This is a genomic window from Bacillus sp. MUM 116 (assembly GCF_001866655.1).
In the GTDB taxonomy this organism is placed as follows: domain Bacteria; phylum Bacillota; class Bacilli; order Bacillales; family Cytobacillaceae; genus Neobacillus.
The window spans coordinates 57,672-103,321 of sequence record NZ_MLYR01000019.1 but is presented as its reverse complement, the minus strand read 5'-3'; the positions used below and the strand labels follow the sequence as shown (position 1 = coordinate 103,321).

Genomic DNA, 45,650 nt, shown 5'->3' with positions numbered 1-45,650 from the left:
TAAGAACATTTGCGAAAATTGCCTAGAAACTTAAGTGTTTGACCCTTATTAAGGTCCAAAAGCAACAAAGTTTACGAAAAGAGCCTTACCAAAAGGCTACCTTAGCTATAAAATAATACAAAAGTAGAAAAATTTAAGGAGTGGGAATTTGGATTTAATCACGTCTAAATTAGTTGTTGTCTCTCTTTTCCTTGTCATCGTTACGATGATCGAAACATTAGCATATTCAACAAGAATCTCTGGAGCAAGGGTAAGCCTAATTGCCACTGCACTTTCCCTATTTAGCACCATGGTAATCATCTCTAGATTTTCAACGATGTTTCAACAGCCGTTAACAGCAAAGCTAATTGCCGAGGCACCAGACTTGAATAAATTAGCTTTTATTCAAGAGCAGTATCGAATCCTAATTGGCATCACTTCGGTAGGTGTTTGTCTCGGAATTTTTCTTTTTCCCACATTTATTAATGTCTTTTCAAGAGCGATTATTCAATTATCAAAGGAGAACGGCTCAATCCTAGCATTATTTTTAAAATGGTTTAATAGTAAGGGATTAAGAAAAATGGTCACTTGTTTTCGGCTTCCTCGTTTCTCTTATTTAAGAGGAATCACATTAAAAACCATTCCGAAGCGACTGTTTGTTATTAATGTAGTGATTACCGGCGTATACACAGTAGGGGTTCTTTCTGCATTGTACGCTTCAATGTTAGTTCCTAAAGGCTATTCACAGGCGGCCGTAATGTCGTCAGGAATCATTAACGGAGTAGCAACGATTTTATTAACCTTATTTATCGACCCTAAAGTATCTGTATTAGCGGACCGGGTAGTCAAAAAACAAAGTAACTATATCTATTTAAAAAGTTATTCTCTAACCATGATAGGTTCAAAATTTGTAGGTACTGTTTTGGCCCAATTGTTATTTGTTCCAGCGGCGTACTATGTTGCATGGTTTTCGAAATTTATTTAGTTGCCGAAAGAAAGAGTATTGCTACAATGTCAGTTCTAGTGAAAGTTAAAGACATTGTCAAGGCAATTGATTTCCAAATGAAAGAGTATGGTACATATTTGAAGAGCAACAGGAGAAATTATCATGGTTTAGATGAGGATCCGAAATTGGGTAGAAGAACAAGCTAAAGCAACCTCTTATTGGTTGCTTTTAGTTTGTTCTTCTTGTTTCTCCGCAATGGTTGAATCAAGGGTTGCGCTTTGAATGGATTCTGTGATTCTTTGCTTAGCTTCCATTTGATCATGATCAGTCCGTGTTTCCCAAATACTATATTTTACGGTATTTGAAGCATCTTCATTTTCCCTTGGCATGGATTTCACCTCCACTAATAGGTTTTCTTGATAAAGTAGAACTATACACTTAAATAACATAATGAATGGACTGCCCAATTAAGTCCTGGTTCTCCTTTTTTGTGTTCGAAAAAATTAAAAGCAATGCAAGTTCATTTGCATTGCTTTTTAGAAATATCCTTTTCACCGCAGAGACTTTATTAATTAATAGAAGCAAGCTGCTCCAACGATGATTAACAGAATGAATAATACTACGATTAAGGCGAACCAGCCAGCACCGCCGAAACCGCCATAACCAAATCCACCATAGCCAAACATAAAAATCCCCCTTTCAAGCATATATAAATTTACTTCTTAATAGAAACAGCCGCCGATAAAAGCAGCCCCTACAATAATAAGGAGGATAAACAATACTACAATTAATGCAAAACCTCCAGCGTATCCATCAGTCATCCTATTACACCTCCTGTTTTAGGTACTAACAAAATATGTAATAGGTCGAAATAATGGAAGTGCATATACCTATATCAAAAAGATGAGATGAAATCTAGTGGGAAAACAGGGCCTGACAATGGTGGTCCTTCCAGTTGGAATTATTGCCCGCAGGATCCAAAACTCTTTCTCCTTTATAAAGTACTTTTGAATAAGTCTATTTTCTAATAAAAATAAGGAAAATGGTTCAAAATAGAGAATAGGGATTATTCTGAAGTATATTAAATGGATTTAAAAAGTTTATGGTAAAGTTGGGAAGTTAATGGAAAAATGCGACCGCAAAGTGGAGATGCTTTTTTGGAGTATTGCCCTCCCTGGATTTGGGCAGCTCCTTAATGGCAAATATCTTAAGGGACTATTATTCGTTTTATTAGAATTTCTTATAAATGTACAGGCAAATTTTAATAAAATTATTATGCTTAGTTTTCATGGGCAAATTGCCGAAGCAATCAATGAAGCCAATTATCAGTGGCTTATGTTTTATCCATGTTTATATTTTTTTGCGATGTGGGATGCATGGAAGGATGCCGGGGGCGGGAAGGATCGCTTTTCTTTCATGCCATTTGTGTTTTCAGCTTACTTTGTTACCGTTGGTTGTATGTATTCTTCCACATTTAAACTGTTTGGAGTTTTATGGGGCCCTGTTTGGCTTCCAATTCTTTGTGTCATTCCCGGTGTGTTCATTGGTATCATTCTTAGAAAAATTATCCTACATTTTTCATAGGATAATTTTTATGTTTATATTGAAAAAAGAAGCTCAATCGTTGAGCTTCTTTCTTTCATAAATTTTGGCGTTCGAACTTCAAGGATATTATTTGAAATATGGAAAACAATATTTACAAATCAGAAGTTTATTTAAAAAAAGGTGAACTAGAATTCAGCTTTCGGTGTCTTTTGATTGATATTTAACACTTTTTCAACTATGCTTATAAATGAAAGCGTTATTCTAAAATAATATTTTTTATCCAGATTTTTATTGTCCTCGAGTTGTATTTCAAAAAGACAGCTTGATTTATTTTCACAGAAAAGGGGAGATACAGATGAGGAAAATTAGCCTAGCATGGCAGATTTTCATTGGGTTAGCATTAGGGATCATTGTCGGTGCCATTTTTTATGGAAACCCTAATGTTGAAACGTATTTGCAGCCAATTGGGAATATATTTATCCGTTTAATTAAAATGATTGTTATTCCAATTGTTGTCTCAAGCTTAATTGTCGGCGTTGCTGGTACAGGTGATATGAAATCCTTAGGGAAGCTAGGGGGGAAAACACTCCTTTATTTTGAACTCGTTACGACCATCGCGATTGTGGTCGGTCTTTTTGCAGCAAATATCTTCCATCCAGGGACTGGTGTGGATATGTCCCGCTTAACGAAAACGGATATTAATACGTATGTCGAAACAGCGAAAACAACCGAAACTCATTCTATGGTCGACACATTTGTCAATATTGTACCGACCAATATCATGCAGTCCCTTGCGAATGGTGATATGCTCGCAATCATTTTCTTCTCTGTTATGTTTGGACTTGGAGTTGCGGCAATTGGAGAAAAAGGTATCCCGATTGTGAATTTCTTTAAAGGAACAGCGGAAGCCATGTTTTACGTAACCAATCAAGTGATGAAGGTTGCACCATTTGGTGTTTTTGCATTAATTGGAGTAACCGTGTCTAAATTTGGTTTAAGTTCTTTAATTCCACTTGGAAAACTTGTTATTGTGGTTTACGGTGCGATGATTTTCTTTATTCTTGTCGTGTTGGGACTTGTGGCAAAGCTTGTTGGAATTAATATCTTTAAATTCTTAAAGTATTTGAAAGATGAATTGCTATTGGGCTATTCAACAGCAAGCTCGGAAACGGTTTTACCAAAAATCATGGAAAAAATGGAGAAGTTGGGTTGTCCAAAAGCGATTACTTCCTTTGTTATTCCAACCGGCTATTCATTTAATCTTGATGGCTCGACGCTTTATCAAGCCATTGCCGCATTGTTCCTTGCACAAATGTATGGAATTCATATGAGTATTGGCCATCAAATTACCTTAGTATTGGTATTAATGATCACATCAAAAGGTATTGCCGGGGTTCCGGGGGTTTCCTTTGTTGTTTTACTCGCAACATTAGGAACAGTCGGCATCCCAGTTGAAGGTCTTGCCTTTATTGCTGGAATCGACCGGATTCTAGATATGGCCCGTACATGTGTTAACGTGGTCGGAAACTCCTTGGCTGCTATTGTGATTACAAAATGGGAAGGCCACAAGCTGGATGATTCTGGTGAAGAGCAAGTTGCTTAACTTACAAAGAAGGTGCCTACTGGCACCTTCTTTGTCGTTTTATGCAATTTTGATTGCCTTCCCAAAAGGAACTTTTGGTAAAAATTCATCTGGTACAAGCCAGTAAAGCTCGAAATCTACATTTGTGATTTCTTCATAGATATAACCAGTGACGTCGGTTATGTAGAATAGGGTGTCAATCTCTTCCTTTTGAGCCCATTCTAATACGTCTGTGTAAGAGGCTTTTCCGTGTGTATGATATTTGATGGTGTCGGATTTAACCGAGGTAATGCTGCGTATTTTGAAATCGGCTTGAACGAGAAGGGTATCTGGTTTTACGGTCTCAAATAATTTAACAATATTGTTTATTAGGATCGTTCGCACTTCAATTGAGGATGTATCAATCGCAAGGGCGATTTTTTTATCTTCTCTTTTTTGAATCATCGATAAAAGTCTCATATGCCATTTCAACTAAACCAACTCCCTTTTATAATGAGCAGCAGTTTTTAGTTTGCTAATACTCGTGAAAAATATGATGGTTAATCCTGCTATTTCAATTCATTTTATTTGTACAAAATGGGGGATTTGCCATTTCAATTTTAAGAATTTCTTCATAGTATGTAAATAATTTTATTTTTGGGGGTGATGGTGGTGCAAGGAGGAAGGAAGCGAAAAAGTCTTTTCCCAATCTGTATTTTCCCTGAATACAGATGGTGTGGTCCAGGCTGCAGCGGTCCTGGTGCACCGATTAATGATGTTGATTCCTGCTGCTATAGACATGACAAATGCCTCGAATATGGAATATCCCCCTGCCAATGTGATTATGAATTCATGGAATGCCTACGCTATAAAAGAAATCCGAATACACAAAAAGGAAGAAACGCAAACCTCATGTATGAATTTATGAAAATGAAAACATCGCTCACCTGCGGTGGGTACAGAAGATATAGATAGAATAAATACCATTTTGTTAAGAAACATATTCTTACCATTTACTTACAATTTTTTCTTGATTATTCGCTTAAATTTTAGTAGTATTAACTTACTATTTATGAAAAGGGTGACCATTAAGCCGATGATTTACTAATCCTATTGCAAGAAGAAAAATTCGTAAATAACGAAAATATTTCTGGATAGGGTTAGTGCGGACTTTTTTACATAAGTGATGGGGAGTACAAATAAGTTAGTGTACTGTGCCCATTTGTGTATAATTTTCCTCCTGTCCAGATTTGGAATATGGAGGTATTTTTATGGAAAAAACAAAATCAGACATTACCATCGCTGCTTTGTTCCGCAACCGGGTTGTTCGTACCATCCTATTATCAGTATTTTTCCTGCAAATTGGAATCTGGGTACGTAACTATTCAATCCTGCTCTATGTAATCGAGCGAACGAACGAGAATCCGGTAGCCGTTTCACTCATCTCTGTCGCCGAATTTGCTCCTATCTTTCTTTTTTCTTTTATTGGCGGAACCTTTGCTGACCGCTGGAGGCCGAAGCGAACGATGATTTGGTGTGATTTTCTCAGCGCATTATCGATTTTTGGAGTCTTATTAACCCTTCTTTTTGGAAGCTGGAAGGTCATCTTCTTTGCGACCCTTGTTTCATCGATTCTGTCACAATTTTCACAGCCATCTGGAATGAAGTTATTCAAAATTCATGTCAAAGAAGAACTGATCCAAATGGGAATGTCAATGTATCAAACCGTTTTCGCCTTGTTTATGATTCTTGGACCTATAATTGGAACCTTTGTCTATCAGCATTATGGTATCGATATGGCGATCGCCATCATGGGAATTGCATTCCTGCTTTCTGCCGCGATTCTTTTCATGCTTCCTCCTGATAAAGATAACGAGGGACATCAAGAAAAGACAACACTTTTGAATGAAATGAAAGCCGGATTTCGATATGTTTGGAACAGCCGGGCACTGACATTGCTTGGCGGCTGTTTTGCTGCCGCAGGATTAGGATTGGGGCTTACACAGCCGCTTGCAGTTTTCTTAATTACAGAACGACTTGGTTTACCAAAAGAAATGCTGCAATGGCTGATGGCTGCTTTTGGCATTGGAATGATTTTAGGAGGAGGCCTGACGATTGGTCTTGCGAAAAAAACACCGCCGCAGATCCTTCTGGCACTTGGTATGTCTATAAGTGCAATTGGATTCTTCGTCATGGGGTTATCGGATCAATTGTGGCTGACTCTGACGGCTCAATTTATTAGCGGACTATTCATGCCTTGCATTCACATCGGGATCAATACGATGATTCTGCAAAACACGGAGGCTGCCTTTATCGGCCGGGTCAATGGAATCTTAAACCCGATGTTTATGGGAACAATGGTGATTTCCATGAGCGCGAGCGGGTGGTTGAAAAAAACATTTTCACTTCTCACCATGTATGAAGCCTCAGCCCTTTTATTTATCGTTGGAGTACTGGCCTTAGTTCCTTTATTTAAGCGTTCTTCTTCCATATTAAAAGGAACCGAAGAAATGTAATAGGATGAAACTTAAAAGAGCTTGGAAGCCCAAGCTCTTTTTCATTTATTTTTTCTCTAAAGCATTCCTTTCCAAATGTCGAACCCACTTATAATAGCCAAGTAGAATAAGCAGTAAAATCGGATCCAGAATAGCCGCATGCCAGAGTTTCCACCAGCCATAGTGGAAATATCCCCATGGTTCAGGCAGAAGGGTTACCAGTTCATATAATAAAATCGTGATGACAAAAAAGAAAATATAAACTGCTTTTTTAAAGATATTTGCCGTATAAGGAAACCAATTAAGAAAAATCATATTAACCGGCGGGACTAAAAAGATATGGGGAAGCAGTCCTAACCAATCCGCTCCTTTGTCAAAATACCAATAAGCATAGAATTTGAATTCAATGATGGTATCGAAGAGGGTTTGTAAAGCCACAGTAAACATCCATATATGAGCAATTAAATTGCCGGTAAGAATTTTATTTGTTTTAAAGGCAATAAGGTTAAATAGAAGAATGGCAATAATGAGTCCGACCATAAAGTTTTCCCTTTTTTACATTAATTTGCCCATAATGTTCGTTATCTTATACACTTGTCCAAACGCAAAATAAGCCAGGCAAACCGCCTGACTCTTTGCGTAGATAAGAAAGAAAATTTCGTATTTGAGAATTGTCCAGCGAAAGCGTCCTGCCCCTCGAGGGGAAAAATGAACTGCTTTTTTCCTAGGTTGCTTCGGTCCTGTCGATGAAGTCAAAGAACGACTTCACCGCAAGGACCTCCAGCACTATGCCTGAGGCTGAACAAGGTGCTTGCGCTTTTCTAATAAACAACTTCAAATAATACCGCAACTCCGACACCGCCGCCGCTGCCTATGGCAGTTATAACGAATCGGACATCCTTCCGGCGCTGTACCTCATAGAACAACCTGGTGACCAAAATGGCACCTGATGCTCCGTACGGATGACCGATGGTTAGGGCACCGCCGGAAACATTAAGTTTTTCGTAAGGAATGGAAAGTTCCTTTGCACAAGCAACTATTTTTGAAGCAAAGGCCTCATTGATTTCAAAAAGGTCAATTTCTTCAATTGTCAGCCCGTTTCTTTTTAGTAAGGTTTGGATGGCGGGAATGGGTGCTGCTCCGGGATAGTGAGGATGAATCCCTGACACATGGCTGTCTACGAAACGGAGAACGGGCTTGTAACCTAGTTGGCGTGCAGTCTCTTCCTCCATTACGACTACCGCTGCTGCACCGTCATGAATCCCGCAGCTGTTTGCAGCGGTCACAGTTCCGTTTTTTGCAAAAATTGGTTTTGTTCGTTTGAGCAACATATTCATGTTTCGTTCCTTGCTGAATTCTTCGTCCTCGTCATGCAGCTCAATTTCGATCATTTCTTTCGTAAAAAGCCCGTTTTTAAATGCATTCCAGCTTCGATGATAGCTTAATAATGCGTATTCATCCTGTGATTCTCTGGTAATTGCAAATTTTTGTGCCACATTTTCAGCTGCAACTCCCATATCCGGGTCTCCGATATGCTCGGGAGAGAAGCGGGCTCTTTTAGGAAAAGGCGAGGTGCTCGGACTTTCGACACCGCCGGCAATATAACAGTGACCTGCACCGCCCTGGACAAAATAGCAGGCCATGCGAATCGCGTCTAAACCGGCACTGCATTGACGGTCAATAGTTACCCCCGGGATCTGCAATGGAAGTCCAGCTGTTAAGACCGAGAGCCGGGCCACATTTCCACCGGGACCTGTCACATTTCCTAAAAGACAATCGTCTATTTGTTTCTCGATTCCGCTTGTCAGGTGTTGAAGTAAGGGAGCAGCCAATTCATGGGGCTGTAGGGATTGAAATATTCCCTTTTGTTTTCCGATTGGGGTCCGTTTTGCTTTTACAATGACTGCTTTTTTAATGGCTGTTCACCTTGCTTTCGATTAAATCTATTACCTGTTTGCGGGCAATTTTCCCACCGCTTGTATAGGGCATTTCGTCGATAAAAACCCATTTACGCGGGATTTTAAAAGAAGCCAGCTTTTCCTTGCACAATCTTTGCAGCTCCAATTTTGTGGCGGAACCTTTCACTGCTGCCGTTACAATTTGCCCCCAGTACGGGTCATTTACTCCAACCACCACAACTTCCTCTACTTCATGATGCAAGGATAACACTTTTTCAATCTCTTCCGGAAAAATATTGATGCCTCCGTAGAGAATCATGTTTTTCTCCCGGCCGGCAATATACAAGTAGCCTTCCTCGTCCAAATAGCCCATGTCATGAACGGTCATCCACTCTTTTTCTGTTTGAACAGTGTTTTGGTCAGGTTCGAGGTAACCGCTGAAAATCATTTTACTTTTTACATAAATCTTTCCTGTTTCTTTCGGCTTTGCAAGCTTAGAATCCTGCAGGCGAATTTCAACTTTTACATTATGGCATGGTCTGCCGACAGAACCTGGTTTTCGCTCCATTTCTTGATCGGTTAATACCGTTACAAAGCTAAGCTCACTTGCCCCGTAAAACTCATACAAAGTGAGGTTCGGCAACAGGCTGCGTACCTGCTGCTTGGAATGCTCTTCCCATTTTGCTCCGGAGGAAAGAATTTTTATCGGTCTTTCGATTGATTGCCCTGTTTTAAATAAGGAAGAAATCATCGTCGGTACCAGATAAATGACGGTAATCGGCTTTACGTCAATCCAGGCTAATGCCTGCGAAGGAATGTATTTTTCAAGTAAATATACCGTTCCTCCCAGATATAACGTACTGATTGCTCCGTAAAGGAAGTGGGAATGAATTAGAGCCCCGGGTATCAATACGTGGTCCTTTTCATCCATCTGGAAATCAATATGATTGCAGGCAAAGCTTTCCACCCACGAGTTATGAGAGCGAATAAATGCTTTCGGATTGCCTGTTGTACCGGAAGTAAATCCCATATAAAAGGGGAGTTCTCCGTCAGGTTCAATGGTTTTCTTGGTGGGTTGCTGCTGAATTTCCTCTAGACATTCTTCCCAAATCAAAACCTTAGTGGAGACAGGGGTATTCCTTATAGATTCGCTCCTGTTTTTAGTGGATATTACAATTGAAGCCTTGGAAAGTTCGAGCCGTTTTTCCATCTCCGATTCGGTCCACTTAACATCAAACGGAACCGCCGTCCACCCGGCAGCCGCGGCCCCTGTAAAAAGCTGCAGAAAAGGAACCCCATTCGGCAGCAAAATCGCAACTGTTTTATTGGCAGAGTGGAAAGACCCAAACCAATTCGCCGTCTGACTTACCCGTTCATACCACTCCTGATAATCAATCCTCTCATCTACTGTTTGAATCGCAGACTTCATTGGAAACTTCATTGCATGAATAGCATACTGGTCGGTTATTAATCCCATCTTGATTCTCCTTTCTGGATGGATTCGACAAATTTCATGTGGTGACAGGCGTTGCTCGAAATTTGTCGAATGATAGAAAAAAGAGACACCGTTATAGTGTCTCCGCGTTTTTTGCTAATCGGAAAGTATAAACTTTCAAAAAGTTTATACTTTCCGATTACGCATAAGTGCAACTACGCCTCTGTCTTCGCCTCTAGGGGCTCGTCTATCGGCGAGTTTTCTTTATGCAGGTTTCGTTTTATGGCAGGTGATTTAGCCAGTCTGTATACCAGATAGGAGGCCAAGGTTGCTTTTAATACGTCTCCAGGGATATAGACAAGGCTTGTGATGATGGCATTTGTGAGTTTGATGTGCAGGATGAAGGCTTGAACCGGAATACCGATTATGTACATCATGAATATTCCGACGGTAAGGTTGATGAAAAGAATTCTTCCAAATCGCAGTTTACTGAATCGAGAGATAAGGTAGCCAAGACAAAGTGCTGTAATCGGCCATGAAATTAAATATCCTGCGCTTGGTCCTAAAAATACCGCAAATCCGCCGCGGCCACCGGATATTAACGGTGCGCCCGCCGCAACAAGTAAAAGGAAAATCATCATACTCAAAAAACCACGTTTTGCACCTAATATACCGCCGGCAAGCAGGACACCTAAGGTTTGAAGCGTAATTGGAACCGGCGTAAACGAAAGCATAATTGGCGGGACAAAGCCTAAAGCCCCCATAAAGGCTGCTAATAAAGCAACATATGTAATGTCTAAAAGTTTCATAATCCATCTCCTCACATTTAACTATAGATTCATATTTATTTCAATTTTTATTGTAAAAGCGGCAGAGATTTATGTCAACTTAAAATTATAATTAGTTAACATATTGAGGGTATCCTCAAGCCATGATATCCTGCCAAAAGTGATAAACTCAAAAGGGGATGAATCGTGGTAATTTGAATGAATAAAAACCTTGCCAGCATGGGCAAGGTTTTTTTATGCATTAGCGGAATACGCCAATCAAAATTATGGGAAGTGAATGAACCAATTAAACTGCATCAACTTGGGTCTTAATGGATTCTACATTGGAATCAATGTCATCCATATACGCATTTTTAGCAGGTACAATCGCCAGGGCAATGGCTGCTATTAAACCTGGAATAGCAAATGCGATGAAGTTTAAGTGAATCGGTAAAGAAACCGATAAAAGGAATCCGCCTAAAAGTGGCCCGGCCATGCCGCCAATCCTGCCGATACCAGATGCCATCCCTAACGCCGTGGACCTGACATATGGAGGATAGTATTGAGAAACATAGGCTTGGACAATATTTTGAGAGCCAATGGTCGCAGCTCCTGCTATAGCTACTAGAAGGTAGATAAAAAATGAACTTCCGCCAAAACCTAGTAATGTCAAAGCGATTGCTCCAGAGGCATACATTGGAACAAGCATCTTTTTCGAACCGAATTGATCACATAGCCGGCCAATAATAAGCGTCCCAATAATAGCACCACCTTGAAGAGCAATCAGGAAGCCCAGACTCGAATTTAGTCCATAGCCTGCTTCGATCATTAATTTAGGAAGCCAAGTATTTAATCCGTAAACCATTAATAAACAGCTGAAAAAAGCAACCCAAAACATTACGGTACTTAATGTCCGGTTTTCTTTAAATAATCCAATGATAGGAACTTTTATTTCTTGTGTCTTTACTTCAATGATTTCATCATCTAGATTAAACGTGGACTCAGGACTTACTTTTGAAAGAGTAGCAATTAATTTTTCTTTTCTGCCAGTTCGAATAAGGTAACTGGCTGTTTCAGGTACTTGTTTCTGTATAAAGGGTAAAAGTAATAGAGGCAGACCCGCAAACCAAAAAACGGCCTCCCAGCCAAACTTAGGCATTACAAAGATTCCTAATAGAGGCGCAAGAATCCCCCCTACTGAATAACCGCATAATACGATGGAAACGATCATACTTCTCATTTTTTTAGGTGCATAATCAGTTAATAATGCAATGACGTTCGGCATAATCCCACCCAGCCCTAGTCCCGCTAAAAAGCGAAAGGTGGAGAAGACTGTTGGTGTTTGGGCAAATCCGCAAAGAAAGGTAAATAAGCTAAATAAAAGAAGAGTGATTGTGATTACATTTTTCCTGCCAATGCGATCGGCAAGTGTTCCGAACAGAATAGCACCGAACATCATCCCGAATAATCCATAGGTTCCAATTGCCCCTGCTTCAACCGGAGAAAGGTTCCATTTCTCTATTAGGGTTGGTACGACGGTTCCGTATACAACTAGATCATATCCGTCAAAGGAAATAATGAAGAAGCTCCATAATAGCAGGATTAAATGAAAACGATTAAACTTACTGCCAGCAATAACTTCTGTAGAATTGATTTTTTCCAAAACTTTTCCCCCTATCTTCAAAATAATATAATGACAACGCTTACTAAATGCGTTTATAAAATCATAAGGTAACAATTTAACACAACAACCACTACACCTATAGTGAAAAATGTTCCCTATTGATGGATTATAAACAACAATTGGAATAATGACAATATTTAAATTAAAAATTGATTATTTTCTGTTAATTGGAAAGGGGAGAAATAGGGGTAATAACGCAAAAAAGCGGGAAAATTCCCGCTTTTTTTCAAATTTAATTTAATTGTGATTGATATCCGAAACATCCGGATATTTCTTTGCTGATTTGGATTAAATAATCGCTTAGGTCATGTTTCTCATCGTGAGGAATTATCTCAGAAAAGCCAACAATCGTTATGGCTCCCAGTAGTATTTTTTTATAGTTAAATACAGGAAGACTAACGGAGGAAACAGATGAAACCAATGGTTCCCTTGCAAAGGAAATTTCTTTTTCCTGAATAATATAGCGTTCTTCTTCAAGTTGACTAACTTTTTCCGGAGGAATCTGCATGAATTCCTTTGCTTTCCAATCACGGATCATTTGCTCATCCATAAAGGCCATAAATATTTTCCCACACGAGGAATGAATGGGGAGAAAGGTTCCGATCTGAGCTCCAATATTATAACCTCGATTTATATTAATATCTTTTACAACCATCGGTCCATTGTGGGTCCAGCTGGAATATAGAACCGTACTCGCACTTTTCTCATTAATTTCTTTTAAAAATGGGGTTATTCGTTCGACCACATTCTCGTGGTCGGCGGCTGCCATTCCGTATTCGATTAGCTTGCTTCCCAACACATATTCTCCGGTATCCTTGCTTCGATAAAGGATACCTAATTGTGTGAATGTATTTAAGTATTTATAAAGATTACTTTTTGTAATTTGTGTTAAATCCTGGATATCAGTAAATTTTAACGGCTTTCCTTGTTTCGCAATTAAATCCACAATACCCATGCCAATTTGTAGTGATTGAATTGTTGTTCCTTTTTTCGTGACTTCCATTATGATCCTCCTACAGAACACTCTCTTATTCACTATATATTAGCATAGCGGTACTCTATATCCTATAGAGGAACGGTAGAGAAGGGTTGTATGAAAGTATAGTTTATTAGTAATATTGACAAAATGATAACAAAGTTTATGGGGATGACTTTGAGCAGGTATTTACAGCTTACCAAGAAGAACGAATTCCGGTTTCTTTTGTACTTCCTTCCAATCTTAGTTTCTTTTTCGTTCGAATTCTTGTTTTTCAACATTCTGCTTAATATATAATATTCATAGAATATAAAACATTTTGAATGGATAAGGATGTAGCATATGGAACTGAAACAAATTCAGTATTTTACTGAGGTCGTGAAACATGGAAGTTTTTCTAAAGCGGCAGAACATCTCCATTTATCACAGCCTATGCATTAGGCGATGAATTTCTTTTTTGTCTTTGCCATCCTGACACAGATGATAAATTGGTATCAAAATAGAAACGCTGTTGGAGAAAGTAATGAAGATAATAGTTTTTAACTTTTAGTGCCTCACTTTGGAAGTGCTTCGAACTTCAAAAGTGAGGCTTATATAGTTTAAGAGAAGGGGGTACCATCTGATTAAGGTGGTGCCCCTTTTCTGACCAGTAATGTCCACAACACACGGACAAAATTGGCAATTTGTACACGAGCGGTGACAGGCACCATAATTTTTAAAATTTCTAAAACCTTTTCCTTACTTGATAGTCTAATATGTAGTACAACAGGGTGTTAGGGGGCGGTGTCTTGAATAACCATGACCTGTTGGTTCAAAAAGCAGTTCAGGGGAATGATCAAGCTTTTTTGGAACTTATACATTTATTTAAAATTGATCTTTATAAAACGGCTCTTTCGTTTTTACGGAATGAGGAAGAGGCGTTAGAAGCCATTCAAGAGGTTACTTATCGGGCATATAAAAATATCCAATCCGTCCGAGAAGCGTCTTATTTTAAAACATGGCTGATTCGCATCATGATCAATTACTGTAATGACCAGTTGAAAAAGAAAAAACGAGTCATACTGGGGGATGAAATCTTAACTATCCAAGGAATATCAGAGAATCATGAGGTAATGGAGTTAAAAGATGCGATGCTGGGGCTCGATGACCGTTCCCGGGAGATTTTAACATTAAAATACTTTAATGATATGAAAATCAAAGACATCGCTACAACGATGAAGTGCCCGGAAGGTACGGTCAAGACATGGATGAACAAAGCGCTTAAGGCGCTTCGGGATAAGCTTGATGAGAAGGGCGGGAATCTCCATGTTTGAAAAAGAAGAAGAAAAGCTGGTTGACTATAAAAATATGTATGATCAGGTAGACATTCCGTTAACGTCATTGGATGATGCGATTTTATCAGGGTTTCAAAAAGCGAAATTAGAAGAAGGGAAGAAAGCACGACGGCGTGGGAAAAAAATATTGCTCAGTGTTTTAACTGCAGCCATCCTTCTTCTAGGATTTTTCACATCCATTCGTCTTTCACCTGCCTTTGCCGAATATATTACATCCATTCCAGGAATGGAAAAATTTGTTGACCTGATTCGCAACGATAAAGGCAAGATGCTTGCCGTAGAAAATGATTACTATCAAAAAATCGACGTTTCACAGGAGAAAAATGGTTTGAAGTTTACAATTGATGGAATGATTGCCGATGAAAATGGGATGTTCCTGTTTTACACAACAAAATCCCGTCAAAGCAAGAAAGAGCTAATAATCGATAAAGTTGAACTTAAAGGTACGGATGGAAAGAAATTAGATATTGGAAGCATTGCCTATGGTAATCCAAATTATTCTGAAAAGGGGCAGAACTCCTCTAATGGAAAACTTGAGTTTACTTTTCAGTCACCTTTAAAAGAAAAAAGGTTTGAACTTATTCTAAATGTGAAGGGGAGCCATCTGAAAGAATCCTTTGACCTTAAGTTCCAGCTTAATAAGGAAATTCAAGCAAAGAAAATCTACAAATTGAACAAGACCATTACCATTGAGGGGCAAAAAGTAACTTTCCTCGATGCAACTGTTTATCCCTTAAGAGTTACGGTCCATGTAAAAATGGATCCAAACAACAAGAAAAAGTTGCTGGATTTTAAGGATTTGCGTCTTGTTGATGAAAATGGAGATACCTTTAATAAAATTGTCGACGGCCAAACTGGAAGCAATATTTCAGCTAATGAAAGAATTATCTATTTGCAAAGTAATTATTTCCGGGAACCCAAGCATTTATATCTAGTTCTCAATAAAGTGCAAGCGGTTGATAAAGAGGATGCTTATCTGGTGGTTGAAACAAAAAAACAGCAGATTTTAAAACAGCCAAAAGGGGATTATTTGCAAGATTTTAAGATCGAAGGAGATGATCTTATTTTTCGGATGCAAACAAAAGAGGGTTTTCCCTATTCCTTTGTTGGAGAGTTAACAGATTCAGATGGTAAAAAAGTAGACTCGAGTACGCAATATTCACATGGTGATGGTCAAAACAAGGTTAACGTATACGGAGTAACCATCCCCAACTTAAACAAACAAAAAAGCCCGCTATTCTTGGAAATCACCTTTTACCCAAGTGAAATTAGAGGTGATGTGAAGGTGAAAATTAAATAAAATATTGGTTACTGCGATAGTAATTTTTAAATATCAGCAACTCACTTTCAAACGAATTCTGAAAGTGAGTTTTTTTATAAAATTTTCCAAAACACTCTTGATATAACTAATGTTATTAGTTAAAATAAAACTAATAACATTAGTTAAGGAGGAATGATCAAAATGCGAATGATCAAAAACGGGTTTTTGTATCAAGTAACGTTCATGGCAAAAGTTTTTCCGGTGAATTGTTATTTGGTAGAGGAGGAAGAGGGCTTAACCCTTGTCGATGCAGCACTTGCTTTTAGTGCAAAGGGGATTCTTCAGGCAGCGAATCGAATCGGCAAGCCGATTACGAAAATTGTTCTAACCCATGCCCATGAGGATCACGTTGGAGCACTTGATTTAATCAAAGCGGAGGTATCTGAAGTACCGGTTTATATCTCAGTGCGGGATCACAGATTAATGAATGGTGACCGTTCCCTTGATCAACATGAAAATCAAACACCGATTAAAGGTGGCGTTCCGAAAAATTTACAAACGAGAGCAAATGTATTATTAGCGGATGGCGACCAGGTTGGCTCATTGTCGGCAATAGCGACGCCGGGGCACACTCCGGGATCGATGTCCTTCCTTGATAACCGGACCAATGCGCTAATTGCCGGCGATGCCTTTCAGACAAGAGGGGGTATCGCGGTCGCGGGTGATATGAAACCATGGTTTCCCTTCCCTGCCTTGGGTACGTGGAGCAAAACAACAGCTTTGGCAAGTGCGAAGAAATTAACGGAGATTCAACCTGCCCTCCTTGCGGTCGGCCATGGAGAAATGATTGTAAATCCTGTAGAATCAATGAAACAGGCAATTGGAAATTTCGAGAGAAAAGTAAGAAAAGGAGCATAAAGTAATGTCACCAAGACCGAAAGTAGCACTTGATTTAACAACTATCTTAGAAGCGGCAGGGGAAATCGCTGATCAACATGGATCAGTTGAAGTCACATTGGCTATTCTGGCAAAAAAATTAAACATCCGGCCGCCATCACTCTATAACCATTTTGATGGTTTGTCAGGGCTAAGGAAGGAACTGGCCATTTATGGACTTGGACAGCTTTATTTAGTATTGGCGCAAGCGGCCATTGGTGTTTCAGGTGATAAAGCAGTCATAGCATTAAGTAAGGCGTATGTTCAGTTTGCCAGGATACATCCTGGGCTATATGAAGCAACATTGCTTGCACCGGACCCGGAAGACGAGGAAGTCCAAAAGAAGGGAGCAAAAATCGTCGAGCTTACTCTTCGCGTCCTACAGGCTTACGAATTGGAAGGGGACCGCGCCATTCATGCAGTAAGAGGCTTGCGCAGCATCCTCCACGGCTTTTCTTCATTAGAACAAAGAGGCGGTTTTAAAATGGCACTGGATGCGGATGAAAGTCTAATCATCATCATTCGAGCCTTTTTGGCAGGAATGGGGGATTAAAGCTTAAGTGAAAATGTCCTTTCCACAAAAACAAATCGGACGAAATGTCCACGAATGGTGACAGGCACCATGTGAATTACTTCACACGGTGCCTGTCATTTTTTATTAGTCAAACGTTTATAGAGTCTTGCGGATTTGTCGAAAAAACGGGTAAAAACCCAACCTTGTCTTTTCCATGATACATATAAATAAAGTACATCTTGACAATAGGGATAGATGGAAGAGTGGGACAATAGCGGAGTTTAAAATTGAGGAGGGAGGTCATCTCATGAAGCATTATGAAATACTATCGAGATTGAAAGGGGAAAGGCATGTTTCTTCAACCCATGGTTTGGATGACTATACTCACTTTTGTAGTGGAGATGGATGTATTTAAAAGTTTCTCCATCGATATGCTGAAAAAACACCGTGGTATATCCTCGTTTTCGCGTTTAGTATGTATGTATTATTTACGGATTTCACAATATCGGATTAACCGATTGGCTTATTGGATTCATGCAGCCGATTGTCTCCGGCAGCCTTCTCCATGCAAGTATCATGATGGGCGTGCTTTTATCGGTCCTCTCCAATATCTTCAATAACCACCCTGCGTTAATGGTAGGAACCTTAACTTTAACCCATATGGGTCTGGACACGCTCACATTGAAAGTTTCCTATCTTGCGAATGTCATTGGCAGTGATGTAGGATCATTACTTCTTCCAATGGGGACCTTGGCTACGCTGATGTGGATGCATATCGTTAGAAAAGGAAAAGTAAAAATTACTTGGTGGGAGTATGTAAAAATCACGGGCGTTGTCATTCCTCCTGCTGTAATATTCACATTAGTTATTCTTTATTATTGGGTTTCTTGGATTTTCGGAGGAGTACTTCAATCATAATCGTGTGTAGAGAAAAGGAGAATCAAAATGAATGATTTTAATGAATTATTAGGAAAAACTATTGAGATTGAAATTTCTGGAGGCTGTTTTCATATCGGGGTTCTCGTCGATTCGGGGTTGGACATCCTTGTTATTTATAATGGTATAGCCCATTCCTTCCTCTACATTCCAGTAGTTCATATTCAGAGATTAAAAGAAGTGACGATTGAAGAGGATTATTATCAAAGTCCACCTACAGAAAAACCAATTGAAATCGATGCACAATCCATCTCCTATCGAAAAATATTAAACAATGCAAAAGGAAGATTTGTTCAGGTTTATGTGACAGGCAACAAATCCATTCATGGCTATTTAACTAGCATTATGAATGACTATTTTGTTTTTCATTCTCCCGCCTATAAAACAATGTTTATTTCGATGCAGCATGTAAAATGGCTAATCCCATATCCGGAAAATGCAACCCCTTATAATTTAAGTAAAGAAAATATTCCGCTGGTGCCAGCGAGCGCTCCATTGGCGAGGACCTTTGAAGAACAGTTGAAAAAATTAGAAAACCAAATGGTGATTTTAGATGGTGGCGACCATCCCGAAAAAATCGGCTTGCTTCAAAAGGTTCGAAATAACAAATTGACGATTGTTACAGCGGAAAGGGAGACGGTATATCGCAATTTAGAGCATACTAAAACGATTCAGCTGCCATAAAGGGGAGTGCCATACTTGGAACATTTTTGAAGTGAAGGAGATTCAGATTACTTGTTCATTCAGATGAAAAAAGAAAAAATAATCCATCTTCTGTTTGACAGAAAAGATGGATAAAATTAGACTTTTCGCATTTGAAATTTGTCCGTGGCATATGGGGGCCACGGACTTTCACCTTGTATTTACTATTAAGGTATGTTTTTGGTAATCACATTGTTCAAAGATTGGGTTAAATGCCCTCATTTATCTTTATCGGATTGTGTTTTTTTACAATGATGGAGGTTTTCATTTTAACCGAAGGCACACAGCTCTATCTTGCTGATTTTGGAAATAGGAAGCTGAGTTAAGCTTTGTTATAATAGGGGTAACATTAATATTAAAAGGTGATCAGTTTGCGGAATATTGAAAAATTAGGATTGTTAGTCGATGTAGAAACAACTGGATTAGGACCTGCGACCGATGAAGTGATTGAACTTGCCTTAAAATTATTTTCTTATCGGGATGATACCGGAGAGATTTTAAATGTCCTTGAGGAAGACTCTTTTCTGAGGGAGCCATTATCCAGTACTGCCCGGAATAACTATGAAAGAGCTTTTAGGGTGCATGGCATTCCCTATGAATCCGTTCAAGGGAAAAGTTTTTATGACGTAAAAATTAAAACCTATTTTCAACGTGCGGATTCTATCCTTGCCCATAATGCCTCATTTGACCGCAGCTTTTTGGTTCGCATGTATCCAGAGGTTAACGACTTGAAATGGTATTGCACGATGCGTAATGTTCCATGGAAAAACTATGGTTTCCCTAATGGAAAGCTGCTTACACTATTACAATCGCACGATATCACCAATCATCAAACACATAGGGCGATGGACGACATTACATACTTAATGGAATTGCTCAAAAAAACAAGCCCAAATGGAAACCTTTATTTACAGGAGGTCCTTGAATATGGACCGATGAGGAAATACCAGCCGGCAGCATCAAAGAGGAAAATGGGTTAATGGCATTTAGGTCATAAAGGGAAGTCTTTGGTTGAGGAAGGCTTAGGAATAGGAAAACGGCTCTTGCATGATAGCGAAGGGCCGTTTTCTTTTTTATTATGTAAAACACAAGGTGAAAGATTTATTAATGTTGTTTGCCTTCCGTGAAGATTTGGAAGTGTACACCGTACTTGTCGATTACGTTGCCATATGCAGGGCTAAAAAAAGTTTCTTGCAGCGGCATGGTCACCTGACCGTTGTCCGATAAAGCATCAAAGAATTTTTTTGCTTTTTCCGCATCATCAGTTGTTATACAAATAGTAACTTGTGATCCACTTTGATGCGGCTGACCAGGAAACGTATCAGAGAACATTAGATCCGAATCACCAATTTTTATTGTTGCGTGTGAGATACGATCCTTTGCATCCGCAGGAATAGGGAACTCCGGATTTTCCGGCATTTCACCGAAAGATTGAGAAAACAGAACTTGGGCATCCAATGCCTTTTGGTAGAATTGAATTGCTTCTTTTGCATTCCCATCCATCACTAAATAAGGAATTAAACGTACTGACATAATAAATCATCTCCCGGTTCATTTATATTTTTTTATTTGCTTAGGGCAAAGATGAACAACTAGTTCATTGATTCTCACAAAATCAATGAAGAAACACAAATCCTATTATTGCCCATAAATAAATTATATAATCAAGAACAAATGTTCGCAACATAAATTTTGATAAAAAATTAAATTAGTGCAAAATAGACGTCCACACCACGTGGACAAATTTGGTCATTTGTCCACGAACGGTGTCAGGCACCGATTTAAAGGTATCTTTCTGTTATGAGTTTTTTGTGGTGGATGGCGTGGCCGGCGATGATGTAGGCGATGGCACGGGTGGTAATGGGCGTGTCGTTGGCAAACCCTTTATTTTCCCACGCAGTTTCCGGCATGTTTTGAATCAGGCTAATGGTGGCATTTCTTGTTGCTAAAAAATCCTCGAGGATATTTTTCAATGGCAGCCGTTCAATTTGAGAACCATTCACATAATCGTTCTCATTAAAGCCGGCAAGAGGTGTCTCATCCCCGCGTCCAACACGCAGCAGACGGTAGCTCATGATTCTCTCCGTATCTGCCATATGGCAAAGCACTTCTTTGATACTCCATTTTTTCTCGTCATACCGGAAATAACTGTCTTCCTCGGAAATCCCTTCGAAAAGTGTAATCGTTTTTTGGAGCTCATCTTTTAGAACCTGCAGGAGATTACCCTCAGGAACTAATTGAATATAAGGTTGATAATAAGCAGGATATTCACTTTCATTAGGTCGCTGCAACAATTTCAAACTCTCCCTTCCAATTCGAATAAAAATCAATTCCTAAATCTATATTACCACATTTTTCATATTGACTATATTTCAAACCAATCCCTCCCCATATTAAATTGGAATTCATTAATCATTTAAAAAATCAACCTATAAATGTTACAATTAGTTGAATTTATTATTTTTCTAAGGTGATAATAGTGTTATATTTTTCTATTTTTATCCTTCTCTGCGCAGGCCTTATTGCGTTTTTTCTTATAAAAAAAATATATGTCCCGACATCAACAATGGCTGCTGTTATGTCATTGGGGATTATCACCCAGGGGGTACTTTCCAATTTTTTCGGAATTCATTTACTTGAAAAGATTCTCAGTGTCATCAATTTCGCTTTATGGTGCTCTTTTTCTTTTTCAATCCTCATGGCGTTTTTTAGCAAAAAGTTTAGGGAAATCCATTATTCCAATCCCATCAATCGATTTGGAATCGGAACCTGGGTCGCGGGGACCTCAATCTGTACAATTTTAATTGCAAAGATGTTTTCCGAATGGGCGATCATTGCAAAAATTATTTCCTATTTTAATTTTGGCTTGTGGTTCGTTTATGTCCTTATTTGTATTCAGGCATTTTTCGAATTAAACTCGAAACGGCTCAACAAAAATGTTCACGGTATCCTGCTCTTGACGACAGTCAGTACACAATCCTTGGTGCTTGTCATGAGTGCAGTTTACAAAAAGGTGCCTATCGCTGTTGATCATCTCTTTCTTACACTCGGGGTATGCTTTTATTTGCTCAGTGCCTTTATCATTGTAAAGAGATACTTCATGAAACCGTCATCGTGGTCGATTGAAAAGGACTGGAATAACACCAACTGCATCCTCCATGGCGCTTTGTCCATTACAGGTCTAGCCAGCATAAAATCGCACGCTGTTAGTGAGCAGGGAATCATGGTTATTTGGCTATGTGCTGCGATTATATTTGCTGTGGTTGAAGTGATTGAGGTATATCGTCTGATAAAACGAATAAAGTGTTACGGTATGAAGAAGGCAATCTTGATTTATGATTTAAGTCAATGGAGCAGGGTTTTTACGTTTGGTATGTTTTTTACTTTTACATACCTGACAGTTCCGGGATTTTCCGTTTTATCTGTGATTCAAAAACAAATTATTACAATTGGAATATGGGCTGTTCCCAGCCTGCTTGTCCTTGAGGTATGCCTATATGCCAGCCATTTCATCCAAGCCTACCGAAATGATTTAAAACAATATGAAGAAAAAAAGCAGTTGAATGTTCCACTATAGGCAGAATTGAAAAAGGATTGGGATCCATTACCCAATCCTTTTTTGATAGATTTTTTTATTAGGGCTCATTTCGTAAACTTTGTTGCTTTTGGACCCTAATAATGGTCAAATACTTAAGTTTCTAGGCAATTTTCGCAAATGTTCCTACGAAAAGATGCCACGAAGCATTTAGTTATATAGGTTGATGATCTTATACGAAAAACAACAATCTATGCGAAATTAGCCTTTATTAAACAATTTCATCAAAATGCACGTGCTTATTAATAAAATACATAATAGGTGCACCAACTGCCATTACGACAAATTCTCCAACAGCCGTTGTAAGCCAAGTTAATAAGAACGGTAAATGAAGAGCAAGATGAAGTTCGATGGCAATAAAAAACATTGTTACGGTAAAAACAAGCGTATTAACCACCATTCGAAGGTAGATTTTTCTAATATACTTGGAGGTTAAAATGGTGATTAGTGAGGCAACCAAAGATTGGCCGACACCAAAAATAATGTCATAAGCGGCTATTGGTGAAAAAAACAGGTTTGTAAGAAATACACCTAAAATAATGCCAAAAAGATACTTTTTATTAAAAACAATTAGATGATTAAATATTTCCGAAACACGGAATTGGATATTCGTGAAGCCAAACGGCTGTATAACTGCTGAAACGGCAATGTAAAGAGCTGCTAGAATTCCGTTTCCGACAATCGTTTTTACTTTCATTCGTAACTCTCTCCTTAGTTTTTTTTCGTGGGAGGTTTTCGAACCACGTTTAAAAATGCTCAAATTAATATATTATTATAAAGATAGGGATGAGTCAATGGTCCGGGATTTCGGTATTGGTAGATTTTGCATTAGATATAACCAATAGAGGAATAGAATTTTATCATATTCAGGGGTTAATGAGATAAGAAGTTCAATTCAAAAACATTCCTATACAGATATTAAGGGCACTTAAGTGTGTACAAAGGAGAAACTCCCAAATTGAAACAGTAGGTTTCGATTTGGGAGTTATATGTCTTTTTTAATCTTCAATTGGAAACCATCCAGGTGTGTTGACAATCTTTTGCCAAAGAGGATCTGGCACAACAAGACGAGACCCGGCGTCTTTCTTTAGTTTTGTTTCAATTTCAGACTCTTTTCCTTGTCTAACCTTTTCAACCCAATCAGGGTCAATAATAAGCTCTCGTCCGATTGCAATCATTGAAACACCAGTTTGAATCGCTTTTAAAGCATCGTCTGCTGTGTGAATTGAGCCTACACCAATCACAGGAACACTTTCCCCAACTTTCTCCTGAATAATTTCAAGGCGAGATCTGGAATCTTCAACACCACGCCTTGGAGTTGACCAGAACTCCATTAAGGAAACATGCAGGTAATCAAGCTCTTTACTTGCCAAAACATCTATTAAGGCAAGAGTATCTGCCATTGTAATTCCGGGTGTTTCAGGTTCCTCTGGTGAGAATCTATATCCAACGAGGAATGGTTGTTTCTTATTTTCAGCTACTACCTTTTTCACTTCATCTACAACTGCAATTGGAAATGATAATCTTTTTTCCAAACTGCCGCCGTACTGATCTTCACGTCGGTTGGAATGTGGTGAAAAGAACTGCTGAATTAAATACCCATTAGCTCCATGTATTTCAACCCCGTCAAATCCAGCTTCGATTGCTCTCCGGGTAGACTCGCCAAAATCACGAATAATGGATTGAATTTCTGTCTCATTCAAAGCGCGAGGAACTTGATTGGATCCTGCACTTTGTTCTGCCGGAACAGCACTAGCACTAACAATTTCTCCATTTGGAACTAACTCTGGCGGACACATCCTGCCGCCATGGAAAATTTGCAGGACTGCTTTTGCTCCTTGTTCTTTAATCGCAGAAGCTAGTCGGCGTAAACTTGGAATCAAGTCATCACGATCGCTTCCAAATTCACCATGAAATCCTTTTCCGTTAGCGGAGACATTGGCGCACGCTGTAACGACCATACTGACACCTTTTGCCCTACGTGCATAGTAGTTTATTTCATCATCAGAAACCGTTCCGTCCGGATTTGAGGACCAGTTGGTCATGGGTGCCATGACCACACGATTATCTAATTGAATTCCGCTGCGCATGATAATTGGCTTGAATAGTGGTGTATATTTGGGATTCATAATTTTCACCTCCACATTTATTGAACCCTTTTATCATACTTTTACGTTATAAAAAAATCATTAAAAATGCTTGATAATGGTAAAGTATCCATATAATTTTTCCAGTTATTGAGCTAACTATTCTTCAACAATATTTTTTGTATATCCATTGGGGAGAGGAGGAGTGGAGTTTGACAAGCAACCGTAGAGTTGCTTATACTCGATATATGAATTGGGACAAAGACGTTATATTCAAAGCACTTGGCGATTCTACTCGGCGGCTTATATTAGACGAATTATCCGAACGCAACGAGCTGACGTTGTATGAGCTTACGGTACGTCTCATTATGAAGCACGACCTTTCCATTTCGCGACAGGCCATAGCTAAACATCTTTCTGCATTGGAAGATGCAGGGCTCGTAAAATCAAAACGAAAGGGAAAATATCGAGTACTGATATTCAACAAGGAACCACTTAAAAATTTACTAAAAGAATGGATAGAGTAATTTTATTAAAAAAACTTCTGACGAATGTATTGGTTTTTCTGCTTTGAGCCAGATTGTTAGCGGAGTACCATACGTCGCAAATATCAAAGGAGGCAAAAACATTATGAAAATCATTGTTACCAGTATCTTCGTTCAAGATCAAGACAAGGCATTGGAGTTTTATACAGAAACGCTAGGCTTTGTAAAAAAGCATGACGTTCCCGTCGGAGAATATAGGTGGATAGCCCTTGTTTCTCCCGATAATCAAGACGGTACTGAGCTTTTGCTCGAACCGAATAACCATCCGGCCGCTAAAGAGTATCAAAAGAAGATATTTGCCGAAGGCATCCCAGCAACAATGTTTGGCGTTGCTGATGTTCGCGAAGAATACAAGCGATTAATAAAACACGGAGTGAAGTTTACTATGGAGCCGACAGTAATGGGCGAAATCACATTGGCTGTCCTCGATGATACATGCGGCAACCTTATTCAGATTGTGCAGAAGTAACTTTATGATGAAATAACCTAGTGTCTAAACGACTTTATTGTAAGTTTTAAGTTCGGAGAAGTGTTTTTTATCAAGGCTATTTTCGCATAGATTGTTGTTTTTCGTATAAGTTCATCAACCCGTATAACTAGAGGTTTCGTGGCATCTTTTCGTAAGGACATTTGCGAAAATTGCCTAGAAACTTAGTAATTGACCCTTATAAAGGTCCAAAAGCAACAAAGTTTACGAAAAGAGCCTTTATCAATAATTAAACAACTTTATGTTAACCCTTTCCTATTTTTAGGATGGGGTTATACATTTTTAAGGTTTAAAAATAAATGAGATTGTATTCATTCTACAAGAAATGCGACATTGTGAATAAGTTCGCTTAAACAAACAGGTGCGATAGTGAAATATATATTATTTGAAAATCGAAAAAATTTGAAAACAAGAAGGCAATAAAAAGCCCTGATTTCTCTACTTAACGTAGAAAAATCAGGGCTTTTATTTTCAAAAATGTCTTAGCGTATAATATCCGTATTGTCGGCAGTACCCCTTATAACAAAAATAAAACTTCTTTTCAATTTTAGGAAGGGGGTTTTATTAGTTTTTGTTGAAGATTTACCAACCTCCAAAACAGCTAAACAACTAAATAAAGCCGCCAAGCATCATGCCGCCACACATCATTCCGCCGCACATCATGCCGCCGCACATCATGCCGCCGCCCATCATGCCGCCGCACATCATGCCGCCGCAACGCATACCGCCGCACATCATGCCGCCGCAACGCATACCGCCGCCCATCATGCCGCCGCAACGCATACCGCCGCACATCATGCCACCGCAACGCATAGCGCCAAATATTCTCGGATCCTGACTCTGAGTACCCATTGGAATTAACTGACCAACTTGGAAATGATCCATTCCCAAAGTTTGAAGTTCATTTTGAAAATTGAACATTTTTACCTCCCCTTTTTATTTAAAAATTAGGTTAAACTGACATTTAACAAGAGATTTGAACGAAGAAATTGTGTCAGTTATGTGTAGTTAAGAGATACTAAGTGTCCTCTCTTCAACAAAATATGCTTACTTTTAGGTGGCTGTTACTGGTTTAAAAGCCTATTTCTTGTTAAAAGTATCATAAAATGTTATGTCTAGAAGTAATATTTGAATCAAATGTATGGTTATTCGGAGTGATTTTATTTATGAAAATAATTTGCCAAAAATGTAATGTGGAAATTTCTAAACGAGTAACTGAATTGGACGATTTATTATTACTTAATTAAAAAGATGGTGAAGCCCAAATCCCTGAAGGCTTTTTTAGCTAATCTCGAATAAGATTTAGGCAGTGCCCTTGTAACAATCTGGAGCAAGAAATGAACAAATGGACTGTTTCAGAAGTTCATTTTTCTTTGTCTTTAATCAGTTTATGGAAGGTTAATATAATATGGAAGCACTTGAAAATGGGAAGGTAATAGGGGGAAAAGGGAATGATTATAAGAGAAATGATTGCAGAAGACCTATCTCAACTTGATCAATTATATAGACAGTTTTGGGGCGAAGAATCTTGTATTGAAACCATGAATAAGCAGTTTAATAAACTTCACAAAAACAATTCCCACATATTTATCAGTGCCATTGAAAATAACAAATTAATCGGTTCTATTATGGGAGTAATATGTGAGGAACTATATGGGGATTGCAAGCCTTTTTTAGTCCTTGAAAACATGATAGTTGATAAAAATTATAGGAACAAAGGGGTAGGAAAAGCATTAATTTCCGAGCTTGAGAAAATTGCCACCAAAAGGGGTTGCTCCCAAGTGATATTTGTAACAGAAAGGAATAGGGTTGACGCTGTAAAGTTCTATGAGTCAGCAGGATATAGTTCTCAAACTCATATAGGGTTTAAAAAGAAGCTCAATTAAAACATTCACGCTTTCCCTTCAATTGATATCCTGCTTCAAATGCAATTTGTCGGAAGCTTGACTTTCAATTTGTCTCTGAATGTGAGTTCGAATACCCTCCTGGTAGCTTTATGCGATGTAATAATTTGTGTTTAAACTTATTTACAAGTAAATAGTTTACTTCAAATTCATTGGTTGCCAGAGTTGAAGAAGGGGTTGCCGCAACTCTTTTTAATTCCGAAAGCTGTGTTATATATATCTGTTGATAATTTTAAAATTTAAACGAGCAATGGAAATGTTCTAAAAAATGCCTCGATGATAAACTGGGGTAAAGATAAAGAGGGATACGAGGAAGAAATCATTGAAGTCAGTACGGATTATTATTTTTATTTTGATTGCATTTTTACTATTTTGGTTCATTTATTTTTTAAAAACTGGGGATTTGTTTTTTAAAGATAGCTATTTTACAAAAGAGAGAGCCTATCAGGCATGGGTGAATGATAACAGGCAAACGGGTCTGACAAAAGAATTTTTAGAGAATGCTAAGAAAATTGAACCAACCGATAAACAATTACTTATTTTAGCAGGTAAAAACAAAATCTATCAGCTTCGTTTTCCGAAAGAATTTTTTCTTTGGAGGTATCCATCCGTTTATCGAATTGATAATGAAAGCCTAAAAATTATGAAGGAAAATGATATCGAATATGATTTAAGCTTCAATTGTGTTGCAACAGCGATTACGAAAAATCCAAATATTATCAAAGTTAAAATTGGCGAGAAGGAAGCACATTTACTGTCTCTGGCTCCTTATTTTAACGAGGCTAAAAACTTGAAAATGTGGTTTCTAAATATACAACCCGATGCTTGGGATTGCCAGGGACCTTCCGGGAAAACGTACACTTTTTATAATAATAGTGGCAAGGTCATCAAGAAGATAGAAGATAATTAAGCTGGGGAAATTCCTAAAAGATTTTAAAAAGGAGTGCGGGATGAAAACAAATACTTTCATTAGCTTACTTGAGAACCAAAATTATCAGGAGACGATTAAAAAGGTTTTACGAAACTAAGTTTTCATATAGGTATTGCCATAAATCTCTACGAAACGTCAATGAAACTTGACCCTGATAATAGGTTGGCGGCTGTCTGTTGTTCTGACTTTTACCAGAAACTGTCCAATTTAGATGATGCTATTTAGGTGTTGGAACAAGCACGCAAAAGCAGAAGGACCAAAAAGACGGATGAGACCTTCTTCATATTTTTCCCCCGAGTGTATATTTATAATCTATTATAAAAGTGTAATACATTTGTAATATAACTATATAAATTTATTAAAGTGGTAACAATGTTAGTTTTCTACCTCGAATGGGAATTTTAGTAAAGTGGGGGGGGTTTTGAGTGGTGTTAAGCCGAGAAATGTTATGAATAAATTATGGTGGAAAGAAGCGGTTGTCTATCAGGTCTATCCCCGTAGTTTTATGGACTCAAACGGGGATGGGATTGGAGATATCCAGGGGATTGTTGAAAAACTGGACTATTTAAGAGAGTTGGGGATTGATGTCATTTGGATTTGTCCAATGTTCAAATCCCCTAACGATGACAACGGCTATGACATTAGCGATTATCAAGAAATCATGGATGAATTCGGGACGTTGGCTGATTTTGATCAACTTTTACAAGAAGTTCACTGCCGTGGCATGAAATTAATTCTCGATTTAGTCATCAATCATACAAGTGATGAGCATCCGTGGTTCATTGAATCCCGTTCTTCTATGGATAATCCAAAGCGGGATTGGTATATTTGGCGTGATGGCAAGAGTGGGGAGGAACCAAATAACTGGGAGAGCATTTTTGGCGGCTCTGCTTGGGAGTATGATAAGAAAAACAATCAGTATTTCTTACATATTTTCTCACGGAAACAGCCGGATCTAAATTGGGAAAATCCAGAAGTAAGGAAATCTCTCTATGAGATGATTAAGTGGTGGCTTAATAAAGGAATTGACGGTTTCCGTGTGGATGCCATCAGCCATATTAAAAAGGAACCGGGCCTAGAGGATATACCCAATCCGGAGGGCGTTAAATATGTATCCTCCTTTGATAAACATATGAATGTAAAAGGGATTCATACTTTTCTGAAAGAATTAAAAGATAAGACCTTTGCAAAATATGACATTATGACGGTTGGCGAAGCAAATGGTGTGTCCGTTGACGATATTGAGCTTTGGGTTGGGGAGAAGCAAGGAAAATTCAATATGGTCTTTCAATTTGAACATCTTAACCTTTGGGATGCAGAATTGAAAAAAGAGCTGGATATTATTGAACTAAAAAATGTCCTATCCCGGTGGCAAAAAGGGCTTGAGGGCAAGGGGTGGAATGCCTTATTCATCGAAAATCATGACAAGGCCCGGGTGGTTTCAACGTGGGGGAATGATCGCAAATATTGGAAGGAAAGTGCAAAGGCTTTTGCGGCGATGTACTTTTTGATGCAGGGCACTCCGTTTATTTATCAAGGTCAGGAAATTGGAATGACCAATGTAAAATTTAATTCCATCGATGATTACGACGATGTTGCCACAAAAAATCTTTATCACTTGAAAACCGCAGCCGGGGTACCACATGAAGAAATCATGCGAATTATTTGGGCATCAAGCCGTGATAATTCACGAACACCCTTGCAATGGTCTGCAGATTACCATGCCGGTTTTACGAAAGGAACACCGTGGATGAAGGTCAATCCAAATTATTCTGATATAAATGTTGCAGCCCAAGAAAAGGATCCGGATTCGGTCTTGAATTTTTATAAAAAAATGATTCGATTAAAAAAGACAAATAAAGTGTTTACTTATGGGACATATGAGTTGGTATTGGCGGATGACCCGCAGATTTATGCTTATACAAGAACCTTGGTCCAAGATCGGGTGATGGTAATGGCGAATCTTTCTGCCGAGCCGGCGGGCATCCCGGATGCACTTGGCATAGTATTTGAATATGAAAACCTACTATTATATAACGAAAAGATTAAGAAGCACGGGCCACTAAAACGCTTTATGTTAAAGCCATATGAAACAAGAGTATATCGATTATAGAAAAAAGCGGAGGGTCTTTTAAGCCTCCGCTTTTAAAATTTTCGCTGATTTAGATGGAAAATAGTAGATTGAGATAATTTTAATCTTTTGTAATTTGATGAGGAAGGATTACATATTTAATATGCTAGGTTGCCCATTTCATGTAGAAGATTAAGGTGCAGCAGCCCATCGGTGTTTGTGCTGTAGCTGGGTTAGACAGTTCAAAGATTACCCATGAAGGAGTAAATTTTGTAAAAACAGGTACTTTTAAGCCAATAGATTTAATTATTTGATCGACCTCGGCTTTTTTTCCTTGTTGGGCAGCTGTCATCAATCTATGTGCGAAGCTTGCATTCCCTAGTCGGTTCAATAAAATATTTCCTTGCTCCATTAAGTGGCGAAACGAATTCACTGAATGTGAAAATATTTTTATATCAACTGCTGGATATGTTCTTGGTGCGGTTTCGTTCGTAAAATAATCAGGATAGGCAGGTACGGGAGGGGAAATTGGGTATTGAAAAGGGTTGTAGTACATCGTAACTCTCCTTCCATAGTAGAAAAAACAGGGCATTATACGGTATGTGAGATGGGGTATTTTGGTTACCTTGTGATTTTGGTCGAAGAATCTTGTAAAACGGTGTCGGAAGGTTTATTTAAGAATTGCTTGAAATAGTGATTCATATCACCGAATTGGTTGTCAGCCTTTGGTAAATTGTTCCTATATTCAAATAATCAAATATAGGGGGATGAAGGTGAACAAACGATTTTTGGCATTGATAACGATTTTGCTTACCTATTTTTTAATTGTGTTCGGAGGGGATGTGGCTTCCTCGAATTCCGGTATGGGGTGTGGACCGGAATGGCCGATGTGTAATGGTGAAGTGGTTCCGTCCCTAAGAGGGGCTACGTTGATTGAATACTTGCATCGGGTAATCGGAGCATTGCTGGGCTTCCTTTCTTTACTGCTATTTATTAAAATTCTTCGCTCAAAGCTTGGGTTAATCACTCGTTTAGTGTCTTTTACGATGATTGGACTGCTCACGGTTCAGGTTCTTCTCGGTGCAGTGGTTGTGATTCGTGACCTTCCTTCCATTATCATTATGATCCATTTATTAATTGCCATGCTTTTTATGGGCTGTTTAATTTGGATATGGCGGTACCCTTATTTAGATGGCAAAGAGCAGTTCTATCAGGTACATCACGATCAAAAAATAATTATCTTTCATCTAAATATCCTTGCTTGTCTGATTCTGTTCACATTGGGATTTGGAGCCTATATTAAGCATGAAACCTACGGTCTGGCATGTGGTTGGCTGGGCTGCAGGCAATCCTTCTTCCCAGGAACAACTCCTGAGGCATTACAATCGATTCACAAAGGTTTAGCTGTTGTGACAGCACTTTATATCCTCGTGGTGACTTTTTTTGCTTTTTCAAAAAGATGGGGCTCAGCCATAAAAAGACGCATGCTGCTGTGTTCCTTTACGGTGCTCTTTCAGCTTTTGGTTGGCGTCATGGTCATTATCACTAAGCTTGAACTTCCGTGGGCTGTTTTCCACTTGGCCATCGCTACCGCCTTGTTTGCATTTGTTGCTGAGGCAAGAGTGTATGCGGGGAATATTCCGGTTAAAACAGGACCTGCCTATTTACCAAAGGCGAGGGATCATGGACGGCGCAGTTTTTGAAAAGCATTCGTTACTCAATGATGGCTGCTCACACAGATTCGCTGATATACGGTCTTGTTTCGCTGATAAATTGCTCCAATTCGCCGATAAATGTTAAAAATTCGCTAATAAACTAAAAAGCGCTTGGATTTAATAAAATCTAAACGCTTTTTTCTTAAGGCTATTTTCGCATAGATTGTTGTTTTCGTATAAGTTCATCAACCCGTATAACTAAATGCTTCGTGGCATCTTTTCGTAAGAACATTTGCGAAAATTGCCTAGAAACTTAAGTAAATGACCCTTATTAAGGTCCAATAGCAACAAAGTTTACGAAAAGAGCCTTTCTTAATGAATATCTATGTTCCCGCTGGAAACAGATAAATTGATTTTATGTTCTCCGGTACCATGTGTGCCTTTTATGCTTTTACGATTCAAGTCCCTGGATTTCAAAGGGAAATCACACGAAATATTTCCGCTGCTTACTTCCCCGTCTAAATCAAAGTCTGCGTCATTTGGCAGATCAAGATTAACAATACCGGAACTTAAATCAAGATCAATCGAATCTGTTAATTTGTCTACCTGGACTTTTGCTCTTCCAGATGAAACATCAGCGTTTATTTTCCCCGTATAGTGTTGAATATCAAGATTTCCTGAACTGAGATCAAAAGAACCGGTTTTAGTGGATAATGTATCGATTTGAACATTTCCGGATGCACCATCATGAATAAAATGATTCACAGTAAGATGGTCAAGATTCATATTTCCTGACCCAATTTCGACTGATAATTCATCTAATTTCATGGATTTTCCCGAAAAATCAAGATTACCGGAACCTAAATCGATTTCCATCTTTTGCTGATAACTTTCGGGGATAAAAATTTTTAAAGTTTTTTTTGTAAATGGAGCTCCATCGAACCAGTCAAACCATTTCTTTTTTACGGTGATGACAACTTTATCCCCGTCTTCCTTTACTGTAAGATTCCCATTTCCATCGAGAACGGCTTTTAAGTCCATGCGGTCCTCTGGAATAATATCAGCATTTACTGCTGAAACATCGACTTTGATGACATGAATATCATTCGAAATCGCAGCTTTACCTTCCCGATTTCCAGCCGAAAACCAATCGAACCGGAATGATTGTTGAAAAATAATATATAAACCGGTAATGATTAATAATAGAATCACAATTCTTTTCATATTTTTCCCCTTCCATATTTCCAATTTTTATCTCTAATTACATCATATAGGGGGGAGGTGGTTCTCACAATGCCCCGGAGATTTAATTATTTTTAAGACTTGAGACGTAGGGCAAAGACGGACCTATAAATAATTGGATATATTTTGGTAACCGAAATACTTCAATTTAATAGAATTTGTGATATCCTTTGTATTGGAGGTGTATATATTGACAACGAATAAAATTACGCCAAAAGAATTGAATGAGCGATTAAAAAGAAATGAAAAAGTATTGCTTCTAGATGTCCGTGCTGAAGGAAAATATCAGGCTGAGCACATAACAGCCCCGCAAATTGAAAACTTCAATATTCCCAAAACAAATATTTTTGAAATGGAAGAAACAAAAGAGGAAAGGAAATTACCTTTTCAAAAGAAACAGGAAATAATCGTGACCTGTACAACTGGTAATTCAGCGGCGAAGTGCGCCAGAATCCTCAGCAGCTTAGATTATAAAGTCAAGGTTTTAGAGGGTGGTCTTACGGCATGGAAGGAATATCAAAAATCGCGTGAAGAATAGATAGGAGAGCCCTTTCATGCTTCAAAGAATGAATAAACAACTAGAAAAAATCATGCCATTAATTACACCTGTAAGCGTCATCCTAGGTGTTTTGTTCAGTGTTTTACTAAAGGATTTTTCCTATTTAGTCCCTTGGATCTTTGCCTTTATGACCTTTGCAGGAAGCCTGAGTTCAAACTTTAAATCGTTAACAGAGGTTATCGCGCGTCCATTCCCTGTATTTTTGGCCATGTGTATTTTACATGTATTAATGCCGATTTGGGCTTGGGGAGTAGGGCATGTATCTTTTAATGGGGATAATTTTACAATTACCGGGTTAATCCTTGCGATGGTGATTCCAACAGGTGTTACAAGTTTTATTTGGGTTTCAATTTATAAAGGAAATATTCCGATGACCTTATCCATCATTTTAGTTGATACACTGCTTTCTCCAATCATTGTTCCTTATTCCATTTCTCTTTTTATGGGGCAAAAAATCGACATGGATTTCATGAGTATCATGAAGGGTTTATTTGGAATGGTGGTTATCCCTTCGTTAGTTGGTATGTTCCTAAACCAGCTAACAAAGGGAAGAATCAAAGATCAACTAGGTTCAAAGCTTGCTCCCTTTTCAAAAATCTGTATGGGGATCGTCGTGATGTTGAACGGTTCTGTCGTAGCTCCCTATTTACGACACGTTAATCTTAAATTGGTTCATATTACGTTGGTGGTCTTTTTTATTGCACTTACTGGGTACCTATTTTCCTTTTTATTAGGACGTTTAATTAAAAGTGAACGCAATACCGTGGTGACCTTAACCTTTACAGGTGGAATGCGGAATATTAGTGCAGGAGCCGTCATAGCCGTCTCTTATTTTCCAGCGGCAGTTGCCGTTCCAGTCGTGGTCGGTATGCTCTTCCAACAAATTTTAGCTTCGTTAAATGGACATTTTTTAAGTAAATATTATGAAAGAAAGATAGAACATCAAGAATCTAAATCTGTTACGGTATAGTTGATTTAAGGGAGTAAAAATGAATGAGTGAATTAAAAAAGGCCAGCGGATTTTTGACAGGAATTCAAAGCATTCAATGGGCGGTCTTAATGCTTACGAATATAATTGCTATCCCGGTAATCGTAGGGGCAGTCTTTCATATGTCTCCTGCTGAAATCTCAACCTTTATGCAGCGTATGTTGTTTGTATCCGGAGCAGCTACTTTAGTCCAGCTGTTTATTGGACATCGGCTGCAGGTTGCTGAAGGGCCTGCTGGTTTGTGGTGGGCGTTGTTCATTGTTCTAGGTGCCATGAGTGCTCCGTCGGAAAAAGGACATTTGTTGCAGCAATTAGAAATGGGGCTGATGATTGCCGGGATTGTTTTAGCCATTTTAGGATTTTTACCCTTCTTCGGGAAAGTTAAAAATCTGTTTACTCCGATTGTTACAGGTGTCTATCTCATTTTGCTTGCCAGCCAAATGAGCGGCCCGTTTATCAAAAGCATGCTCGGAATCAGCGAAACTGGTCATTTAAATGGGGAAATTGCGGCAGTCTGTATCATCGAAGTCCTGGCTATTTTACTTATCTCTTTAAAGGCGAAGGGGATTTGGAGAAGCTTGGGCCCTTTGCTTGGGATTGTTATAGGCTGGGTATTATTTCACCTTTTAGGATTAACCCATCCTAATAAAATGTATGAAACGTCGAGTTGGTTTACCTTCCCCAATCTATTCAGCTGGGGAGCTCCACAATTTGATTTTGGGATTGTCCTAACGTCGATTATTACGGCTATTATTTTAATTTCTAACGTAATCGCGAGTATCTTGGTGGTTGGAATTGCAACGGAGAGGGAAATTCAGCCGCAAGAGTATTCAAAAGGAATTTTCGGCAATGGAGTCAATTTATTTCTTTCAGGAATCTTCTCTGTTGTAGGGGTTGTACCATTATCCATTTCTGCAGGCTTTATCAGCACTACGGGAATTAAAGCGAGAATGCCCATAGTGGGTGGGGCTATTTTAATTATGGTTTCTAGCTTTTTTCCATATATAAGTGAGTTTTTTTCAACGCTGCCAATTGAGGTAGCCTATACATCCTTATTTATTCTTTTTTCACAAATAATGGGCTTTGGAATCCGCGACCTAATGGAACAAGTTCCATCATCAAGAAATTTGTTAGTGATTGGACTTTCGTTAATGGTCGGCATCGGCATGATGTTTGTGCCGACTAATAGCTTTGAAACCGTTATGCCCTGGCTCCGCAACATCATGGCCAATGGATTACTCGATGGTTTAATTTTATGTCTTATTTTAGAACATGTCGTTTTTCGGGAAAAAAAGAGTGCTGGTGTAAATATGAATTAGGTGATAAAAAGAAATCCTCTCAAGTTTTTGTGAGAGGATTTCTTTTTATTCTTTATCAAACCACAGAGGATCATCGATATCGACATCGCCATTATAGTTGATGAAGATTTCTTCTCCAGCCTTAATATCTTTATAGGCATAGAAGTCAAATGTGTGATTATCAAAGTTAATTTCATACCGCGCATTTGGTGTGTAGGAATGGTTAAACAGCATCCCATATCCTAAAAGAATGGCTGAGTGGTTTATTCCATACTCAAATGCATAATCTGCAAGAAGCGTCTTTTCGATGTGTTCATGTTCCTCATTCGGATAGGAAATGACTGGGGCCTCATGAATCAATTCCCCTTTTTTGATATCACAGGTCGCAAATACTCCCCGATTAAATTCTCCTGCACTGATAGATGAAGTCTTAATTTCAATCATATTACTCTCCTGTACATAGTTCTTTTCTTACTAGGATGTCATTTAGTATGGATAAATGCAAATATTTTTACTCCTCAATCGGGGCACCTGTATTTTATGTGGAAGAGAAGTATAATGAGTGTATCTAATTTCAGTTTTAAAGGAGTATTAAAAAATGAATATCATCGATCTGCATTGTGATGCCTTACTTAAGCTTTCAGAAGGAAAGGGGAGATTGCGCTTTGCCGATGCCCCTGAACTAGAGACAAATAAAGCACGATTACATAAAGGGAAAGTAAAAGTACAATGTTTTGCCATTTTTATCGAACCGGAGATTCCATCCGATCAAAAATTCCAGGAAGCCATTCAGCAAGTGGATTATTTTTATAAAGAAGTACTTGATAAAAATCCGGACATGGTCCAAATTCGGGATTGGTCTGACTTTGATAATCTTAAGCTTGGCCAAATTGGTGCGATGTTGACATTAGAAGGTGTTGACGCGATTGGCAATGACTTAGCGAAGTTGAATATTCTTTATCAACTTGGAGTCCGTTCGGTTGGTCTTACATGGAACAACGCAAACCTTGCCGCGGATGGAGCAGGGGAACCGCGTGGCGCGGGCCTTACCCACTTTGGTAAAAAAATCGTGAAATTTCATAATGAGCATAAAATCCTTACAGACGTTTCCCATCTCTGTGACAAGGCGTTTTGGGATGTCATGGAGATTGCCAAATATCCAATTGCCAGCCATTCCAATTCACGAACGCTTTGTAATCACCGCCGCAATTTAACTGATGTAATGGCAGTGGAAATGTTTAAAAAGGGTGGCTTAATTCATGTGGTTTATAATCCTCCTTTTGTAAAAGAGGAAGGTGAGGCAACGATTGCAGACCTGATTAAACATATTGACCATTTTTGTTCATTAGGCGGGGTAAAACAAATTGGGCTGGGTTCAGATTTTGATGGTATTGCTGAATTTATCACGGATTTGGAAGATGCTTCAAAAAGTCAAAATCTGATCAATGAATTATTAAAACATTATTCAGAGGAAGAGGTTAGAGGCTTTGCGGGCCAAAACTTCCTTGACAAGCGGCCGGGATTCGGACGATGAAAATAAGGGAAAGAGGGATAACCATTGGGAAACTGCCAATAGGTGAAAAGAACTGTATTACTGATGTGGCAGGGGTTATGGTTGGTCATGTAACATTGGATTCCCCCCTGGATGCATCGGGAAATGAGTATGCCTGCACAGGGGTTACGGCTATTTTACCGCATAACGGAAACTTGTTTCGGGAAAAAGTCACGGGTGCCAGTTATGTTCTTAATGGATTTGGAAAGACGACAGGACTTGTCCAAGTGAATGAACTTGGAGTCCTTGAATCGCCCATCCTATTAACAAATACCTTTGCAGTACAGGCGGTTGCCCAGGGGACATTACAATATATGCTTGATGCCAATCCGGAAATTGGAGAGACTACGGGAACCATTAATGTCGTTGTAGGTGAATGCAATGACAGTTACTTAAATTCGATTCGGCTGTTTCCGGTGAAACCAGAGCATGCGGTGGAGGCAATTCAAAAAGCCACCGGCGAGCAGGCAGCGGAAGGGGCAGTCGGAGCGGGAAAGGGAATGGTCTGTTTCGGATATAAAGGCGGAATAGGTTCTTCTTCACGAAAAATTGAAGAGTATACGATCGGCTGTCTTGTACTCAGTAATTTTGGGAAAAAAGAAGAGTTTCAATGGCAGCGCTATTTTTCAGAAGGAGAGGCACTTTCGGAAACGGCAGACGGCTCGATTATCATTGTCCTTGCTACCGATGCCCCGTTAAGTGACAGGCAGCTTACACGTGCGGCAAAGCGATGTGGTATTGGCCTTGGCCGGATTGGAAGTCATTTCAGCCATGGGAGCGGGGATATTGTCATTGCTTTTTCGACAGCACATAGAATTCCTCATTTTACCGAGGAGCTACTGGAAACACGTTCTCAGCTGCGTGAAGACCACCCCATTATGAATCAGTTTTTTACTGGTGCTGCCGAAGCATGTGAGGAAGCGATTCTTAATTCCCTATCACAAGCAGTCACTACAAAAGGGCGGCTCGGCCGAGTGGTGAACCATCTTAATTTAATAAAGGAATGAATGAAAGTGTATTTAACGGTTAAAGAAACAGCGGAATATTTATCGATACCAGAGGCAAACGTTGAAAAATTGATACAACAGCGAAAAATTCGCGCCCTTTTTGACGGAAATGAGTACTTAATTTATAAAGAGCAATTCACCACCCATTTGAGACAAATGGAAAAATACAAACAATTAGTGGAAGAAATCCTGAACGAACCGATTCCAGAAGACCTTGATATAAAGGATGAGGATTGATTTAGGTATGCATACGAATAATAAAGTTTATTAGCGATATGAAGGGGGATGATGTTAATTTGACAGAGGAACATTATGGAATGGAAATTGGTATTTACACATTAGGTGATTTAGTCCCGAATCCCCAAACAAGGAAGACAATCTGTCCAAGTGAGCGATTGAAAGAAATAATTGAAGCAGCAAAATTGGCTGACGAAGCCGGGCTTGATGTATTTGGGGTTGGTGAACATCATCGTTTGGACTATGCAGTATCGGCGCCCCCAGTTGTATTGTCTGCCATTTCACAAGTTACAAGGAGAATTAAACTGGCCAGTACGACAACTGTATTAGGGACAGTGGACCCTGTACGTTTATATGAAGATTTTGCGACGCTGGATCTTGTGTCGGCTGGCAGGGCAGAAGTCATTGCCGGGCGAGGGGCTTTTATAGAATCTTTTTCGTTGTTCGGGTATGATTTGGATGATTATGACGGGTTATTTGAAGAGCACATCGATTTATTTTTAAAATTGAATGCGAATGAAAAAGTGACTTGGAACGGTCAATTTCGTACGCCGTTGGTCGAAGCTGAAATTGCACCGCGGCCATTTCAGAAAAGGATTCCCTTTTGGGTTGGGGTAGGTGGTTCTCCGGAAAGCGCAGAACGTGCCGGTAAATTTGGAACAGGACTTACCATGGCGATTCTTGGCGGTGATCCGAAACGTTTTAAACCACTAGTAGATGTGTATCGACAGACAGCGATGGAGTCGGGGCATACACTGGAAGATTTGAAGGTGGCCGTCACAGGACATGCATTTATTGGAGAAACAACCCAGCAGGCAAAAGACGACTATTATCCTTATTATGCAAATTACCGGGAATTTTTCAGCCGTGAGCAGGGAAGAGAAAAAATGTCAAGAGCTGAATTTGATCAGCTTTCTGGACCGGATACAGCACTTTTTGTCGGAAGCCCACAGCAGATTATCGAAAAAATTCTGTCTCAATATGAACTTTTTGGACATCAACGCTATATTGCACAAATGGATATTGGCGGTATTCCATTCAAGAAAGTGGCTGAAAGCATCGAGCTTTTAGCAACGAAGGTAGCACCGGTTGTACGTCGGGAAACCAAAAAATCAATGATGGTTTCCAACCAATTATAGAGATTGCGGTACCAGCTTTAAATGGGCTGGTACTTTTTTATATTTATGGAAAACCAACTAAGAAAAAATTATGTAAAATTTGGATTTTTCACTTTTGTTAACTAGTTATATTAGTTATATTATTATCATGATTAGTTTTGGGGTTGTGATTAATAAGAAGGAGGCCGATTATATGAGTTTGCTTGCCATATTGAAGTCAATCAATTTAATGCTGAGATTTTTATTGGAACTTGTCTCACTTTTTTTCATGGGCTACTGGGGGTATAAAACTGGAAATGGTCCTGTGCAATGGGTTCTAGCAATTGGCGCACCCTTGATTATGGCGGTTATTTGGGGGGCAATGGGTGCTCCAAAAGCGGCAATACAATTATCTGCACCACTTCACTTGGTTCTGGAAATCATTGTGTTCGGCCTGCCTGTTCTATTATTTGGTGCAGTTGGAAAAACAGAGATTGCTTGGATATTTGGATGTTTATTGATAGTGAATAGAATCCTTATATATATATGGAAGCAGTAGATTCATAGGAGAATTTCCCTTGTGGCTTGATGAATTATATAATTGGGTTAGATTGTAAACTCCTAGCAAGGAAGGTAAAAGAATATGGCTGAAATTTTCTTAAAACGAATTTACGACCCGTACGACGAAATGGATGGATACCGGATTTTAATTGACAGGCTTTGGCCAAGAGGAATCTCAAAGGAATCGGCGAAACTTGATGAGTGGCTGAAAGATGTAGCGCCGAGCAGTGAACTTCGAAAATGGTTTTGCCATAAACCTGAGCTGTTTGAGAAGTTCACCGAAAAATATGTGGAAGAGCTCCGGAACGATGCAGAAAAGGTAAAAGGGGTTGACCACATTCTTGAGTTAGCCTCAAATGGCCGGGTAACGCTATTATATGGTGCCAAGGATCCCATCTATAACCATGCGATCGTTTTACAAGAAGAATTACAACGCAGATTATAAAAATCGGCCTGGGGACTTCCCAAGCCGATTTTTTTAAATGACATATAAGTAAACACATAAGAAATGGGCTAGGCTTCCGAATAAGATGAAAATATGAAAAATCTCATGAAATCCCATATGCTTCAACTCTAAAAATTTCGGTTTTGCCCCGTAAATTACACCGCCAATTGTATAAAAAATGCCGCCAGCAATCAATAATAACAATCCGAACGGGTTTAAACTACCTGCAAGGGGAGAGAAAACAAAAACAATCATCCAGCCCATCGCGATATAGAGGGCGGTTGAAATCCACCGAGGGCATGTAAACCAAACCATTTTAAAAACAACTCCGCAAATCGCCACAGCACCAATAATTGAAAAAAGAATCCAGCCAATTTTTCCATTTAAACTAATAAAACAAAAAGGTGTGTATGTACCTGCGATTAACACAAAAATCATCGAATGATCAAGTCTTCTTAAAAAGGCTATAACTTTATCACGGGCAATAACCATGTGATAGGTAGCGGATGCCGAATACAGTAATATCATACTGACTCCAAAAATAATGACCGCAGTTATGGTAAGTGGTGATGGACTGGTCATGGATGCCTTGATGACCATTGCCAGCAGGCCGATAAACGATAAAATGGCACCGGCTAAATGGGTAAAACCATTGATGGGTTCACGAACATATTGATACATTTTTAAATCCTCCCAACATATCATGTGGTTTTAATAACTACATATAATCATACCGATAAAACATTAACTAGTCAATATTTATTCGTTTAGGTATAATTGAATTAGAAATTGTTAAGAACGGGGTTTTTTCAATGGAAAAAATTAAACAGATAATGGAGCAGCTTGGCCTAGAGGCGAACCTGACTTTAGACGAAATTCCGAAGATTGATTTGTATATGGATCAAGTGATTCAAATATTTGAAAAAAAATTTGGCCAGTCGAAACGGAATGAAGATGACAAGGTTTTGACGAAAACAATGATTAATAACTATGCAAAAGGGAAGCTTATTTTTCCTATCCAAAATAAAAAATACTCCAAAGAGCATCTCATATTAATCAGTTTGATCTATCAGCTGAAGGGGGGCCTTTCGATAAACGATATTAAGGCCACACTGGATGAGATGAACAAAAAGATTATTATGGGTGACATTGATTTAGAGTCTTTTTATTCAAGCTATTTAAATCTTACTCAACAAAATGTAGAAGATTTTGAACAGGATATTGAGGAACGAGTAAAAGCAGTAAAAGATGAAGTGAAAGGTTTTAAGGAAGACGATTCACAGTATCCGGAGGAAGTTTTAATGATTTCGTCACTAGTCCACATGAGTAATCTATACCGACGGATGGCTGAAAAAATGGTAGATGGAATAATGGTAGAAAAAGAAGGAAAGCGCCATAGATGATGAATCTAAGACGGCGCTTATTTTTTTAAAGATGGTTCAAAATACTCCTTCACATTTGAAACCGTTGCATCTTGAATGCCTGAGCCAACTTCGACAGCTTTAGAGGCGGAATTTTTAATTACTATATTTTGAATTTGAACAGAATCAGCTCGATTTGCACCGCCGAAAACCTTAATGCTGGCTCCAGCGTTATGGAAATCACGAATGCTGACATGATTAAAGATGACCTTTTTCGCACGGTATTGGATGGAAATGACTGGATTTCCATTGAAGTCATAATCAGGGTCCCCGATCACGGTAAAGTGATTAATCACGACATTTTTATATCCCGATACGACCATACCACGAGGCGTTGAGTCCTTGTACAAATCTGAATAAACGGGCGCTATTGCGGCAAGATTGGTTGCCAAAAGATTAAAGGCCGTTTTCGACTCGTGATCCGTACTTTTATGATGGCCGATATGCCGAAAGTTAAAAGAACGGTTATCGTTAACGGAAAGATGGCCGATAATTTGCACGTTCGCGGCGGCGGAGGAATTCTCATGTGCTTTACATTCAACCCCACCGAAGCATCTAGCCGTAGAATTATTGACTAGCATAACGTCTCTGGAGCCATCATCGATTTCGATACCATTGGAATTTGAAAATCCTTTTTCATGTGCCCGTCCGCTTGGATCACACATATGAGAATAAGAAATAAGAATCTTTTCGCTGTGATGTGTGGTAATCCCGTCGTCTCCGAAACCATAGCCATTCAGGTTGTCCAACCAGACATAACAGCTTCCGCCCTTGGCCCGATAGCCATCCCCAGCATAATTGTACAGGGGGGAGGTAATATCAAAACAATGGAGACCGGGATTGATTGCTTCGACATCTTGAACCCAACCATAGGTAACATTCGCATAGGTTAAGCAGCTGGAATGGGTTCCCCAAGTGGCAGTCTTCGGAACGTCACCGAGCCTTTCAACATTCCAGTCTAATGTCATGCTTTTAACAAAAAGATGGTGATTGCCGCGCCAATGGTTGGCGTTTGTTATAAGTCTAGTCCCTTTTGGTGCGTCTCCGTGCAATTTGATAATTGTTTTCCCTTTTCCGTCCCCAATAAGAAAGATCCAGGAAGGCAGGCGAATTCCTTTCGTAATATAAATCCCTTCCGGTATATGAACCTTAACTCGGCCATTTCCAATCGCTTTTATAAAAGCAGCAGTGTTGTCGGTACGACCGTCCCCGATTGCCCCAAAATCGGCCACATTTACTACCTTAGTAAGATGACTTAATAGGTTGTTGTGCTCATGATCAAGCTTCTCTTTCCATTCAGGATAAACATTTCCTTTTGCATCCATCATTGTTTTTGAAGGAGCTCCGAGCTCTGTGACGGTAGACAGGGGGTGAAACGATCCTGATAGGATTTTCTCTAAATAAGCTTGCTTTTTTAGTCCATGGGGGACAGGATAGAGCTTTTTTTCTATGCACTGCTGGAAAAGCTCCTCCGTTTCACGTAGAGCTGTTTTCAAATCGACCTGACTGCCGTTCAGTTGAGTGAGAAGTTCTGCATTCTTTCTCGGGTCATGTTTTTTCTCTAAATAAAACAACTTTAATTCACCTCCATATTTCATAGAGTGACAGGCACCGTTTGTGGACAAAAAGGTTAAATTGTCCGTCTGGGGTGGATAGATTACTTGTTATTTTGTCTGATGCTCTTTATTTAGTGTTTTTATTATAAGGTAAAACTGTCAAGTGGTAAAATTGTGCTCATAAAAGTAATCTCGATGTAATTAAATCTGTTCAAATATTGGTAGATGGTCCATCGGACGATGACTTTAACCAATTAGGAGAAAAAGTTTTTTATAATTTAAAGTTTAGATAAAAAGTAGCCCTTCACAGGTAAGTGGAGGGTGTTTTTAATTCAACCTGAATGGATAATTTTTTAAAAAGGAAAAATACTAAACGTATGTTCGGAGGTGGAAAGAATGGAACAGCAGGATTTTGATAAGATTTATAAGGAATATAAACAACAAGGTGAGCACCAGGCACAAATGGAAGCTGGGAAGAGTAATCCGGAGGGAAAAGAGGAATTTGTTGCCGTTCGTAAAAATGATGATGGTGATATTATTGCGTTTAAAACTAGCAGTGGCCGGGAATTGGATTACATCACCGCATTAGAGGATGCCAAAGGAGGGAGGATCGCACATATCGATGTTTTCCATAAGTATGGCCGGGATATTATTAGAAGCGAGCCAGATGGAATTAAGGAAAATAACTTGGATCAATTACCTGAATTTTAATCGAAAAACCCCATCGCTGATAAATTGTCAATTATCGCAGATAAACACGAACTTATCGCAGATAAAAAAGGGAGTAACGCAGAAAAAACTTAAATGGCTAATAAAAATGCAACAAAAAATAGAAAAAATTGCCCCAATTCCAGGGGCAATTTGTATTAGCTATCTATTTGCAGCCTCATATTTGTTAATTTGTTCCCCATAGCTTAATGTTACACCGATTTCGTCCCAGCCATTTAGCAGCATTTGCTTAGGGTATGGAGCGATATCGAAATTGATTTCAAATCCTTCGTTATCAGAAACCACTTGCTTTTCTAGATCCACTGTTAATGAATACCCTTCGGTTTCTGCCTTTTTCATAAGAGTTTGTACTTGTTCCTCACTAGCTACAATAGCAAGAATACCATTTTTGACACAGTTGTTTTTAAAAATATCAGCATAGCTTGGGGCAATGATGACCTTAAAACCGAAGTCCTGAACAGCCCACGGGGCATGTTCACGGGAAGATCCGCAGCCAAAGTTATCACCGGCAACCAAGATAGATGCACCTTGATATTGAGGTTTATTTAAAATGAAATCTTCTCTTAACTTTCCTTCGTCATCAAAACGCCAGTGATAAAAAAGGAATTGGCCGAAGCCGCTGCGCTCAATACGCTTAAGAAATTGCTTCGGAATAATTTGGTCTGTATCCACATTTGTCCGGTTTAATGGACAAACAGGGCCTGTATGAATGCG

51 protein-coding genes, 2 pseudogenes and 1 riboswitch (1 of these 54 only partly in view) are annotated in these 45,650 nt (G+C 39.0%); of the genes and pseudogenes, 32 read left to right on the top strand and 21 right to left on the bottom strand.

The features are described from left to right. Positions 1-148: 148 nt before the first annotated feature. Positions 149-964, top strand: coding sequence for a lipid II flippase Amj family protein (locus BIV60_RS05775; protein WP_071354771.1), 816 nt, complete (start codon positions 149-151; stop codon positions 962-964). Between the two features lie 26 nt (positions 965-990). After that, entirely contained in the window at positions 991-1,131 is a 141-nt protein-coding gene (locus tag BIV60_RS29495) for a hypothetical protein (RefSeq protein ID WP_177177223.1), read from the top strand. 9 nt (positions 1,132-1,140) lie between these two features. On the opposite strand, the gene BIV60_RS29490 is transcribed toward BIV60_RS29495, so the two are convergent. The 3 genes from BIV60_RS29490 to BIV60_RS28150 form a co-directional block, all read right to left on the bottom strand. Continuing rightward, on the bottom strand, positions 1,141-1,314 hold the full coding sequence (locus BIV60_RS29490) for a hypothetical protein (protein WP_177177222.1): 174 nt from the start codon (positions 1,312-1,314) through the stop codon (positions 1,141-1,143). A 183-nt stretch (positions 1,315-1,497) separates the two neighbouring features. After that, positions 1,498-1,632, bottom strand: coding sequence for a YjcZ family sporulation protein (locus BIV60_RS28155; RefSeq protein ID WP_371261506.1), 135 nt, complete (start codon positions 1,630-1,632; stop codon positions 1,498-1,500). Positions 1,633-1,647: 15 nt separating this feature from the next. Then, positions 1,648-1,746 carry a YjcZ family sporulation protein gene (locus tag BIV60_RS28150; protein WP_083402121.1) on the bottom strand — a complete coding sequence of 33 codons (99 nt, stop codon included), beginning with the start codon at positions 1,744-1,746 and terminating at the stop codon, positions 1,648-1,650. 301 nt (positions 1,747-2,047) lie between these two features. Between BIV60_RS28150 and BIV60_RS05765 the strand changes: the two genes are divergently transcribed. Together BIV60_RS05765 and BIV60_RS05760 are read left to right on the top strand one after the other, a co-directional pair. After that, a complete protein-coding gene (locus BIV60_RS05765) occupies positions 2,048-2,509 on the top strand; it encodes a hypothetical protein (protein ID WP_071354769.1) in 462 nt (153 codons plus the stop codon). A gap of 316 nt (positions 2,510-2,825) precedes the next feature. Further along, positions 2,826-4,073, top strand: coding sequence for a cation:dicarboxylate symporter family transporter (locus BIV60_RS05760; protein ID WP_071354768.1), 1,248 nt, complete (start codon positions 2,826-2,828; stop codon positions 4,071-4,073). Positions 4,074-4,112: 39 nt separating this feature from the next. Here the strand turns inward: BIV60_RS05760 and BIV60_RS05755 are convergent, their stop codons facing one another. After that, on the bottom strand, positions 4,113-4,523 hold the full coding sequence (locus tag BIV60_RS05755; protein ID WP_071354767.1) for a VWA-like domain-containing protein: 411 nt from the start codon (positions 4,521-4,523) through the stop codon (positions 4,113-4,115). A gap of 779 nt (positions 4,524-5,302) precedes the next feature. Here BIV60_RS05755 and BIV60_RS05750 point away from each other — a divergent pair. Then, positions 5,303-6,547: an MFS transporter gene (locus tag BIV60_RS05750; protein WP_071354766.1), complete on the top strand. Its 1,245-nt coding sequence runs from the start codon at positions 5,303-5,305 to the stop codon at positions 6,545-6,547. A gap of 45 nt (positions 6,548-6,592) precedes the next feature. Here the strand turns inward: BIV60_RS05750 and BIV60_RS05745 are convergent, their stop codons facing one another. The 6 genes from BIV60_RS05745 to BIV60_RS05715 all read right to left on the bottom strand — a co-directional run bounded on the left by BIV60_RS05745 (position 6,593) and on the right by BIV60_RS05715 (position 13,313). After that, a complete protein-coding gene (locus BIV60_RS05745; protein ID WP_071354765.1) occupies positions 6,593-7,066 on the bottom strand; it encodes a hypothetical protein in 474 nt (157 codons plus the stop codon). A 281-nt stretch (positions 7,067-7,347) separates the two neighbouring features. After that, on the bottom strand, positions 7,348-8,442 hold the full coding sequence (locus BIV60_RS05735) for an acetyl-CoA C-acyltransferase (protein ID WP_071354763.1): 1,095 nt from the start codon (positions 8,440-8,442) through the stop codon (positions 7,348-7,350). After that, positions 8,438-9,901: an AMP-binding protein gene (locus BIV60_RS05730; RefSeq protein WP_071354762.1), complete on the bottom strand. Its 1,464-nt coding sequence runs from the start codon at positions 9,899-9,901 to the stop codon at positions 8,438-8,440. Before BIV60_RS05730 ends, BIV60_RS05735 begins: the two co-directional genes overlap by 5 nt. A gap of 173 nt (positions 9,902-10,074) precedes the next feature. After that, positions 10,075-10,668 (bottom strand): biotin transporter BioY, encoded by a 594-nt coding sequence (locus tag BIV60_RS05725; protein ID WP_071354761.1) that lies wholly within the window; start codon positions 10,666-10,668, stop codon positions 10,075-10,077. A 265-nt stretch (positions 10,669-10,933) separates the two neighbouring features. Continuing rightward, a complete protein-coding gene (locus tag BIV60_RS05720; protein ID WP_071354760.1) occupies positions 10,934-12,289 on the bottom strand; it encodes an MFS transporter in 1,356 nt (451 codons plus the stop codon). A 253-nt stretch (positions 12,290-12,542) separates the two neighbouring features. Continuing rightward, a complete protein-coding gene (locus BIV60_RS05715) occupies positions 12,543-13,313 on the bottom strand; it encodes an IclR family transcriptional regulator (RefSeq protein WP_071354759.1) in 771 nt (256 codons plus the stop codon). Between the two features lie 315 nt (positions 13,314-13,628). Here BIV60_RS05715 and BIV60_RS28140 point away from each other — a divergent pair, with 315 nt between their 5' ends. The 8 genes and pseudogenes from BIV60_RS28140 (at position 13,629) to BIV60_RS05680 (ending at position 19,949) form a co-directional block, all read left to right on the top strand. Continuing rightward, positions 13,629-13,727 (top strand): LysR family transcriptional regulator, encoded by a 99-nt coding sequence (locus BIV60_RS28140; protein ID WP_083402119.1) that lies wholly within the window; start codon positions 13,629-13,631, stop codon positions 13,725-13,727. A 347-nt stretch (positions 13,728-14,074) separates the two neighbouring features. Then, the gene (locus BIV60_RS05710) at positions 14,075-14,599 is read left to right on the top strand and encodes a sigma-70 family RNA polymerase sigma factor (protein ID WP_083402118.1); all 525 of its coding nucleotides are present in this window, start codon (positions 14,075-14,077) and stop codon (positions 14,597-14,599) included. Beyond that, positions 14,592-15,920, top strand: coding sequence for a DUF4179 domain-containing protein (locus BIV60_RS05705; protein WP_071354757.1), 1,329 nt, complete (start codon positions 14,592-14,594; stop codon positions 15,918-15,920). The genes BIV60_RS05710 and BIV60_RS05705 overlap by 8 nt, the downstream gene beginning before the upstream one ends. A 162-nt stretch (positions 15,921-16,082) precedes the next feature. Continuing rightward, positions 16,083-16,799: an MBL fold metallo-hydrolase gene (locus BIV60_RS05700; RefSeq protein WP_071354756.1), complete on the top strand. Its 717-nt coding sequence runs from the start codon at positions 16,083-16,085 to the stop codon at positions 16,797-16,799. 4 nt (positions 16,800-16,803) lie between these two features. After that, positions 16,804-17,370 carry a TetR-like C-terminal domain-containing protein gene (locus BIV60_RS05695; RefSeq protein WP_071354755.1) on the top strand — a complete coding sequence of 189 codons (567 nt, stop codon included), beginning with the start codon at positions 16,804-16,806 and terminating at the stop codon, positions 17,368-17,370. A gap of 357 nt (positions 17,371-17,727) precedes the next feature. Continuing rightward, positions 17,728-18,249 (top strand): annotated as a pseudogene (locus BIV60_RS05690) (ArsB/NhaD family transporter); the annotation flags it as partial. A gap of 27 nt (positions 18,250-18,276) precedes the next feature. Continuing rightward, the gene (locus BIV60_RS05685; RefSeq protein WP_071354754.1) at positions 18,277-18,951 is read left to right on the top strand and encodes a DUF2642 domain-containing protein; all 675 of its coding nucleotides are present in this window, start codon (positions 18,277-18,279) and stop codon (positions 18,949-18,951) included. 389 nt (positions 18,952-19,340) lie between these two features. Continuing rightward, a complete protein-coding gene (locus tag BIV60_RS05680) occupies positions 19,341-19,949 on the top strand; it encodes an exonuclease domain-containing protein (protein ID WP_071354753.1) in 609 nt (202 codons plus the stop codon). A 124-nt stretch (positions 19,950-20,073) separates the two neighbouring features. Here the strand turns inward: BIV60_RS05680 and BIV60_RS05675 are convergent, their stop codons facing one another. Both BIV60_RS05675 and BIV60_RS05670 read right to left on the bottom strand, forming a co-directional pair. Next, positions 20,074-20,502, bottom strand: a complete 429-nt coding sequence (locus BIV60_RS05675; protein ID WP_071354752.1) for a VOC family protein — start codon at positions 20,500-20,502, stop codon at positions 20,074-20,076. A 248-nt stretch (positions 20,503-20,750) separates the two neighbouring features. Then, positions 20,751-21,263 (bottom strand): DinB family protein, encoded by a 513-nt coding sequence (locus tag BIV60_RS05670; RefSeq protein WP_071354751.1) that lies wholly within the window; start codon positions 21,261-21,263, stop codon positions 20,751-20,753. Positions 21,264-21,448: 185 nt separating this feature from the next. Here BIV60_RS05670 and BIV60_RS05665 point away from each other — a divergent pair, with 185 nt between their 5' ends. After that, positions 21,449-22,546, top strand: coding sequence for a TDT family transporter (locus tag BIV60_RS05665; RefSeq protein WP_083402116.1), 1,098 nt, complete (start codon positions 21,449-21,451; stop codon positions 22,544-22,546). Between the two features lie 229 nt (positions 22,547-22,775). Here the strand turns inward: BIV60_RS05665 and BIV60_RS05660 are convergent, their stop codons facing one another. Further along, complete coding sequence (locus BIV60_RS05660) at positions 22,776-23,261, bottom strand: QueT transporter family protein (protein ID WP_071354749.1); 486 nt, start codon at positions 23,259-23,261, stop codon at positions 22,776-22,778. 8 nt (positions 23,262-23,269) lie between these two features. Further along, positions 23,270-23,314, bottom strand: a riboswitch (PreQ1 riboswitch). Between the two features lie 248 nt (positions 23,315-23,562). After that, the gene (locus tag BIV60_RS05655) at positions 23,563-24,693 is read right to left on the bottom strand and encodes an NADH-dependent flavin oxidoreductase (protein WP_071354748.1); all 1,131 of its coding nucleotides are present in this window, start codon (positions 24,691-24,693) and stop codon (positions 23,563-23,565) included. 206 nt (positions 24,694-24,899) lie between these two features. Between BIV60_RS05655 and BIV60_RS05650 the strand changes: the two genes are divergently transcribed. Then, on the top strand, positions 24,900-25,178 hold the full coding sequence (locus BIV60_RS05650; protein WP_071354780.1) for an ArsR/SmtB family transcription factor: 279 nt from the start codon (positions 24,900-24,902) through the stop codon (positions 25,176-25,178). Positions 25,179-25,281: 103 nt separating this feature from the next. Beyond that, a complete protein-coding gene (locus BIV60_RS05645) occupies positions 25,282-25,665 on the top strand; it encodes a VOC family protein (protein ID WP_071354747.1) in 384 nt (127 codons plus the stop codon). A 627-nt stretch (positions 25,666-26,292) separates the two neighbouring features. Here the strand turns inward: BIV60_RS05645 and BIV60_RS05640 are convergent. Next, complete coding sequence (locus BIV60_RS05640) at positions 26,293-26,604, bottom strand: heterocycloanthracin/sonorensin family bacteriocin (protein ID WP_071354746.1); 312 nt, start codon at positions 26,602-26,604, stop codon at positions 26,293-26,295. 530 nt (positions 26,605-27,134) lie between these two features. Between BIV60_RS05640 and BIV60_RS05635 the strand changes: the two genes are divergently transcribed. From BIV60_RS05635 to BIV60_RS05625, 4 genes and pseudogenes are all read left to right on the top strand, one after another. Next, entirely contained in the window at positions 27,135-27,569 is a 435-nt protein-coding gene (locus BIV60_RS05635) for a GNAT family N-acetyltransferase (protein ID WP_071354745.1), read from the top strand. A gap of 3 nt (positions 27,570-27,572) precedes the next feature. After that, positions 27,573-27,724, top strand: a pseudogene (locus tag BIV60_RS30190) (GNAT family N-acetyltransferase); the annotation flags it as partial. A 185-nt stretch (positions 27,725-27,909) separates the two neighbouring features. Next, complete coding sequence (locus BIV60_RS05630; RefSeq protein ID WP_071354744.1) at positions 27,910-28,497, top strand: hypothetical protein; 588 nt, start codon at positions 27,910-27,912, stop codon at positions 28,495-28,497. Positions 28,498-28,966: 469 nt separating this feature from the next. Further along, on the top strand, positions 28,967-30,631 hold the full coding sequence (locus BIV60_RS05625; protein ID WP_071354779.1) for a glycoside hydrolase family 13 protein: 1,665 nt from the start codon (positions 28,967-28,969) through the stop codon (positions 30,629-30,631). Between the two features lie 124 nt (positions 30,632-30,755). On the opposite strand, the gene BIV60_RS05620 is transcribed toward BIV60_RS05625, so the two are convergent. Further along, the gene (locus BIV60_RS05620) at positions 30,756-31,145 is read right to left on the bottom strand and encodes a YuzC family spore coat inner layer protein (RefSeq protein ID WP_071354743.1); all 390 of its coding nucleotides are present in this window, start codon (positions 31,143-31,145) and stop codon (positions 30,756-30,758) included. 217 nt (positions 31,146-31,362) lie between these two features. On the opposite strand from BIV60_RS05620, the gene BIV60_RS05615 reads away from it, so the two are divergent. Beyond that, positions 31,363-32,292 carry a COX15/CtaA family protein gene (locus BIV60_RS05615; RefSeq protein ID WP_071354742.1) on the top strand — a complete coding sequence of 310 codons (930 nt, stop codon included), beginning with the start codon at positions 31,363-31,365 and terminating at the stop codon, positions 32,290-32,292. A 324-nt stretch (positions 32,293-32,616) separates the two neighbouring features. Here BIV60_RS05615 and liaG read toward each other — a convergent pair whose 3' ends face one another. After that, positions 32,617-33,468, bottom strand: a complete 852-nt coding sequence (gene liaG, locus BIV60_RS05610) for a LiaG family protein (RefSeq protein WP_071354741.1) — start codon at positions 33,466-33,468, stop codon at positions 32,617-32,619. Positions 33,469-33,676: 208 nt separating this feature from the next. Between liaG and BIV60_RS05605 the strand changes: the two genes are divergently transcribed. Genes BIV60_RS05605 through BIV60_RS05595 form a run of 3 tightly spaced genes read left to right on the top strand, consistent with a single transcriptional unit; the run spans position 33,677 to position 36,352 of the window. Beyond that, the gene (locus tag BIV60_RS05605) at positions 33,677-34,024 is read left to right on the top strand and encodes a rhodanese-like domain-containing protein (RefSeq protein WP_071354740.1); all 348 of its coding nucleotides are present in this window, start codon (positions 33,677-33,679) and stop codon (positions 34,022-34,024) included. 16 nt (positions 34,025-34,040) lie between these two features. Then, positions 34,041-35,015: a bile acid:sodium symporter family protein gene (locus BIV60_RS05600; RefSeq protein WP_071354739.1), complete on the top strand. Its 975-nt coding sequence runs from the start codon at positions 34,041-34,043 to the stop codon at positions 35,013-35,015. 23 nt (positions 35,016-35,038) lie between these two features. Continuing rightward, entirely contained in the window at positions 35,039-36,352 is a 1,314-nt protein-coding gene (locus BIV60_RS05595; protein WP_071354738.1) for a purine/pyrimidine permease, read from the top strand. A gap of 45 nt (positions 36,353-36,397) precedes the next feature. Here BIV60_RS05595 and BIV60_RS05590 read toward each other — a convergent pair whose 3' ends face one another. Beyond that, positions 36,398-36,775 (bottom strand): SET domain-containing protein, encoded by a 378-nt coding sequence (locus BIV60_RS05590; RefSeq protein WP_071354737.1) that lies wholly within the window; start codon positions 36,773-36,775, stop codon positions 36,398-36,400. A gap of 154 nt (positions 36,776-36,929) precedes the next feature. Here BIV60_RS05590 and BIV60_RS05585 point away from each other — a divergent pair, with 154 nt between their 5' ends. The 6 genes from BIV60_RS05585 (at position 36,930) to BIV60_RS05560 (ending at position 41,230) form a co-directional block, all read left to right on the top strand. Continuing rightward, complete coding sequence (locus tag BIV60_RS05585) at positions 36,930-37,865, top strand: dipeptidase (RefSeq protein WP_071354736.1); 936 nt, start codon at positions 36,930-36,932, stop codon at positions 37,863-37,865. Further along, positions 37,862-38,890, top strand: coding sequence for a P1 family peptidase (locus BIV60_RS05580; RefSeq protein WP_071354735.1), 1,029 nt, complete (start codon positions 37,862-37,864; stop codon positions 38,888-38,890). Before BIV60_RS05585 ends, BIV60_RS05580 begins: the two co-directional genes overlap by 4 nt. A gap of 6 nt (positions 38,891-38,896) precedes the next feature. Next, positions 38,897-39,127: an excisionase family DNA-binding protein gene (locus BIV60_RS05575; RefSeq protein ID WP_071354778.1), complete on the top strand. Its 231-nt coding sequence runs from the start codon at positions 38,897-38,899 to the stop codon at positions 39,125-39,127. An 80-nt stretch (positions 39,128-39,207) separates the two neighbouring features. Continuing rightward, positions 39,208-40,266 (top strand): LLM class flavin-dependent oxidoreductase, encoded by a 1,059-nt coding sequence (locus BIV60_RS05570; RefSeq protein ID WP_083402126.1) that lies wholly within the window; start codon positions 39,208-39,210, stop codon positions 40,264-40,266. Positions 40,267-40,360: 94 nt separating this feature from the next. Further along, positions 40,361-40,783 carry a YrdB family protein gene (locus tag BIV60_RS05565; protein ID WP_083402114.1) on the top strand — a complete coding sequence of 141 codons (423 nt, stop codon included), beginning with the start codon at positions 40,361-40,363 and terminating at the stop codon, positions 40,781-40,783. A gap of 84 nt (positions 40,784-40,867) precedes the next feature. Then, complete coding sequence (locus BIV60_RS05560; protein WP_071354732.1) at positions 40,868-41,230, top strand: DUF488 domain-containing protein; 363 nt, start codon at positions 40,868-40,870, stop codon at positions 41,228-41,230. Between the two features lie 33 nt (positions 41,231-41,263). Here the strand turns inward: BIV60_RS05560 and trhA are convergent, their stop codons facing one another. Further along, a complete protein-coding gene (gene trhA, locus BIV60_RS05555) occupies positions 41,264-41,911 on the bottom strand; it encodes a PAQR family membrane homeostasis protein TrhA (protein ID WP_071354731.1) in 648 nt (215 codons plus the stop codon). A 131-nt stretch (positions 41,912-42,042) separates the two neighbouring features. On the opposite strand from trhA, the gene BIV60_RS05550 reads away from it, so the two are divergent. Next, positions 42,043-42,633: a DUF1836 domain-containing protein gene (locus BIV60_RS05550; protein WP_071354730.1), complete on the top strand. Its 591-nt coding sequence runs from the start codon at positions 42,043-42,045 to the stop codon at positions 42,631-42,633. Positions 42,634-42,650: 17 nt separating this feature from the next. Here the strand turns inward: BIV60_RS05550 and BIV60_RS05545 are convergent, their stop codons facing one another. Then, the gene (locus BIV60_RS05545) at positions 42,651-44,249 is read right to left on the bottom strand and encodes a glycosyl hydrolase family 28-related protein (protein ID WP_071354729.1); all 1,599 of its coding nucleotides are present in this window, start codon (positions 44,247-44,249) and stop codon (positions 42,651-42,653) included. 354 nt (positions 44,250-44,603) lie between these two features. On the opposite strand from BIV60_RS05545, the gene BIV60_RS05540 reads away from it, so the two are divergent. Beyond that, positions 44,604-44,918 (top strand): DUF3892 domain-containing protein, encoded by a 315-nt coding sequence (locus BIV60_RS05540; protein WP_071354728.1) that lies wholly within the window; start codon positions 44,604-44,606, stop codon positions 44,916-44,918. Between the two features lie 159 nt (positions 44,919-45,077). Here the strand turns inward: BIV60_RS05540 and leuD are convergent, their stop codons facing one another. Next, positions 45,078-45,650 carry the 3' portion of a 3-isopropylmalate dehydratase small subunit gene (gene leuD, locus BIV60_RS05535; RefSeq protein WP_071354727.1) on the bottom strand. It continues 12 nt past the right edge of the window, so the window shows 573 of its 585 coding nt (coding positions 13-585); its start codon lies beyond the right edge, outside the window — the gene reads right to left on this strand; the stop codon is at positions 45,078-45,080.

Excerpts from the sequence above, each read along its gene's own strand:
- BIV60_RS28140 (WP_083402119.1), top strand. The coding sequence starts at position 13,629 with ATGGAACTGAAACAAATTCAGTATTTTACTGAGGTCGTGAAACATGGA.
- BIV60_RS05765 (WP_071354769.1), top strand. The coding sequence starts at position 2,048 with ATGGAAAAATGCGACCGCAAAGTGGAGATGCTTTTTTGGAGTATTGCC.
- BIV60_RS05745 (WP_071354765.1), bottom strand. The coding sequence starts at position 7,066 with ATGGTCGGACTCATTATTGCCATTCTTCTATTTAACCTTATTGCCTTT.
- BIV60_RS05625 (WP_071354779.1), top strand. The coding sequence starts at position 28,967 with ATGAATAAATTATGGTGGAAAGAAGCGGTTGTCTATCAGGTCTATCCC.
- BIV60_RS05645 (WP_071354747.1), top strand. The coding sequence starts at position 25,282 with ATGAAAATCATTGTTACCAGTATCTTCGTTCAAGATCAAGACAAGGCA.
- BIV60_RS05635 (WP_071354745.1), top strand. The coding sequence starts at position 27,135 with ATGATTATAAGAGAAATGATTGCAGAAGACCTATCTCAACTTGATCAA.
- BIV60_RS05715 (WP_071354759.1), bottom strand. The coding sequence starts at position 13,313 with ATGGAAGTCACGAAAAAAGGAACAACAATTCAATCACTACAAATTGGC.
- BIV60_RS05620 (WP_071354743.1), bottom strand. The coding sequence starts at position 31,145 with ATGTACTACAACCCTTTTCAATACCCAATTTCCCCTCCCGTACCTGCC.
- BIV60_RS05590 (WP_071354737.1), bottom strand. The coding sequence starts at position 36,775 with ATGATTGAAATTAAGACTTCATCTATCAGTGCAGGAGAATTTAATCGG.
- BIV60_RS05640 (WP_071354746.1), bottom strand. The coding sequence starts at position 26,604 with ATGTTCAATTTTCAAAATGAACTTCAAACTTTGGGAATGGATCATTTC.
- BIV60_RS05570 (WP_083402126.1), top strand. The coding sequence starts at position 39,208 with ATGGAAATTGGTATTTACACATTAGGTGATTTAGTCCCGAATCCCCAA.
- BIV60_RS05760 (WP_071354768.1), top strand. The coding sequence starts at position 2,826 with ATGAGGAAAATTAGCCTAGCATGGCAGATTTTCATTGGGTTAGCATTA.
- BIV60_RS05660 (WP_071354749.1), bottom strand. The coding sequence starts at position 23,261 with ATGAAAGTAAAAACGATTGTCGGAAACGGAATTCTAGCAGCTCTTTAC.
- BIV60_RS05730 (WP_071354762.1), bottom strand. The coding sequence starts at position 9,901 with ATGGGATTAATAACCGACCAGTATGCTATTCATGCAATGAAGTTTCCA.
- BIV60_RS05580 (WP_071354735.1), top strand. The coding sequence starts at position 37,862 with ATGAAAATAAGGGAAAGAGGGATAACCATTGGGAAACTGCCAATAGGT.
- liaG (WP_071354741.1), bottom strand. The coding sequence starts at position 33,468 with ATGAAAAGAATTGTGATTCTATTATTAATCATTACCGGTTTATATATT.
- BIV60_RS05540 (WP_071354728.1), top strand. The coding sequence starts at position 44,604 with ATGGAACAGCAGGATTTTGATAAGATTTATAAGGAATATAAACAACAA.
- BIV60_RS05585 (WP_071354736.1), top strand. The coding sequence starts at position 36,930 with ATGAATATCATCGATCTGCATTGTGATGCCTTACTTAAGCTTTCAGAA.
- BIV60_RS05705 (WP_071354757.1), top strand. The coding sequence starts at position 14,592 with ATGTTTGAAAAAGAAGAAGAAAAGCTGGTTGACTATAAAAATATGTAT.
- BIV60_RS05545 (WP_071354729.1), bottom strand. The coding sequence starts at position 44,249 with ATGAAATATGGAGGTGAATTAAAGTTGTTTTATTTAGAGAAAAAACAT.
- BIV60_RS05695 (WP_071354755.1), top strand. The coding sequence starts at position 16,804 with ATGTCACCAAGACCGAAAGTAGCACTTGATTTAACAACTATCTTAGAA.
- BIV60_RS05750 (WP_071354766.1), top strand. The coding sequence starts at position 5,303 with ATGGAAAAAACAAAATCAGACATTACCATCGCTGCTTTGTTCCGCAAC.
- BIV60_RS05725 (WP_071354761.1), bottom strand. The coding sequence starts at position 10,668 with ATGAAACTTTTAGACATTACATATGTTGCTTTATTAGCAGCCTTTATG.
- BIV60_RS05560 (WP_071354732.1), top strand. The coding sequence starts at position 40,868 with ATGGCTGAAATTTTCTTAAAACGAATTTACGACCCGTACGACGAAATG.
- BIV60_RS05675 (WP_071354752.1), bottom strand. The coding sequence starts at position 20,502 with ATGTCAGTACGTTTAATTCCTTATTTAGTGATGGATGGGAATGCAAAA.
- trhA (WP_071354731.1), bottom strand. The coding sequence starts at position 41,911 with ATGTATCAATATGTTCGTGAACCCATCAATGGTTTTACCCATTTAGCC.
- BIV60_RS29490 (WP_177177222.1), bottom strand. The coding sequence starts at position 1,314 with ATGCCAAGGGAAAATGAAGATGCTTCAAATACCGTAAAATATAGTATT.
- BIV60_RS05700 (WP_071354756.1), top strand. The coding sequence starts at position 16,083 with ATGCGAATGATCAAAAACGGGTTTTTGTATCAAGTAACGTTCATGGCA.
- BIV60_RS05550 (WP_071354730.1), top strand. The coding sequence starts at position 42,043 with ATGGAAAAAATTAAACAGATAATGGAGCAGCTTGGCCTAGAGGCGAAC.
- BIV60_RS05685 (WP_071354754.1), top strand. The coding sequence starts at position 18,277 with ATGAATGATTTTAATGAATTATTAGGAAAAACTATTGAGATTGAAATT.
- BIV60_RS28150 (WP_083402121.1), bottom strand. The coding sequence starts at position 1,746 with ATGACTGATGGATACGCTGGAGGTTTTGCATTAATTGTAGTATTGTTT.
- BIV60_RS29495 (WP_177177223.1), top strand. The coding sequence starts at position 991 with ATGTCAGTTCTAGTGAAAGTTAAAGACATTGTCAAGGCAATTGATTTC.
- BIV60_RS05655 (WP_071354748.1), bottom strand. The coding sequence starts at position 24,693 with ATGAATCCCAAATATACACCACTATTCAAGCCAATTATCATGCGCAGC.
- BIV60_RS05600 (WP_071354739.1), top strand. The coding sequence starts at position 34,041 with ATGCTTCAAAGAATGAATAAACAACTAGAAAAAATCATGCCATTAATT.
- BIV60_RS05650 (WP_071354780.1), top strand. The coding sequence starts at position 24,900 with ATGAATTGGGACAAAGACGTTATATTCAAAGCACTTGGCGATTCTACT.
- BIV60_RS28155 (WP_371261506.1), bottom strand. The coding sequence starts at position 1,632 with ATGCTTGAAAGGGGGATTTTTATGTTTGGCTATGGTGGATTTGGTTAT.
- BIV60_RS05595 (WP_071354738.1), top strand. The coding sequence starts at position 35,039 with ATGAGTGAATTAAAAAAGGCCAGCGGATTTTTGACAGGAATTCAAAGC.